Origin of the sequence: Arcobacter sp. CECT 8985 (assembly GCF_004116495.1) — a bacterium.
Classification (GTDB): Bacteria; Campylobacterota; Campylobacteria; order Campylobacterales; family Arcobacteraceae; genus Malaciobacter.
The window spans coordinates 1-57,671 of sequence record NZ_PDKC01000003.1 but is presented as its reverse complement, the minus strand read 5'-3'; the positions used below and the strand labels follow the sequence as shown (position 1 = coordinate 57,671).

General features: G+C 28.0%; 53 protein-coding genes (1 of these 53 running past the window's edge). 14 read left to right on the top strand and 39 right to left on the bottom strand.

Translation table 11 applies throughout. From position 1 onward, the window contains the following. Together CRU93_RS02580 and ruvX are read left to right on the top strand one after the other, a co-directional pair. On the top strand, nucleotides 1-892 hold the 3' portion of the coding sequence (locus CRU93_RS02580; RefSeq protein WP_129102623.1) for a methylenetetrahydrofolate reductase. 20 nt of this gene lie to the left of the window's left edge; only the last 892 of its 912 coding nucleotides appear in the window; its start codon lies off the left edge, out of view; it ends in the stop codon at nucleotides 890-892. Further along, on the top strand, nucleotides 889-1,269 hold the full coding sequence (gene ruvX, locus CRU93_RS02575) for a Holliday junction resolvase RuvX (RefSeq protein ID WP_129102622.1): 381 nt from the start codon (nucleotides 889-891) through the stop codon (nucleotides 1,267-1,269). Before CRU93_RS02580 ends, ruvX begins: the two co-directional genes overlap by 4 nt. Here the strand turns inward: ruvX and acpS are convergent, their stop codons facing one another. After that, nucleotides 1,270-1,626 carry a holo-ACP synthase gene (gene acpS, locus CRU93_RS02570; protein WP_129102621.1) on the bottom strand — a complete coding sequence of 119 codons (357 nt, stop codon included), beginning with the start codon at nucleotides 1,624-1,626 and terminating at the stop codon, nucleotides 1,270-1,272. It abuts the gene before it with no gap. Between the two features lie 202 nt (nucleotides 1,627-1,828). Between acpS and CRU93_RS02565 the strand changes: the two genes are divergently transcribed. The 4 genes from CRU93_RS02565 to tilS are packed head-to-tail and all read left to right on the top strand — an operon-like array spanning nucleotide 1,829 to nucleotide 5,982. Further along, nucleotides 1,829-2,788: an ABC transporter permease gene (locus tag CRU93_RS02565; protein ID WP_129102620.1), complete on the top strand. Its 960-nt coding sequence runs from the start codon at nucleotides 1,829-1,831 to the stop codon at nucleotides 2,786-2,788. 9 nt (nucleotides 2,789-2,797) lie between these two features. Beyond that, on the top strand, nucleotides 2,798-3,619 hold the full coding sequence (gene panC / locus CRU93_RS02560) for a pantoate--beta-alanine ligase (RefSeq protein ID WP_129102619.1): 822 nt from the start codon (nucleotides 2,798-2,800) through the stop codon (nucleotides 3,617-3,619). Between the two features lie 57 nt (nucleotides 3,620-3,676). Beyond that, the gene (gene rimO / locus CRU93_RS02555; protein WP_129102618.1) at nucleotides 3,677-5,020 is read left to right on the top strand and encodes a 30S ribosomal protein S12 methylthiotransferase RimO; all 1,344 of its coding nucleotides are present in this window, start codon (nucleotides 3,677-3,679) and stop codon (nucleotides 5,018-5,020) included. Then, on the top strand, nucleotides 5,011-5,982 hold the full coding sequence (tilS, locus tag CRU93_RS02550) for a tRNA lysidine(34) synthetase TilS (RefSeq protein ID WP_129102617.1): 972 nt from the start codon (nucleotides 5,011-5,013) through the stop codon (nucleotides 5,980-5,982). The genes rimO and tilS overlap by 10 nt, the downstream gene beginning before the upstream one ends. 1 nt (nucleotide 5,983) lies before the next feature. On the opposite strand, the gene CRU93_RS02545 is transcribed toward tilS, so the two are convergent. The 11 genes from CRU93_RS02545 to CRU93_RS02495 all read right to left on the bottom strand — a co-directional run bounded on the left by CRU93_RS02545 (nucleotide 5,984) and on the right by CRU93_RS02495 (nucleotide 14,179). Then, complete coding sequence (locus CRU93_RS02545) at nucleotides 5,984-6,256, bottom strand: hypothetical protein (protein ID WP_129102616.1); 273 nt, start codon at nucleotides 6,254-6,256, stop codon at nucleotides 5,984-5,986. Then, complete coding sequence (fliS, locus tag CRU93_RS02540; protein WP_129102615.1) at nucleotides 6,232-6,588, bottom strand: flagellar export chaperone FliS; 357 nt, start codon at nucleotides 6,586-6,588, stop codon at nucleotides 6,232-6,234. Before fliS ends, CRU93_RS02545 begins: the two co-directional genes overlap by 25 nt. 100 nt (nucleotides 6,589-6,688) lie before the next feature. After that, entirely contained in the window at nucleotides 6,689-8,062 is a 1,374-nt protein-coding gene (gene fliD / locus CRU93_RS02535; RefSeq protein WP_129102614.1) for a flagellar filament capping protein FliD, read from the bottom strand. Nucleotides 8,063-8,077: 15 nt separating this feature from the next. Continuing rightward, nucleotides 8,078-9,931 (bottom strand): flagellar hook-associated protein FlgK, encoded by a 1,854-nt coding sequence (locus CRU93_RS02530; RefSeq protein WP_129102707.1) that lies wholly within the window; start codon nucleotides 9,929-9,931, stop codon nucleotides 8,078-8,080. A gap of 58 nt (nucleotides 9,932-9,989) precedes the next feature. Continuing rightward, nucleotides 9,990-10,703: a flagellar basal body L-ring protein FlgH gene (locus CRU93_RS02525; protein WP_258238809.1), complete on the bottom strand. Its 714-nt coding sequence runs from the start codon at nucleotides 10,701-10,703 to the stop codon at nucleotides 9,990-9,992. After that, nucleotides 10,690-11,121, bottom strand: a complete 432-nt coding sequence (locus CRU93_RS02520; RefSeq protein ID WP_129102613.1) for a hypothetical protein — start codon at nucleotides 11,119-11,121, stop codon at nucleotides 10,690-10,692. The genes CRU93_RS02525 and CRU93_RS02520 overlap by 14 nt, the downstream gene beginning before the upstream one ends. A 17-nt stretch (nucleotides 11,122-11,138) precedes the next feature. Beyond that, the gene (gene fliL / locus CRU93_RS02515) at nucleotides 11,139-11,666 is read right to left on the bottom strand and encodes a flagellar basal body-associated protein FliL (RefSeq protein WP_129102612.1); all 528 of its coding nucleotides are present in this window, start codon (nucleotides 11,664-11,666) and stop codon (nucleotides 11,139-11,141) included. Between the two features lie 4 nt (nucleotides 11,667-11,670). Beyond that, nucleotides 11,671-12,162: a MotE family protein gene (locus CRU93_RS02510; protein ID WP_129102611.1), complete on the bottom strand. Its 492-nt coding sequence runs from the start codon at nucleotides 12,160-12,162 to the stop codon at nucleotides 11,671-11,673. Between the two features lie 7 nt (nucleotides 12,163-12,169). Beyond that, nucleotides 12,170-12,574 carry a hypothetical protein gene (locus tag CRU93_RS02505; protein WP_129102610.1) on the bottom strand — a complete coding sequence of 135 codons (405 nt, stop codon included), beginning with the start codon at nucleotides 12,572-12,574 and terminating at the stop codon, nucleotides 12,170-12,172. A 3-nt stretch (nucleotides 12,575-12,577) separates the two neighbouring features. Continuing rightward, the gene (locus tag CRU93_RS02500; protein ID WP_258238808.1) at nucleotides 12,578-12,844 is read right to left on the bottom strand and encodes a flagellar biosynthetic protein FliQ; all 267 of its coding nucleotides are present in this window, start codon (nucleotides 12,842-12,844) and stop codon (nucleotides 12,578-12,580) included. Between the two features lie 3 nt (nucleotides 12,845-12,847). Then, entirely contained in the window at nucleotides 12,848-14,179 is a 1,332-nt protein-coding gene (locus CRU93_RS02495; protein WP_129102609.1) for a hypothetical protein, read from the bottom strand. A 91-nt stretch (nucleotides 14,180-14,270) separates the two neighbouring features. Between CRU93_RS02495 and CRU93_RS02490 the strand changes: the two genes are divergently transcribed. Together CRU93_RS02490 and fliM are read left to right on the top strand one after the other, a co-directional pair. Then, nucleotides 14,271-15,326, top strand: a complete 1,056-nt coding sequence (locus CRU93_RS02490; RefSeq protein ID WP_129102608.1) for a flagellar basal body P-ring protein FlgI — start codon at nucleotides 14,271-14,273, stop codon at nucleotides 15,324-15,326. Further along, entirely contained in the window at nucleotides 15,326-16,423 is a 1,098-nt protein-coding gene (gene fliM, locus CRU93_RS02485; protein WP_129102607.1) for a flagellar motor switch protein FliM, read from the top strand. The genes CRU93_RS02490 and fliM overlap by 1 nt, the downstream gene beginning before the upstream one ends. Nucleotides 16,424-16,447: 24 nt before the next feature. Here fliM and pyrC read toward each other — a convergent pair whose 3' ends face one another. The 5 genes from pyrC to CRU93_RS02460 form a co-directional block, all read right to left on the bottom strand. Continuing rightward, complete coding sequence (pyrC, locus tag CRU93_RS02480) at nucleotides 16,448-17,470, bottom strand: dihydroorotase (RefSeq protein WP_129102606.1); 1,023 nt, start codon at nucleotides 17,468-17,470, stop codon at nucleotides 16,448-16,450. Between the two features lie 2 nt (nucleotides 17,471-17,472). After that, nucleotides 17,473-17,811 carry a P-II family nitrogen regulator gene (locus CRU93_RS02475; RefSeq protein ID WP_129102605.1) on the bottom strand — a complete coding sequence of 113 codons (339 nt, stop codon included), beginning with the start codon at nucleotides 17,809-17,811 and terminating at the stop codon, nucleotides 17,473-17,475. Between the two features lie 86 nt (nucleotides 17,812-17,897). Next, the gene (locus CRU93_RS02470) at nucleotides 17,898-19,085 is read right to left on the bottom strand and encodes an ammonium transporter (protein ID WP_129102604.1); all 1,188 of its coding nucleotides are present in this window, start codon (nucleotides 19,083-19,085) and stop codon (nucleotides 17,898-17,900) included. Between the two features lie 118 nt (nucleotides 19,086-19,203). Continuing rightward, complete coding sequence (locus CRU93_RS02465; protein WP_129102603.1) at nucleotides 19,204-19,542, bottom strand: P-II family nitrogen regulator; 339 nt, start codon at nucleotides 19,540-19,542, stop codon at nucleotides 19,204-19,206. Between the two features lie 21 nt (nucleotides 19,543-19,563). Beyond that, nucleotides 19,564-20,778, bottom strand: a complete 1,215-nt coding sequence (locus tag CRU93_RS02460; protein WP_129102602.1) for an ammonium transporter — start codon at nucleotides 20,776-20,778, stop codon at nucleotides 19,564-19,566. A gap of 222 nt (nucleotides 20,779-21,000) precedes the next feature. Between CRU93_RS02460 and CRU93_RS02455 the strand changes: the two genes are divergently transcribed. The 5 genes from CRU93_RS02455 (at nucleotide 21,001) to CRU93_RS02435 (ending at nucleotide 27,605) form a co-directional block, all read left to right on the top strand. Further along, complete coding sequence (locus tag CRU93_RS02455) at nucleotides 21,001-21,858, top strand: hypothetical protein (protein WP_129102601.1); 858 nt, start codon at nucleotides 21,001-21,003, stop codon at nucleotides 21,856-21,858. Between the two features lie 16 nt (nucleotides 21,859-21,874). Further along, nucleotides 21,875-22,630: a Fis family transcriptional regulator gene (locus CRU93_RS02450; protein WP_129102600.1), complete on the top strand. Its 756-nt coding sequence runs from the start codon at nucleotides 21,875-21,877 to the stop codon at nucleotides 22,628-22,630. Further along, nucleotides 22,627-25,173 carry an HD domain-containing protein gene (locus CRU93_RS02445; RefSeq protein ID WP_129102599.1) on the top strand — a complete coding sequence of 849 codons (2,547 nt, stop codon included), beginning with the start codon at nucleotides 22,627-22,629 and terminating at the stop codon, nucleotides 25,171-25,173. Before CRU93_RS02450 ends, CRU93_RS02445 begins: the two co-directional genes overlap by 4 nt. A gap of 100 nt (nucleotides 25,174-25,273) precedes the next feature. Continuing rightward, nucleotides 25,274-26,764, top strand: coding sequence for a SulP family inorganic anion transporter (locus CRU93_RS02440; RefSeq protein WP_129102598.1), 1,491 nt, complete (start codon nucleotides 25,274-25,276; stop codon nucleotides 26,762-26,764). A gap of 1 nt (nucleotide 26,765) precedes the next feature. Then, nucleotides 26,766-27,605 (top strand): universal stress protein, encoded by an 840-nt coding sequence (locus CRU93_RS02435; protein WP_129102597.1) that lies wholly within the window; start codon nucleotides 26,766-26,768, stop codon nucleotides 27,603-27,605. Nucleotides 27,606-27,621: 16 nt separating this feature from the next. Here CRU93_RS02435 and rarD read toward each other — a convergent pair whose 3' ends face one another. The 11 genes from rarD to CRU93_RS02380 form a co-directional block, all read right to left on the bottom strand. Then, complete coding sequence (gene rarD / locus CRU93_RS02430) at nucleotides 27,622-28,497, bottom strand: EamA family transporter RarD (protein WP_129102596.1); 876 nt, start codon at nucleotides 28,495-28,497, stop codon at nucleotides 27,622-27,624. An 84-nt stretch (nucleotides 28,498-28,581) separates the two neighbouring features. After that, nucleotides 28,582-29,985 (bottom strand): PepSY domain-containing protein, encoded by a 1,404-nt coding sequence (locus tag CRU93_RS02425; protein ID WP_129102595.1) that lies wholly within the window; start codon nucleotides 29,983-29,985, stop codon nucleotides 28,582-28,584. Between the two features lie 92 nt (nucleotides 29,986-30,077). After that, on the bottom strand, nucleotides 30,078-30,308 hold the full coding sequence (locus CRU93_RS02420; protein ID WP_129102594.1) for a thioredoxin family protein: 231 nt from the start codon (nucleotides 30,306-30,308) through the stop codon (nucleotides 30,078-30,080). Nucleotides 30,309-30,317: 9 nt separating this feature from the next. Further along, on the bottom strand, nucleotides 30,318-31,277 hold the full coding sequence (locus CRU93_RS02415) for a permease (protein WP_129102593.1): 960 nt from the start codon (nucleotides 31,275-31,277) through the stop codon (nucleotides 30,318-30,320). Continuing rightward, nucleotides 31,270-31,674 (bottom strand): arsenate reductase ArsC, encoded by a 405-nt coding sequence (locus CRU93_RS02410; protein ID WP_129102592.1) that lies wholly within the window; start codon nucleotides 31,672-31,674, stop codon nucleotides 31,270-31,272. Before CRU93_RS02410 ends, CRU93_RS02415 begins: the two co-directional genes overlap by 8 nt. A gap of 13 nt (nucleotides 31,675-31,687) precedes the next feature. Beyond that, nucleotides 31,688-32,941, bottom strand: coding sequence for an arsenic transporter (locus CRU93_RS02405; protein WP_129102591.1), 1,254 nt, complete (start codon nucleotides 32,939-32,941; stop codon nucleotides 31,688-31,690). Nucleotides 32,942-32,998: 57 nt separating this feature from the next. After that, complete coding sequence (locus CRU93_RS02400; protein ID WP_129102590.1) at nucleotides 32,999-33,352, bottom strand: gamma-glutamylcyclotransferase; 354 nt, start codon at nucleotides 33,350-33,352, stop codon at nucleotides 32,999-33,001. Continuing rightward, a complete protein-coding gene (locus CRU93_RS02395) occupies nucleotides 33,352-33,669 on the bottom strand; it encodes a metalloregulator ArsR/SmtB family transcription factor (RefSeq protein ID WP_129102589.1) in 318 nt (105 codons plus the stop codon). Before CRU93_RS02395 ends, CRU93_RS02400 begins: the two co-directional genes overlap by 1 nt. A gap of 89 nt (nucleotides 33,670-33,758) precedes the next feature. Next, nucleotides 33,759-35,846: a TonB-dependent siderophore receptor gene (locus CRU93_RS02390; protein ID WP_164967605.1), complete on the bottom strand. Its 2,088-nt coding sequence runs from the start codon at nucleotides 35,844-35,846 to the stop codon at nucleotides 33,759-33,761. A 116-nt stretch (nucleotides 35,847-35,962) separates the two neighbouring features. Then, nucleotides 35,963-36,676, bottom strand: a complete 714-nt coding sequence (locus CRU93_RS02385; RefSeq protein ID WP_129102587.1) for an LrgB family protein — start codon at nucleotides 36,674-36,676, stop codon at nucleotides 35,963-35,965. Then, nucleotides 36,666-37,019 carry a CidA/LrgA family protein gene (locus CRU93_RS02380; protein ID WP_129102586.1) on the bottom strand — a complete coding sequence of 118 codons (354 nt, stop codon included), beginning with the start codon at nucleotides 37,017-37,019 and terminating at the stop codon, nucleotides 36,666-36,668. The genes CRU93_RS02385 and CRU93_RS02380 overlap by 11 nt, the downstream gene beginning before the upstream one ends. Before the next feature lie 109 nt (nucleotides 37,020-37,128). Here CRU93_RS02380 and CRU93_RS02375 point away from each other — a divergent pair, with 109 nt between their 5' ends. After that, nucleotides 37,129-37,737 (top strand): transcriptional regulator, encoded by a 609-nt coding sequence (locus CRU93_RS02375; RefSeq protein WP_129102585.1) that lies wholly within the window; start codon nucleotides 37,129-37,131, stop codon nucleotides 37,735-37,737. Nucleotides 37,738-37,746: 9 nt separating this feature from the next. Here CRU93_RS02375 and CRU93_RS02370 read toward each other — a convergent pair whose 3' ends face one another. From CRU93_RS02370 to CRU93_RS02320, 11 genes are all read right to left on the bottom strand, one after another. Next, on the bottom strand, nucleotides 37,747-38,967 hold the full coding sequence (locus CRU93_RS02370) for a dicarboxylate/amino acid:cation symporter (protein WP_129102584.1): 1,221 nt from the start codon (nucleotides 38,965-38,967) through the stop codon (nucleotides 37,747-37,749). Nucleotides 38,968-39,050: 83 nt separating this feature from the next. Beyond that, a complete protein-coding gene (locus CRU93_RS02365) occupies nucleotides 39,051-39,704 on the bottom strand; it encodes a response regulator transcription factor (RefSeq protein ID WP_129102583.1) in 654 nt (217 codons plus the stop codon). Next, complete coding sequence (locus CRU93_RS02360; protein WP_129102582.1) at nucleotides 39,685-41,916, bottom strand: ABC transporter substrate binding protein; 2,232 nt, start codon at nucleotides 41,914-41,916, stop codon at nucleotides 39,685-39,687. The genes CRU93_RS02365 and CRU93_RS02360 overlap by 20 nt, the downstream gene beginning before the upstream one ends. Before the next feature lie 92 nt (nucleotides 41,917-42,008). Next, entirely contained in the window at nucleotides 42,009-43,001 is a 993-nt protein-coding gene (locus CRU93_RS02355) for a type II asparaginase (RefSeq protein WP_258238814.1), read from the bottom strand. Between the two features lie 135 nt (nucleotides 43,002-43,136). After that, complete coding sequence (locus CRU93_RS02350) at nucleotides 43,137-44,438, bottom strand: anaerobic C4-dicarboxylate transporter (protein WP_129102580.1); 1,302 nt, start codon at nucleotides 44,436-44,438, stop codon at nucleotides 43,137-43,139. 39 nt (nucleotides 44,439-44,477) lie between these two features. Next, a complete protein-coding gene (aspA, locus tag CRU93_RS02345) occupies nucleotides 44,478-45,878 on the bottom strand; it encodes an aspartate ammonia-lyase (protein ID WP_129102579.1) in 1,401 nt (466 codons plus the stop codon). A 470-nt stretch (nucleotides 45,879-46,348) separates the two neighbouring features. Beyond that, nucleotides 46,349-47,068: a fumarate reductase iron-sulfur subunit gene (locus tag CRU93_RS02340; RefSeq protein WP_129102578.1), complete on the bottom strand. Its 720-nt coding sequence runs from the start codon at nucleotides 47,066-47,068 to the stop codon at nucleotides 46,349-46,351. Further along, nucleotides 47,068-49,050: a fumarate reductase flavoprotein subunit gene (locus tag CRU93_RS02335; protein WP_129102577.1), complete on the bottom strand. Its 1,983-nt coding sequence runs from the start codon at nucleotides 49,048-49,050 to the stop codon at nucleotides 47,068-47,070. Before CRU93_RS02335 ends, CRU93_RS02340 begins: the two co-directional genes overlap by 1 nt. Nucleotides 49,051-49,061: 11 nt before the next feature. After that, complete coding sequence (locus tag CRU93_RS02330; RefSeq protein ID WP_129102576.1) at nucleotides 49,062-49,832, bottom strand: fumarate reductase cytochrome b subunit; 771 nt, start codon at nucleotides 49,830-49,832, stop codon at nucleotides 49,062-49,064. Nucleotides 49,833-50,069: 237 nt separating this feature from the next. Beyond that, nucleotides 50,070-51,980, bottom strand: a complete 1,911-nt coding sequence (gene tkt / locus CRU93_RS02325) for a transketolase (RefSeq protein WP_129102575.1) — start codon at nucleotides 51,978-51,980, stop codon at nucleotides 50,070-50,072. A gap of 113 nt (nucleotides 51,981-52,093) precedes the next feature. Next, on the bottom strand, nucleotides 52,094-57,671 hold a 5,578-nt coding region (locus CRU93_RS02320), incomplete at its 5' end, for an immunoglobulin-like domain-containing protein (protein ID WP_164967604.1).

Genomic DNA, 57,671 nt, shown 5'->3' with positions numbered 1-57,671 from the left:
AAAACTTCAAGAAGATAAGTATCTTACACTAGAAACAACACCTCAACACGAGCCAATAATGCATAATATTATTGAAAGAATTAAAAAATTTGATTTACAAAATAGAGTTGATGGTTTTTCAGCAACAGATAATCCACTTGCAAAACTAAAATACAATGCACTATTTGCAAGTTTAAGATTACAACAAGAGTTTAATAAACCTGTAATTGCTACAATGAGTATGAGAGATAGAAATAAAATTGCACTTCAAGCTGATTTACTTGGTGCAAATGAGTTTGATGTTAGAGCTATTTTAGCACTTACAGGGGATCCAGCAAAAATGAGTGATCAACCACATGCAAAAGGTGTATTTGAATCAAACTCATCAATGCTTTTAAAAATTATAAAATCATTTAATTATGGAATGGATATAGCAGGTCATCCTTTTAAAATTGAACCTAAACAAATTTATCCATTTGCTGTAACAAATGCATATGCAAGAAGTTTTTCTTCACTTGAAAAGAAAATGCATACAAAAATTCAAAATGGAGCAATGGGAATAATTACACAGCCTGTATTTGAATTAGACAATGCAAAAAAACTTTTAGAAACTTTTAATGAAGCAAAAGAAGGAGTAGTTGGAAATAAGAAAAAAGCACAACTTATTTTTGGAATTTTTCCTATAACAAAACTTCGAACTGCTCTATTTTTATCTGCACAAGTTCCAGGTATTCATGTACCACAAAATTGGATAGATAAATTAGAAATGGCAAATCAAATTTCTCCTGAAGAGGAGTATAAAGTTGGTATGCAATTAAGTAAAGATCTATTTTCAAATATAAAAAAACTTCATCCAAAAATTCATCTAATGACAGCAAATAAATTTGACTTAGCAGATGAGATACTATCTTGAAACTAGCAAGTATTGATATTGGATTGAAAAGAATTGGTGTTGCAATTTGTTTAACTTCAAATATTGTAACACCAAAAGATGCAATCTTGAGAAAAAATAGAAATCAAGCAGCAAATGAAATAAATACATTTTTAAAAGAGTGGGAGATAGATAAACTAATTGTTGGTTTTCCAAGTGCTAGTGAAGAGATGCAAAGAAGAATATCTCATTTTGTTAATCTTCTAGAACTTGATATTCCTTTTGAATATTGTGAAGAGAACATGAGTTCTATTGAAGCAGAAGAGATGATGAAAGGTGAGATAAAATATAAAAGAGATGGAAGAGTTGATTCTCTTGCAGCTAAAATTATTTTAGAAAGATATCTAAGTAAAAAATAGTTATTTTTTCTTTTTACTATTTTTTACTACTGCAATTGCCAAGTTTGCATCATGTGTTATTGAAAGATGAGATTTTTTTATATTAAACTTTTTTCTTATGTGTTTTTTATATTTTAATTTTGGTGCACCTAATTCGTCTTTTGATATTTTTATATCATGAAATCCACACTCTTTTCCAATACCCGTTCCGATTGCTTTACTTGCAGCTTCCTTTGCTGCCCAAAAACCTGCAGCTGTTTCAGCTCTTTTTATAAGTTTTATCTCTTCTTCACTTAAAAACTTTTGATAAGCTTTTATTCCAAACTTTTCAAACATTCTTTTTATTCTATCAACTGAAGTTACATCAATACCTAACATTTTTAATTCCATTTATTAAATTATTAAATATTATACTAGATTTTTTATTTAACAATTAAAAAATAAAAATAAAAATGTTCAATGACCTTAAAATAATTGAAAAAATGATAAAATACATTTTTATATGAAAATCTACTTTTTTTAGATACTAAATATAAAATTATTTATAATAATCCAGTTAATAAGAGAGAAAAAAAGAAGAATGAGAATACTATTAAAAAAGCTATTTTATTTATTTATTATGCTTTTTATTATTAGTGTCATCTCTTTTTTGGCAATAAACTTAGCACCAAACTCATTCTTTGCTAGTGGTGAATTAAATCCAAATATTACAAAAGAATCTATAGAAAACCTTAAAGCAATATATGGACTTGATAAACCACTTTATATGCAATATATATCTTGGCTAAAAGCTATTTTACATTTAAACTTTGGAATATCTTTTGCCAGTGGCAGTTTAGTAAAAGATGAGATTTTGCAAAGATTACCAATTACATTAATAATAAATATTTCATCCATGATACTAATATTTATTATTTCATTGTATCTTGGAATAAAAGCTGCATTAAATAAAAGTAAGTTATTTGATAAAGTTACAACACAATTATCGTTATTAAGTTTTTCAATGCCTTCTTTTTATTTGGCATTAATTTTAATTTTAATTTTTGCAGTTAATTTTAAAATATTCCCAATTGCAGGAGTTCACTCTGTTAAAAATGATGGAAGTTTAACTTATTATTTGGATTTTATTTGGCATCTTATTTTGCCAATTTTTGTAATTGTTTTTGCAGGAATAGGAAGTCTTACTTTATACGTAAGATCACTTGTTATTGAAATACTTAAAACAGATTATATTTTCTATGCAAAATCAAGAGGACTTAGTAAAAAAAAGATTTTAAGATACTATATTTTACCAAATTTATACCCTCCTGTTATAACCCTTCTTGGATTATCACTGCCAGGAATTATTGGAGGTAGTGTTATTTTAGAGTCAATTTTTTCTATTGATGGAATGGGATTACTTTTTTATAAAAGTGCATTAGCACATGATTATCCTGTAATTATGGGAATTTTGATAATTACAGCCTTTTTAACTCTACTTGGTAATATACTAGCTGATGTAATTCTTTTGAAATTAAATCCTAATTATAATAACAATTAAGGGAAAAACTTGAAAATATTAAAAACTATTGAAGAATTAAAACAAATAAGAAAAACTATTAAAAAAGATAAAATTGGATTTGTTCCAACAATGGGTGCACTTCATGATGGTCACATATCATTAATAAAACGTGCAAGAGAAGAAAATAAGATTGTAATAGTATCAATTTTTTTAAATCCAACACAATTTTTACCAGGTGAAGATTTAGATAACTATCCTAAAAAAGATGCAGCTGATATTAAAATATGTGAAATGTGCAAAGTTGATTATCTTTTTATGCCTGAGTCTTCAACTATGTATGAAAAAGAAGAAGTATTAATTAAAGCTCCTAATAAAAGTTATATTTTAGAAGGGGCAAGTAGACCAGGACATTTTGATGGTGTGTTACAAGTGGTACTTAAACTTTTTAATTTAACAAGACCTACAAATGCATATTTTGGTAAAAAAGATGCACAACAACTGTCATTAATACAACAAATGGTTAGAAATCTATTTTTAGATATAAATATTATTCCTTGTGATATAGTAAGAGAAAAAGATGGACTTGCACTAAGTAGTAGAAATGTTTATTTAAATAAAGAACAAAGAGTTCAAGCACTTAAAATATCTAAATCACTTACAAAAGCTGGACAATTAATTGGGAAAAAAGAGTTTGATGTAAAAACTATTAAAAATGCAATGAAAGAAGTAATGTGTGATTTGGATATTGAATATATTGAAGTAGTTAATAAAAACTTTGAACCAATAAATACAGTAGAATTAAAAAATACAATTATTTTAGTAGTTGCAAGATTTAATTCTACAAGACTACTTGATAACCTATGGGTTTAAATATTTGTTGATTTTCATATTTTATGATAAAATTGCGAAAAAAGTTATAGGAAGTATATGAATTTTTCCAAAGAGAAACCACAAAAAAGCCTACATTTAGTATCTTTAGGTTGTACAAAAAACTTAGTAGATTCAGAAGTAATGCTTGGTAAATTAAGTGAATATAAACTAACAAATGATAATGAAAATGCAGATATTATTATTGTAAATACATGTGGATTTATTGATAGTGCAAAAGAAGAGAGTATTAACACTATTTTAAATCTACATGAGCAAAGAAAAAAAGATTCAGTATTAGTTATGGCTGGATGTTTAAGTGAAAGATATAAAGAAGAACTTCAAAAAGAGTTACCAGAAATTGATGTTTTTACAGGAGTTGGTGATTATGATAGGATTGATGAACTAGTTCAACAAAAACAATCAAACTTTAAAAATGAAGTATTTTTAGCAAATGATACAAATGAAAGAGTAATTACTGGTTCAAATTATCATGCTTACGTTAAATTAAGTGAAGGATGTAATCAAGCCTGTTCATTTTGTGCAATTCCTAGCTTCAAAGGAAAGCTTCATTCAAGAACTTTAGAATCACTTGTAAAAGAAGTAAAATCATTAGTAGCTAAAGGATATGTAGACTTTTCTTTTGTATCACAAGATTCTTCATCATTTTTAAGAGATTTAGGGCACAAAGATGGACTTATTGATTTAATAAATGAAATAGAAAATATAGAAGGTATTAAAACAGCTAGAATTTTATATTTGTATCCATCAACTACTTCATTAGATTTAATAGACAAAATTGCTGATTCAAAAGTTTTTGAAAACTACTTTGATATGCCTTTACAACATATAAGTGCTTCTATGCTTAAGATAATGAAAAGAGGAAAAGGTGTAGAAAAATTAAGAGAATTAATGTCACATATGAAATCAAAACCTAATTCATTTGTTAGAACAACTTTTATTGCAGGTCACCCAGGAGAAACACAAGAAGATTTTGAAGAGTTATGCAAATATGTAGAAGAGTTTAAATTTGATAGAGCAAATGTATTCTCTTATTCAGATGAAGAAGGAACAACTGCATATGAAAATCAAAATAAAGTAGCTCAAGAGATAATTGATCAAAGAGCAGAAACTCTTGGTGAAATAATTGCAGATACTACTTTGATTTCACTTGAAAATGAGATTGGAAAAACTTTTGAAGTTTATGTTGATAACCAAAGTGATGAACATGAATATTTATTAAGTGCAAGAAAAACTATTTGGGCGCCTGAAATTGATGGTGAAATTTATATCAATGACAATGAAACAGATGAACAAATTGAATTTGGGAAAAGATATAAAGTAAAAGCTACACAATTAGCTGGTGACAAATTATTAGCTACAGTTATTGAGAAATGCAACTAGACTTATCAAAACTTACATCAAGTAGAAATCTATTAGCATTCTCTGCTGGTGTTGATTCAACTGCACTATTTTTTTTACTTTATGAAAATAAAATCTCTTTTGATATTGCAATTGTAAACTATAATTTAAGAGAACAGTCAAAAGAAGAAGTTGACTATGCAAAATATTTAGCTTCTAAATACAATAAAAATATATATTTAAAAGATGTTCATTTAAAAGGAAGTAATTTTGAAAAAAAAGCTAGAGATATTAGATACAGTTTTTTTGAAAAAATAATAAAAGAGAATAACTATAAAAATCTAATCACTGCACATCAATTAAATGACAAACTTGAATGGTTTTTAATGCAATTATCAAAAGGTGCTGGATTAGTTGAATTATTAGGACTTCAAAGAGTCCAAAAAAAACAAAATTATACAATAATAAGACCATTATTAGATATTTGTAAAGATGAATTAGAAAATTACTTAAAGAAAAATAATATAAAATATTTTGTTGATCAATCAAACTATGAAAACAAATATAAAAGAAATTATTTTAGACACAAATTTTCAAATGAATTTTTAAATGAGTTTAAAAATGGTGTCTCAAATAGCTTCAAATATTTACAAAGTGATTTAAACTCTTTAAATATAGATTTTGAACCAATTTTCAAACAAAAAAAATTATATATATTTAAAAAAACAAATGACAATAATCTAAATATTAAAGTAATAGATAAACATCTAAAAAAAATGGGTATTTTAATATCTAGTGCTCAAAGAGAAGAAATTTTAAAGCAAAAAGAATCAGTTATTTCAAATAAATTCTCAGTTTCTTTGATTGATGATTATATTTGGATTTGTCCTTATATAACACTTCCCATGAAAAAAGAGTTTAAAGAGTATTGTAGAAAAAGCAAAATTCCAAAACTATGTAGAAGTTATATTGGCAGTGAAAATATTAAAATAGATATTTTTTAATTTATTTATTTTTAGCAAACTCTTTTAACTTTACAACGTTATTTAATTCTTTTCTTGCAATCTCTTTATATTTTTTTAAAAAATTTATGTTTTTAAAAAAAAGTTCTGATAATTCTTCTAAATCTTTTAATTCCAAATCAAAATCAGTAATTTCATTTGAAGTAAGGTATTTATTATTCCAATAAATAAGTTGTTGAGCTCTGTCATAAGAATCAAGTGAGTCAATATATCTTAACTCACTCAACGCTTCTAAAGACCAGTTTCGTCTTTCCATGCGTCAATTAAACCTTGAGTTACTTTCATAACCTGGTTTATAGAGTTTATATTATCATTTACACCTGCTGAAAAAAGTGTTTCTATTTGATAAAGATATAATCCATCAAGATAGTAAGCTACATCTCCACCATCAAAATCTAGAACATTCCTTAATTCATCAAAAATAGCAATAGATTTGTTTATATAATTAAACTTTTGCTCAATCTCGCCATTCTCCATAGCATTTTTTACAAAAGATAAGTATTTTAATAAACCCTCATATAATTTCAATATCAATACATAAGGATCATCAGATACAGCATTTTGTTGTTGGTATGCTTCAATTCCCATTAAATAACTCCAAAAGTTCTAGTTCTTAAAGACTTTAGTATATTATATATTAACTTAAAATTAGTTATGAGAACTAATAGTCAAAAAATTATTTTGACTATTAATTACTTGCAGTTGATTGAGCAATCATCTGTTTTAATCCTGAAAATGAACTTTCCATTTTAGTAATAATTGCAGTATATGAAGCAAATTGTTGTGCTAATGTTGAGTATTTTAAATCTAATTTTGCAACTGCTTTATCTTTTTCTTCTGTTAAGGTTTTTTCTCTATCTGTCAAATAATCATCATATTCATGTAAAATACCATTATCATAAGTAGCATCATCCATGTATTCTTTTAAATTTGTACCTAAACCTTTACTTTCAGCTTTTCCAATAAACAATTCTTGTAAGCCATCAAAATCTTTATCAATAGCTTTTTGTAATTCACCACTATCATAACTTAATTTACCTTTTGAATCTAATTGAAATCCATACATGAATAAAGATTTTTTATCATCTTCTCCTGTGCCACCATATTCACCCATGATTCTATTTTTAACACCAGATAATAAGTTTCTAAGTGAAGATTTATCTGATATATTAGTTTGTGGATCAACAAGTTCTTCATTTAAACTACTTGTAAAATCATTATATTTTGCAACAAAATCATCTAATAAATCAACAAAGGCATTTGTATCTTTTGTAATATTAATAGAAGAAGTACCTTTAGTAACAGCAGTTATTTTAAGCACTCCATCAACTGTAATATCATTTGATGAACTTTCATATTCTACTCCATCAACTGTTGCTTTCATATTTTTTGCAACTAATGTATGACTTGCTGGATTCTCTGTTGTTCCGTCAGTAGTAAAACCTAAAACTTGACTTGCTGGTCCACTTATTTTTATAGCATTTTCTGTACCAGCTCCATCACTTTTAATTACTATTCTATTACTATCAGGACCAGTAGGTTCTATTGAAGCAGTAACTCCAATATTTGCATCATTAATTCTATTTACTAATCCAAAATAACTAGGAGCATCAAAAGTATGAGTTTCTCCTCCAATTTCTATTGTAAAGTCACCTGCATCAAGAGGGGTATCACTATTTAAGTCTTCCATTGTAAATGTATTAGATTGAAAAACATCTTTTTGTGATAATTGTGTTACATCTACTGTTGTAACACCTTCTTTTAATGATGCTACATCTGGAGCATCAAAAACAACTGAACTTCCTGTAGTTGAAGCTGCTTTTTGATTAAATGCATTAACTCCCCCAGATACAAAAAGGTCAAAAGGTTTAATTGCATCTAATAATGCATTAAATTTAGTTCTAATATCTGCAAGTTTTTCTTTTTCTAATCCTAAATTTTTCAAATCAGTTTCTAAAGGTTCAACTTGTCCTTTTCGTTCTGCTGCTTTTAACTTATCAATCAGTTCTTGACTTAAACCTGTAGATTGTCCTGTTCCTAATCCTAAAATTCCTTCAGCCATGACAGACTCCTTTTATTATCTTTTCATTCCCAATAAAGTTTGTAGCATTTCATCTACGACTGTAACAATTTTTGCATTTGCAGTATATGCTGATTGAAATTTGATTAGACTTAACATCTCCTCATCTTTATCAACCTTTACCAATTCATCATAACTACTTTGAACTGATTGTTTAACTGCTTTTTGAGTATTTAACTGATGATCTGCAGTCTCTTTATCTGAAGATACAGTAACTCTTACATCTTGATAATACTCTGCAAAAGATGTTGCTTTTGCACCTGGAACATCTTGTCCTTTACCTTCAAAAGAAATATCTTTTTTCCACTGAAGAGAAGCCAAATAATCAAGATCTGCTTGACTTAAATTATCAAGTCCTTGATCATCAAAATTAAGCGTTTTAACATCTCCACCCGAAAAAAGATTAATTGATTGAATATCATTTTGATTCCCTGTATAATTATCAGTTGAAATTTGACCACTTACATAACTATCTGTACCAGTTTTTACATAACTACTTGTAATATCACTTAATGTTTGAGCAAAGGCATCTAACTTATTTTTATAAAGTGTAAATCTATTATTAGCAGAATCTGTTGTCAAATTTTCTGCTTGTGATTTTAATATACCTGAAGATAACTCAATTGGAGCATCTGCTGAATATACTTGAACACTATTTCGTCCTTCATTACTTTGGTACTCATTTTTAAATAATGAATTTTTAGATGTAATAGTAGAAGCATCAGTAGCATCCGTTTGCTCAGTAACTTGAATATGTCCTGAAAATTTGCCTTTTTCTCCTGCTACTATTGACTCAATTAATAAATAGTTATCTTTAGAATCATCAGTTGTTTTAGAACCATCAGATTGAGATGTATAAGTACCATTGTAAGCTTTTACAGTTTTTGATAACTCTGGATCACTGTTAATTTTACTTACTAATGCTCTTACAATATTAGTTTCATCCACATTAAAATCAATGCTTCCATCTCCATCTTCATCTATTCCCTCACCATATTGAACACTTACTTGATCTTTATTATTTAATTTATACGTAATAGTATCTTCATTATCAAAAGTTATTCCATCTAATAGAGAACTTGTCTTTCCATCATCTTTTATAAATCTATCTTGTTGTGGAGAATAATAATCTTCAACTGTTATATCTCTTACCACAGTATTATTCCCAATTGCAACAACATTACCTATTTTTAATGTATATGTTCCATTTATAACTTCTGAATCAATATCTGCATATTTTGCTAAATTTAATTCTAATTGATCTCTTTTATCTAATAAATCATTTGATGCAGTTTTTGTTTCTGCCATTTGCGCATTCAATTTTCCAATCTCTTTTAATATTGAATTAACTGCATCAACATTATCTTTCATAGATTGTTTTGTTAACTCTTCTGCTTTTTCTATGTCAGAATAAGTAGATTTAAGATTATTAATAAGTAATTCTGCATGAGTTTTTACATCTGATTTATATATTTCTGAAGTAGGACTTGATCTTAAATTTTCAAGGGAATCTAAATATCTAGTCAAGTCTTTTGAGATACCACTTTCATCAGTCTCTTTAAAAATTGTTTCTATATTACCAAGCATCTCACCTCTTTGATTAAAGTAAGCTTCTCTTGTTGTTTCAGATATTAAATTACGAGACATAAAAGTTGATGTAATTCTATATGCAGCACTTGCTTGAACTCCACGCCCATAAAATCTAGAGTCATTATGAGGTAACTCAGATTGATCAATTACTCTTCTTTTGTAACCAGGAGTATTTTCATTAGCTATATTATTAGAAACATTTTCAACTGCTATTTTTGCAGCTGCTAAACCAGTTTGGGCTACATTCAATGAATTTAGCATAATATACTCCTTTTGCAATAATTTAACTAATTATTGCATTACAATTCTTAATTTTAGCTTAGAAAGGCCAGATCTTTTGTAATAATTGCGTTCCCCATGGAGTATGCATTACATCTTTTTCTTCTCCATTTTTGACATATAATATTTTTAAATTTGCTATTTGAGAAGAAGAAATACTATTATCTGGTGTAATATCATATGGTCTAATTACTCCTGTAATTATTAATTCTTGTTTTTGTCCATCAATTAATAACTGTTTATTACCTCTTATATAATAATTGCCATTTCTATATGTTTGCTCTATTATAGCAGAAATTGTAGTAGAAAAAGACTCATCTAGCGTTGTTTTTGCTTCACCATTATTTTTACTTTCATTAGTAGAGTTAAAACTTACACCTGCTGATCTATTAAACTTATTTGCAACTTTTCCAACAGTTCCACCAAGAACATTCCCACTCATAGGAGTTAAAAGTCCGCCACCTAAACTTGTATCATCACTTCTTGTTAACTCTCTTTTATTTTTAGTATCTGAGTTTAATGATTCATCAATTCTAATTTGAATGATATCTCCAATTTGTAGATCTTTTTTATCTGCAAATAATGAAGGTCCTTTTCTTGTATATAAAGAGCCTTTTTTCTTTTTTACTTCTTTTTTAGGTTTTGGTAATTGCATTTTTGGTTTTGAAAAATCTAATGTTTCAGGAGTTGCAATACAACCTGAAAAAAGTACAGATACCACAAAGGTAGTTATTATTAAACTAATTATTTTCATTATACTTACTTTCAACTACATATTTTAAATCTATTGCAATTTTTATATCATCTATTGTTCTTTTTACTAAAGCCATAGTCCCATATCGTACAACTAAAGCATCTATATTAGTATCAGGGTCACAAACTATCACAATTCTATTGCCAATAATTTTTACATTTCTAACATTTAATTGACCTACTAAATCAACTGCACTTTCAACTTCTCTATAGATAATTTTTTCTATCTCGCTTTTTCTTTTTTTCTCTAATTGGGATTTTGATTGAGACATTTTTTCCAATTTTTCTTTTTTTGCATCTTGTGTAAATTTATCGCTCATATGAGAATAGTAAGCTACAAACATAGCTATTACAGCAAAAATTGATATAATTTTTATTATCAATCTTTTTTTAGATGTTCTTTTTACTGCTATTATCATACTAATCCTCTTATTAATTATTTAATTACAAAAGTAGTGAAATAAAGATTTTTAATACTATCTTTTTTAATATCTTCATTTGATGCATTCACTTCATTTATTACTGAATTTATTTCATCAATCAATTCTTCTTTTAATAGTGCCTTACCCCCAACAGTTAATAGTTCTTCTGAACTTCTTGCACTAATTTGAGAAATAACAATATCTACTATTTCAGGTTTATGATTTTCAAAAATTTGCGCAATAGTTGGCTCTGTACTTGTAATAGTAAAAGATAACTTCATTAACTTTTCTCTTCCTCTTGAATTAGTAATATTTAAAACTAAATCATTTATTGCAGCTCTATAAGTCTCTTGTGTATTAGAATCTTTTTGTTCTTTTGCATTTTCTTGTACATTTGAGTTCTCTGATAATGAGCCTTTTGTAAGCATAAAGTATCCCATTGCACCTACTGCAAGTAAAAGTACTACAACTAATATAATTAAGACTATCATTAGTCCTTTTCCACCACTTTTTGCAGGTACGCTATTTTCTTCTTCTGCCATAAACCTATCCTTTTATATTTTTTTTAGCATATTCTTTTAACATTAGTGTTAATTGTGAAGCATTATTTACATTTAAAAATTTCAATATTAGAGTAACTTTTTTCTCTTTAAGTTTCAAGATAATATCAAATACATCTTGAATATTTCCCTCTTCTATCATTTTATCAAAAATTTGGGCACTTACTTTTGGTTTCATATTGTTATAGATTTTTGAAGTTTTAGATGACACTTCTCCTTTAATATCTTGTAATATTTTTAAATTACTATCTCTTGTATTTTTTATCTCTTCTTTATCTTTTTCAATTTTTGTTAATATATCTTGTAACTCTTTTTTTCTTTGTTTATATTCAGTTTCTTTTTTATTATAAAAATCGTTTAACTCTTTTTTTAATTCTCTTATTTCAATTTTCTGTTTTATAAAATCCGATGTACTCTCTTGTGCACAAAATAATAATGTTGTACAAAAACATGAAATAAAAAATATCTTACTTAGCATTTTATAGTTAACCCCTTATATACTTACTTTGCATGTACTCTGCTGCAGCGTCTTCTTCTGCTTTTAATACAGCTTTTATTTTCTGTTTTTTTTCTTCTTGCAAAAGATAATCAAACTGCTCACTCTCTTTTTGAAGTTCTATAAGCTCATTTACTACTACTTCATATTTTTTCTGTAAATTTGTCTTTTTTACTTTTAATTTACTCATATGAAGTTTCATACTATTTTTATGCATTTGTAAAATTGTAAAATCTGAAATTGCTCCATGAGGTTGAACCCCAGTTGTATTGATTTTTGCTTGAGTAATAGAAAGCTCTGTATCAATTGCATCAATTTGACTCATTAATTGTCCCTTCTCCATTAACTTTCTATCTACTTGAGTCTTTTTTAACTCATACAACTTTTTAATCATTTTTTACTTCCCAAAAACTAGCATTATATTCCACAAATCTTGTGCATAAGTTACTATATGATCACCCATCCAAGGTAATGAGATCAATACAAAAACAGAAACAAATATAACTTTTGGAACAAAAGATAATGAAGCATCTGAAACTTGAGTAACAGCTTGAAATATTGATATTAATAATCCAATAACCATACTTACAATTAAAGATGGCATTCCTAATATTAATATAATTTTTACTGTATTCTCAGCAATTCCAATTAGATCCATTTCCATATATTAATCTTTTATCTTTATTGTTATCTCCAAAGTTTTATTATTTAACAATTTTTGTACTAAAGCTACAATATCTTGTGCATTACTACTATCTAATGATATTGATTCTTTATCACTACTACTTGTAGATGGTTTTATCTCTTCTATATCAGGTAAAGAAGTACTTGGCTTTATATCATCGTTTAATCCCTCTAATGCAGATAAAACATCATTTTCATTTAAACTATCTAATTCAGAAAACTCACTTGCCATTTTTTCTCCTTTTGCTGCTATATTCTCTTTTATATCTTCTAATTTTTCTTTACTAATTATATCATTATTTTCTTGCGTGTCTATAGGATCTTGTTCTTTCATTAATTCATCTAAATCTGATAAATCATTTTCTGTTGCATTTTCCTCTTCCAAAGCATTAATTAATTCCTCTTTTATCTCTTCTGGAGTTTCATCTTCATAGCTTTTTTCTTCGCTATTAACATCATTATTATTCATATTTATCAAATCATCTAAATCTGAAAAATCTTCACTATTATCAGACTTATTCGATAATTGTTCATCTGGTAAATTCATTAAGTCATCTAAATCTGAAAAGTCATCATCGTGATTATCGTCGTGTGATAATTGATCAGACATATTCATCATTTCATCTAAGTCTGAGAAATCTGTATCATTACTTGAATCAGACTTATAATCTTCTGATTCAAAATTTTCTTCACTTTGTTTAGCTGCTGAGATTTCAGCATATGTCATAGGTCTATCTTCTTCATTAATAAATTCATCAAAATAATCTTTTGAAGACGTTGCTATATCATTATCATCCATTTTAGGAGTTTGATCAAAGAAATCATTCATGGGTTCATCTTCATTTGGATCAATATGTGTTAATAAAGAACTTAATTCATCATCTAATGGTTCATATTCTTCTTCATCTTCATAGGCTTCATCAACAATATTTCGAATAGATTCTTCAACACCATCATCAATAATACTTTTTTTATTTGATTTTTCTATTTTATTGATAATATGAGTTGTCAATTCTTCTAGTGAATCAATAGACATATCACCTATGCCATGGTCAAGTAGATATTCTTGTTCTATACCATCTTTAGGTCTTAAAAACTTGAATTTTGAATTGATTGATTTTTTCTTTATTATCTTTGAATCATCTATTAAGTATATATCTTCAGGCTCTTCTTCAATGGCATTTTTTAATTGCTCAATACTATCTAATTGGATTATTGAGCTATTTTCATCTAGTCTAAATTTAACATTTGAATGCTCTAGAAGATTATTTATTTCTTCTTTAAAGTCTGAATTTCCATAAATATAAATGTTCAAATATAACCCTAAAATAATTTTTGTATAGATTATACCTATATTTTATAAAATTTTAGATAAAATAAAATGAAATTGAAAAAGGTGTGTTTCTTTGAAAAGTATCGTTGTTATTTTATTATTTTTAACATCATCAATTTTTGCACAGTCAATAAAAGATATATCTAATGTAGTGGGAATAAGAGATAACCAACTCATTGGTTATGGCTTAGTTGTAGGACTTGCAGGAACAGGTGATAAAAGTCAATTTACAATGCAATCATTGCAAAATCTACTTAGAAACTCATATATTAAGATTCCAACATCTTCTATTAAATCTAAAAATATTGCAGCAGTTATGGTAACAGCAAAACTTCCTGCTTTTTCTAGACAAGGTGATAAAATTAAAATTAAAGTTTCTGCAATTGGTGATGCAAAATCAATAGACCACGGACAGCTACTTTTAACACAATTAAAAGGTGTTGATGGAAATGTTTATGCTCTTGCACAAGGAACAATTGTTGCTGATTTAAACAACTTAACAACTGGTTTTATATATGAAGGTGCTACAATTGAGAATGAAGTTGCATATGATTTAAAAGATGAAAATATGATAACATTGAGTTTGAAAAAAAGTAGTGCAAAGCATGCATTTACCATTGAAAATAAAATAAATAAAAGATTTGGTAAAAAGCTTGCTAGTGCAGAAGATACAAGAACAATAAATGTAAAAAAACCAAAAGATATGTCAATGGTTAAATTTTTGTCTATTGTTCAAAATATTAAACTTGATGATTCATTCAAAAAGAAAATTATTATTGATATGAACAGAGAAATGATAATTGCAGGTGCAGATATAAAAGTTGATCCGGTAACTGTTTCTAGAGATGGATTTACTCTAAGAGTAAAAAAATCTCCTTTAGATGATGAACAATGGAATGATAATAAAATAAATAAAGGTGTAGATATCGGAGATAATGTAAAAATTGGTAATAAACCAGTTGTTAATATTGATAATGCTCTAATAAATACAAAAAGTGCTCCTACAGTATCAGACTTGATGAGAGCAATGAAAATAATGAAACTACCAATCACAGATATAATTGAAACTATAAAACTTATAAAAGATTTAGGTTCAATTGATGCTGATGTTGAAATAAGAGGACAATAATGGCTGAATTTTTAAGTCAAGATGAAATTGATGCTCTTTTAGATATTGCTGAACAGGGTGAAGATATCGACACTACGGTCGAAGAAAAACCTATATCTAAAGAAAAAAATTATTCAATATATGATTTTAAAAAGCCAAATAGAATTTCAAATGAGCAATTTAAAGCATTCTCAACTTTACATGATAAAATGCTAAGAGATCTGATTACTGATCTTTCAGCAATGTTAAGAAAAATTGTTGATATAAAACTCTATTCAATTGAACAAATGACTTATGGGGAATTTATTTTGTCAATTCCTCAATTAACTTCTTTAAATACATTATCAATTAAGCCCTTAGAAGGAAGAATTGTAATTGAATGTAACCCAGGAATTTCACATAAAATAATTGCTGAACTTTTAGGAAGTGGAGCAGTTGCAGCAAGTGATAACCTAGATAGAGAATTAACTGAAATTGAAGTTGAAATTTTTGATCACTTCTATAAAATGTTTGTTAAACATATGTATAGAGCTTGGGATGAAGTAACAACTTTAAATTTTAAAATTGAATCTAGAGATACAAATGCAAATGCCATTCAAATTATCTCTGACCATGAAATTGTACTTCTTGTTGTACTTGAAATTACAATTGATGAAGAATCAGGATTTTTATCTATTTGTTACCCTATTTCTTACATAGAGCAGTTATTAAATAAAATTGTTGAAAGAATTTTTTCTGAAGGTAAAAATAGAAAAATCAGTAGAAGAAGAGATATTACTACACTTATTTCTGGTGCAAAAATGCATGTTGAAGCAATCATGGCTGAAACAGAGATGTATGTAGAAGATATATTAAATATAAAGAAAAATGATGTAATTGTATTTAATAAAAATGCGAGTTCATCTTCTTCTAAAGTTTATATAAATAGAAAAGAAAAATTTGTTGGTTTATCAGGACTCTCAAATAATAGGAAAGCTGTTCAAATTGAATCAAACATTGACCATGAAAAACAAGAAACACTTGAAATTTTAAGAGTTATGAGAGAAGATAGAGAACAAAAAGCAAAAGAAACAAATGCTAATATTAGACGTCTTCTTGCAGAAAAAGGGGTATATTAAGAAGTAACCCTTCTTAATAATATATTATTTAATTTCTTTTATACTCCAAGCAATACTTTCACCTGCATACATTGGAACTACATTTTCATTTTTATATTCATAAATTTCAGGAACTATAAACTCTTGTTTAACTAATGTTATTTTTTTATCTATTGCTTTGAAATTATATATTTTTTGTGCATTTAAACTAACAAAAGCATTTAAATTATCTAATTTCCCATACCTATGAAAAAGTTCAGTTAATACTTGAAGTGCAATTGGCGAAGTAAAAACTCCAGCAGCACATCCACAACACTCTTTTTTATGCTTTGGATGAGGAGCACTATCACTTCCAAACATAAGTTTTGGATGAGCATTTAAAGCTGCATTTAAAAGTGCACTTCTATCTTCATATCTCTTTGCAATTGGTTTACAAAATAGATGTGGTTTTAATGCTCCACCAGCAACATCATCAAGTGTTATCAAAAGATGATGTAAAGTAACTGTAGCATATAAATTATTATGTTTATTCATTAGTTCAACTGCATCTTTTGTTGTAATATGTTCCATAATAATTTTTAAATTAGGAAAAGCAATAGCTAATGACTCATAAATTGGCATAAACTCTTTTTCTCTATCCATAACAAAACCATTTGTTTCACCATGAACACACAAAGGGATATTTAATTCACTTAATATTTCTAAAGTAGGTCTTAAAACTTCTATATCCATTGAAGAAACACCATTTTCAGAGTTTGTAGTGATACCTGCTGGATATAATTTTAATGCTATAATATCATCTTTTATATCATTTAAAAATTCATAAGTATAATCATTTTTAAAAAAAAGAGTCATAAAAGGCTCAAATTTATCATCATTACAAGCTTCTTTTATTCTTTGTTTATATGATAATAAAGCCTCTTTAGTAGTAACAGGTGGGACTAAATTAGGCATAACAAGTGCACCAGCAAAAGTATTTGAGGTTTTTGGAGCCACTAATTTTAACATATCTTCATCTCTTAAATGAAGATGCATATCCAAAGGTGAATATATTTCGAATTGCTGCATTTCTATATTGCTTCCTCGTCTTCTTCACCTGTTCTAATTCTCACAACTTTTTCAATAGGACTAACAAAGATTTTTCCATCACCAATTTTCCCTGTTTTTGCCGATTCTGTGATAATAGAGATAATATTATCAACATCATCATCAGAAATAACTAATTCTAATTTGATTTTAGGTAAAAAATCTACAACATATTCAGCACCTCTATATAATTCTGAATGCCCTTGCTGTCTACCATAACCTTTTACATCCGATACAGTCATACCAGTAATACCTGCTTCACTTAAAGCATCTTTTACATCTTCAAGTTTGAATGGTTTAATTATCGCTTCTACTCTTTTCACAGTTTTTCCTTTTTTAAATTATATATATTTTAACAAATTTTGTTTAAATTAAAATTATCTTAAGCCACTTTTTGCAATTAAATATATTAAAATGCTCTTTTAAATTCAGGGTAAGCTTCAAGACCACACTCTTCCACATCTAATCCTTGAACTTCTTCATCATGAGTTGCTCTTAAAGGAATAATTTTATTTATTATAAATAATACAATATACGAACAAATAAATGCAAACATTCCAACTACAATAATTCCTTTTACTTGTCCTAATAAAGTGATGTCATTGCCATTACTTGCAAAAATTCCAACTGCAAGAGTTCCCCAAATACCATTTACTAAATGCACAGATAAAGCCCCAACTGGATCATCAATTTTTAATTTATCAAAAAATGTTACAGCAAAAACAACTAAAGCTCCACCTATTGCACCAATAATAATTGGAGTATGAATATCATATAAATCTGGACCTGCAGTAATTGCAACAAGACCACCTAAAGCACCATTTAAAATCATAGTCAAATCCAATTTTTTGTATTTCAAATACATGATAATTGATACCATTATTGCACCAGAAAGTCCCGCTGTGTTTGTATTCATAATTGTTAATGCAACAGCATCTGCATTTTCTTTACTTGCAATTGAGCCAACACTACCACCATTAAAACCAAACCATCCAATCCATAAAATTAATGCACCTAAAGTAACCAAAGGAACATTTGAAGCTGGAATTACTCTTATTGCACCATCTTTTGTATATCTACCATGTCTTGAACCAATTATCAAAATTGCAGCAAGTAATGCCCATCCACCAGTACTATGAATAACAGTAGAACCAGCTAAATCATACATATTTAATTCAAGAAATGTTCCTTTTAAAATATTTGTTCCCCAAGTTACATTTACAATTAATGGATAAATAATTGCAGCCATAATAACTGTAAATATAGTTAATGGAATTATTTTCGCTCTTTCACTAACTCCACCACTCATAATATTTACAACTTTACCAACAAATGCCATTTGGAACATAAATGCAGCCCATTTACTCATAGTATCACTTCCAAAATCTCCAAAAGCAATAGAATATCCAATTAATAAAAATGCCATTGAAGCTACACAATAGATTAAAGTATTTATAGTTAATACAGCAGTTACATTTTTTGTTCTTACAAGTCCTGCTTCAAGCATAGCAAAGCCAGGAACCATAAAAATAATTAACACCATTGCAAAGATTGCAAAAAGTGTATCAATTATATAAGAAATTGAGTTTATTTCCATATAATTATCCTCCGTTTTTTTAATGGGGATAATTATATAGTTAAATCAAGATAATTTAGAGTATATTTCTGTATATTAAATATACAATTGTTTAAGAAGAGGCAAAGTGCCTCTTTTTTTATACAGCTTCAGAACCTTTTTGTTCTGTTCTAATTCTTACTACTTCATCTAAAGGAGTAACAAAAATTTTACCATCACCAATTTTACCAGTTTTAGCTGCTTCAATAATAGTTTTGATTGTTGCTTCTACATCTTCATCATTTACAACAACTTCAATTTTATTTTTTGCTAAGAAGTCAACAATATATTCAGCACCTCTATATAATTCAGAGTGTCCTTGTTGTCTTCCATATCCCTTTACATCTGATACAGTCATACCAGTTATACCAATATCAACTAAGGCTTCTTTTACATCATCCAGTTTAAAAGGTTTAATTATTGCTTCAATTTTTTTCATTTTTAATCCTTTATTTATTAATTATGATCTTTTGAATTCAGGATAAGCTTCTAAACCTGTTTCATGAATATCTAATCCATTTACCTCAGTCTCTTCATCAACTCTTAACCCCATAATTATATCAAGGATTTTCCATACAATAAATGAACTAACGAAAACAAATATACCAATTACAACCACACCTTTTAATTGTGTAAAGAAAGTAACTTCTGGATTAAAAATACCAACTGCTAACGTTCCCCAAATACCTGCAACCAAGTGAACAGATAAAGCACCAACAGGATCATCAATTTTTAATTTATCCCAAAATGGAACTGCAACTACAACTAATGCACCACCAATAATACCTTCAATGAATGCAATAATCATACCTAAATCAGGTCCAGCAGTACAAGAAACAAGACCAGCTAAAGCACCATTTAATACCATAGTTAAATCAACTTTTTTATAAATAAGTTGAGTTAAAATAGCAGCAGCAATAGCACCAGCAGCTGCAGCCATATTTGTATCAGCAACAACCATTGCAATTCCATCAATATCTGTTTTTGAACCTAATGCCAATTGTGAACCACCATTAAAACCAAACCATCCCATCCATAAAATGAATGTACCTAGTGTAGCTAATGTTAAGTTTGAACCTGGAATTGGTCTTACTTGTCCATCTTTACCATATTTACCTTTTCTTGCTCCAAGAATAAGTACACCAGCAAGTGCAGCCCATCCACCAACAGAGTGAACAATAGTAGAACCAGCAAAATCAGAGAAACCATCAATAATTCCACCTAATCCTGTTCCACCCCATGTCCAGTGCCCTTGAATTGGGTAAATAACACCACTTAATACTACTGTAAAGATTAAGAAAGGCCATAATTTCATTCTTTCTGCAATTGTACCTGAAATAACCGATGCAGAAGTTGCAACAAAAACAACTTGGAAAAAGAAATCTGCCATTACTGGGTAACCCATTGCTTCATTTGTTTTCCCTGATAACATTGCACCAGTTCCAATGAATGCTGAACCATCACCATACATGAAGTTGTATCCAATAAAATAGAACATTATACAAGATATTCCATATAAAGCTATATTTTTTGTTAATACTGTTGCATTATTTTTTGTTCTAGTTAAACCTGCTTCTAACATAGCGAATCCAGCCGCCATCCACATTACAAGAAGTCCCATCATAACAAATAGGAATCCATCTAATATATATTTTACATCTGCGAAATTTTCCATAAGTCTCCTTTGGTTTTTATGCTGTCAGTATAAAATATTTACCAAAGTTTGTAAACACTACATCTGTTTATTTTTTATACATTTAAAAAATATTCTTTTTTTACAATATATCCCTATTTTTTGTTACTTTTCTTAGTTTATATACAAATGTTTATTTTTTATACAATTTTTTATTGCTCTGAATTCTTATTTTGCTATAATTGTTAGAATTAAGGAGTTTGTATGAGAGAGTTTTTGGATCTTTATGAAGAAAATAAAGAAAAAATAGAATACTATTTACAAGAAAGTTTAAAGAATATAGGGAAATTATCACCCCATAAAAATTACAATTTTATACAATTGTTTAATTTATTTCCATCTTTAGAATTAGTATATCTTGTAAATAAAGACTCAAAAATACAAACCTCAGCAGATATTTATAAACATAATACAGATGATAAAGGCAAGGATAAAGATAGATCTCATTTACTTTCAAAACTTGAATTAAAAAATAATCATGTTGCAATATCAAAACCTTATATTAGTAGTGCAACAAGAAACAACTGTATAACTGTATCAATTCAAGAAGATGACAATATTATATTTTTAGACTTTAGACTTGATGTTTTATTAGAAAAGTTAAATTTGATTGAACTTCATAAACCTTTTCATAGTATAACAAAAGCCTTTTATTTATTTGTTGGTTTTACAATGATTACATTAGCAACAATTACTATTTTATTTTCATTATATGATTTTGGAGTATATCTATTTAAGAATCAAGATATAAAACTTGAACTAATGTTTAAACCAATTATTGCATTAACATTGGGAATTGCAATATTTGATTTGGCAAAAACAATCTTAGAACAAGAAGTATTTTTTAAATCATATGCTAAAAATTCAATAGTTGAAACAAAAATGATTACTAAATTTTTAATTACTATTATTATTGCTTTATCAATTGAAGCTTTAATAGTTGTTTTTAAAATAGCAATTGCAGATTATGATAAAATGGTTAACGCTTTATATTTAATCGCTGGAGTATCATTAATATTAGTTGCTTTGTCAATTTTTATATATTTTACAAAAAAGAAATAATAATAAAGGAGAATAGATGGAAGAATTTATTGCAGTATCACCTAACTCAAAAGAGATTTTAAACTCTGCAAAACTTTTGCAATCAGTTAATATACATGCTCTTATTTATGGAGAAATAGGAGTTGGAAAAAAAACATTAGCAAAATATATTGTACCTGAAGCTAGGATTTTTACTCCACATGAACTTCAAAGAGATATAACAGATGGAGTTTTAACGTTAAATAAAGAATCTATTATTATAGATAAAGTTGAACAAGTTACAAATATTGATCTTCTTATTTCTTGGATTGAACAGAACCAAATAAGAGTAATTGCTACAACTGAAGCACAATCTTTAAACAATAAATTAAGTGATATTTTTTCCATTACATTAAGTATTCCTCCTTTATCTCAAAGAGAAGATGATTTAAAACTAATAACTCAAAAATTTTCAAATGAAGCAAGTAAAGTTCTAAGAAGTGAAAAAATTGTTCCTTCAAAGCTTATGCTAAATACTAGTAAAAATGCCCATAGTTTAAGAAAATCTATCTATTTTTCATATTTATTTGAAACAATTGGAGAAGATGAAATTCTTATGTTTTTAGAAAACTATATGTTAACTAACCTAGAGGGTGAAAATTCATATAAAGACTTTTTATATCTATTTGAAGTCCCATTATTAAAAGCTGCAAAGAAAAAATATAAATCCCAGGTTCAAATGGCAAAACATTTAGGTCTAAATAGAATCACATTAAGAAAAAAACTTGACATAAATAAAGACTTATTAACATGATAAATACATTAAATGAAGTTAATCTACAAGTAGAAGAACTTATATCAAATAATGCAAGCAATTTTGAAATTTCTAAAGTTTTTAGAAATCATATTAAAGAGTATAAAAAATCAATTGATGTAATCTTAGATACAACAGGTGGAAAAGATTTTTTTGTAAAAAATACAAAACACATTGATAAATTTCTTATCTCTTTATACAAATACATTTTAAGAAAATATTTTGGTTCATACCAACCTATGAGTACTTCAATACCTATTACTCTTGTAGCTCTTGGAAGTTATGGAAGAGAACAACTTTGTATATACTCTGATATTGATTTGATGATTCTATATGAAGATATTAAAGGGTACAACCTAAAAGAGATGATGGAAGAATTTATCACATTAGCTTGGGATTGTGGATTAAAACTTGGATCAAGAGTTCATGAGATTAAAAATATAGAAGAAGCTGTAAAAGAAGATATTACAATTAAAACTGCAATTATTGAATCAAGAGTAATTTATGGATCTAAATACCTTTGGTATGCATATGAAAATGCATTAAATAGTATAAGAAGAACAGATATAAAAGAGTTTGTATCTGAAAAACTAGAAGAACATAAACAAAGATTATTGAAAAACCCACTAAAAATGGAACCAGATATAAAAGATGGATATGGTGGATTAAGAGAATCAAATATGATTTTTTGGATGTCATATATTCTTTATGGAGCAAAAAGTACAAAAGAGTTAATAGGGAAAATAATAAATGAAGAAGAGCATAAAAGATATAGAAGTTCCCTTGAATATATTTTTCAAATTAGAAATGCTTTACATAATATCTCAAGAAAAAAGCTTGATAAAGTAAATCTTGATATTTTGCCTGATTTAAGTACAAAACTTGGTTTTGTAAATACTCCTAGATATACAAAAGAGAGACAATGTATGGCTAAACTATTAGGTTCTCTTCATACAATACACTTCTTTTCAACCCTTATTGTTAAAAGATTTACAAGTTTTTTACTAGAGAATAAAACAGAAATAAAAGTAATAAAACAATCAAGATTAAAAAAAGATGTTTATCTTCATAAAGGTAAAATCTATACATCATTTAATAGAAAACCTATAGCTTTAAATAATTTATTAAAAGAGTTAATCTCTCTTCCTAAAGAAGTTAACTCTTTTGATATATCTTATGTATATTTTGCTAGTAAATCAAAAATTCCAAAAAAACAAAGTAAAGAATTAAAGAAAAATATTAAAGCTATTTTATTAAAAGAACATCTTTACCCTATTATTAAGCTTTTATATAATGCAAGTCTTTTTAAAACTATTCTTCCAATTACAAAAAAGATGATAAATCAACCGCAATTTGATGGGTATCACCAACACCCAGTTGATATTCACTCTTTAAAAACATTAAAAAAAGTTGAAAATATTCAGGATAATTACGTAAAAGAGATTTATGAGTCATTAAATACAAATGAAAAATCAATTGTAAAACTTGCTGCATTGTTACATGATGTAGGAAAAGGAAGAACAGCAGATCACCATGTAGCAGGTGAAAAATTATTCAAAAATTTTGCAACATCATTACAATTAGATGAATATCAAATTCAAACTGCTGCTCATCTAATAAGATACCACAATATGATGAGTGCTTATTCTAAAAATGAAGATATTTATTCAGAAAGAATTATTCTTGCATTTACAGGATTAGTAAAAACAAAACAGATTTTAAAAATGTTATATGTTGTTACATATGCTGATATCTCTTCAGTTGGAGAAAATATCTATAATAGTTCTGTTTCATCTTTATTAAAAGAGTTATATTTGCAATCTCTTCCTGCATTTGAAAATCATGATTTAGTAAAAGAAAGTTCTAGAAGAATTGCTAAAATCAATACAATAAAAAATCTAAAAAGATATAAAGAATTACCATATATTACGAAGAAAAAAATCTCTTATATTTCATCAAATCAAATATTCTTAAGATTAAAAGCTGATGATATTTTGGATATTGCAATAAAAGCAAAAGATGTAAATAATTATATTTATAAAATAATGAATGAAGAGAGACTTGTATTACGAATTATTAGAAAAGCTCCATTAAATTTGGGATTTCTACTTGGAAATTTGGAATTTTTAAATATATTAAGTATGGATATTTATAAATTATATGATGAGAAAAAAGCCTTTGAAATTACCTTTACTGAAAAAGTTGAAGATGAAGACCTATCACATATAAAATATATAATTGAAAATTCATTTGATATGAGTAAAAAACAAAAAGTTAAAAAACCCATTATCAAAAAGAATCAAATGATTGCAAACTGTAATCATAGTCCATATTTAGCATCACTTCAGATACGAGCAAAAGATCAAAAAGGTTTATTTGCTTATGTTGCTAAAATTTTTGATGATTTTAATATAGAAATAGAAAGTGCAAAACTTGCAACAACAAAAGGCTTTACAAGAGACTTAATATTAATAGAAAAAACCGGTGAATTTTGTGGTAAGCAAGAAGAAATTATTAACTTAATTTGCCAAGAGGAAGATTAGTAAATTTTCTTCTTCTGCTTACCATAATAATTATAAAATCAATTTTTAGATAAAATATCGACCTTCAAATAAGCAAAAAATCAAAAACATAAGGAATTATATGTATCAAACCATAAAAAAAGATTGGTTTTCTAATATTAGAGCTGATTTACTATCAGGAATCGTTGTTGCGCTAGCTTTGATTCCTGAAGCAATTGCATTCTCAATTATTGCAGGAGTTGATCCAAAAGTTGGACTTTATGCTTCTTTTTGTATTGCAGTAGTTATCTCTTTTGTTGGTGGTAGACCAGGAATGATAAGTGCAGCTACTGGATCAATGGCATTAGTAATGGTAGATTTAGTAAAAGATCATGGTTTACAATATTTACTTGCAGCCACACTTTTAACAGGTCTTATACAAATTATTTTATCTTACATTGGTATTCATAAATTGATGAGTTTTGTAGCAAGAGCAGTTGTTATTGGATTTGTAAATGCTTTAGCTATTCTAATCTTTATGGCACAACTTCCAGAATTAACAAATGTAACTTGGCATGTATATGCATTAACAATTGCTGGTTTAGGAATTATATATCTATTCCCTTATATTCCTGTAGTTGGTAAAATATTACCTTCACCATTAGTAACAATTGTTGTATTAACTATAATTGTATATATTATGGGAATTGATGTAAGAACAGTAGGAGATATGGGACAGCTTCCTGATACTCTACCAATATTTCTAATTCCTGATATTCCATTAGATTTACAAACATTAAAAATCATTTTTCCATACTCTATTGCTTTAGCAATTGTTGGCCTATTGGAATCTTTTATGACAGCAACAATTGTTGATGAATTAACAGATACAAAAGGTAATAAAAAAACAGAAGCAAGAGGTCAAGGTATAGCAAATATTGCAACTGGATTCTTAGGGGGTATGGCAGGTTGTGCAATGATAGGACAATCAATTATTAATATTAAATCAGGTGGTAGAGGACGATTATCTACTTTTATTGCTGGGTTTGTATTACTTATTATGGTTGTATTCTTAAGTGATATAATTTCACAAATTCCTATGGCAGCATTAGTTTCTGTAATGATTATGGTTTCAATTGGTACATTTGATTGGGCTTCAATAAAAGGCTTAAAACAACTTCCATTATCTACAAATATTGTTATGCTTACAACTGTTTGTGTTACTGTTTATACAGATAACCTAGCACAAGGTGTAATATCTGGAGTTCTATTGGCATCTTTATTCTTTGCTAATAAAATCTCACACTTTATGTATTGGGAAACTTCATATGATGAAAAACAAGAAGTTAAAACATACAAATTTGTAGGACAAGTATTTTTCAATAGTTCTGATAAGTTTTATGAAGCATTTGATTTTAAAGAAGTATTAGATAAAGTTATTATAGATTTATCTAAAGCACACTTTTGGGATGTTTCAGCAGTTGATGCTTTAGATAAAGCAGTAATTAAATTTAGAAGAGAAGGTTGTGATGTGCAAATCGTTGGTAAAAATGAAGCAAACAAAACAATCATCGATAGATTTGGAATTGCTGATAAACCAGAAGAGATAGATAAAATAATGGGAGGCCACTAAAATGAGCTATGTTTTATGTTGCGTTGATGGTAGAAATTTTTCATATGACACTTGTGATTATGCAATATTAATTGCAAATAATATGAATCTTCCTTTAAAATTTTTAAATGTTGTAGAAAGAACATATAGCGTTACAAATGTTGATTTATCTGGAAGTATTGCTCTTGGAGAAAGAGAAGATATGCTAGAAGAGTTAGCCCAAAAAGAAGAAAAAGAGTGTAAAAGAATAAAAAAAGAGGGTAAAGAATTACTTAATGAATTAAAACAAAGAGCAATTAAAACTTGTAAAAATGAAGTTTCAATCTCACAAATACATGGAGAGATTGTAGAAAACATTGCAGAATATGAAAATGAAATTGAAGCATTAGTAATTGGGATTACAAGTCATGCAGAACATGAAATTGGAGATAATGTAAAAGGAATTATTAGAGCTGTACATAAACCAGTTTTACTAGTAAATAGTGAATATATTGAACCTCAAAAAATGCTAATTGCATATAATGGTTCAGCAGAATCAAAAAAACTTTTAGATCAAACAGCAAATAATCCTTTATTTAAACAAATAAAAAGAGAAATTGTAAATATTACAACAAATGAAATAGAAGGGTTAAAGCTATTAAATGAAGCAAAAGAGATTTACTCTAAGAAAAATTATGAGGTAACTACTAATATTTTAAATGGTGAGAATGAAGATTTATTAGTTAATTACTTTAATGAAAATGATTATGATATCTTAACTATGGGTGCATTTGGTCATTCAAGAATTAAAGAGTTTATATTTGGTAGTTTTACATCAAAAGTTATTACAAAAATGAGAAAACCTATTTTACTTTTTAGATAAAGAATAAAGAAGAAGACTATTTTCTTCTTCTTTTAACAGCATCAAATGAAAATATCACTAATGCTATCCAAATTATAAAAAATATGATTAATTTATTTATATTCACATTTTCATCATAAATAAAAATTGCAACTAAAAATGCAACAGTTGGACCAATATATTGTAAAAATCCCAAAGTAGTAAGATCCATTCTAATTGCAGCACTATTAAACCAAAGTAGTGGCAACACTGTAACTAATCCACTTAAACTTAACATTGATAGATTATAAAAGCTCAATGTATTAAATACACTTGTGCCATTATTATATATAAAATATAAATATATTAGTGCAATAGGAAGAATAATAATTGTTTCTATAAAAAGTCCTGGTATTGAAGCAATTTGTACTTTTTTTCTAACCATTCCATAAAAACCAAAAGAGAATGCTAAAGATAGTGCAATTATGGGAATATTTCCAATTGTTATAAGTTGATAAATCATTGCAACAAAGGCTAATAATATAGCAATTTTCTGTGTTTTATTAATGTTTTCTTTAAATATAAAAAATCCTAAAGCAACACTAACTAAAGGAGTAATAAAATATCCTAAACTTGCTTCTACAATCTTATCAACAGATATTGCATAAATAAAAGTAAACCAATTCAAAGAAATAAGTAAAGATGCAATAATCAAATATTTCATTTTTGATAAACTTTTTAGTATTGGTTTAATTGTATTAAACTGTTTACTAACTGTAAGTAAAAATAGTAGTACAATTACAGAAAAGACAACTCGTGCAGCCAAAATCTCAAAAGGAGGAACCATCATTACTTGTTTGTAATAAATAGGCACTAGTCCCCAGAAGAAAAAAGCACATAAAGCATATATAAATCCCAATTTTTGTTCATTCAATATTTAATCCTTGATTTTGCTAAAAGATTATATATTGAGTAAACTTAATTACTATTTTACTTTTAGTAAGTAACATACTTTTAACTATATAAAGAACCTTTTTAGTCTAGGTACTTTTGATAATAAAACTAAATCTAAAAATAAAATTATTATTAAAGTAATACCTACTAAAGGGAATAATAAAGATAAAAACAACATAATTAACATTGCATTCTGCCAATGAGGAAGTTTTTTAGGCATAGGTGGAGCACTCAATCTAAAACCTGCATTTGGTGGTCTTCTTTTCCACCACATTACAAGTCCAGTAATACTTAAGGCTATTACAGATAAACAGATAAAAGTATTTATCAAAAGGTTCCAAATAGTTACCAATCCCATATGTATAGGAATTGATACAGCCATAACTTTCCCTGCAAGAGAATAATCATCAAAAGTAACTTTTGCTAAAACTTTTCCTGTGTATTTATCAACATGAACTGTTTTATCAGCAAAAGGATTTTTTGCATCACTATTCATAGTATCTTGATTAATAGTCCAAACTCCAGTTTCACCTTTAGGTAAAGAGATTCTATATCTAGATTCAAAACCTATTCTTTGTGCCAAATCATTTATACTATCAAGATTTACTCTTTGCCCTTTTAATGTTCCAGCTGTTCCCATATTTGAACCAGAAGCTGGTAACTTTGTTTCTTCTATTGCCCAAGGCATACCTTCACTAGGACCATAATTTAAAGAAGCATGAGTTTTATTTGATAAAGGAATTTTATCCCACTTTTGTGCAGGGAAAGTACTCCAAGCTTGAACTATCTTAGCACCCCAAACACCTGTCCAAGACATTCCAGATAATAAAAAAAGAAAAAAGAAAATTGAAATATATACCCCAAGTGTAATATGGAAGTTTTTGAAAAATTCTCTACCTTTTAATGAAAAATCAAATTTTAAAGTCTTTAAAAAACTCTCTTTTCTTGGCCACCAAAGATATAAACCAGTAATAATTAAAATAATACCAAAACCAGCAGCTATTTCTAAAATTCTATCTCCAGGTTTTCCTATTAATAAATCACTGTGAATATTATCTGCTAAATCATACCAACCTTGTCTTCTCTTCCAATCTTGTATAATCGTTCCAGTATATGGATTTATAGCTACTAAAGTTTGAGAACCATCTTCTAATTTAAGTCTAAATACATTTGCCCTATCTTTTTTAGGTGCTTTTATAAACTCTACAAGCTTAGAATTTTTATATGAATTTTCTGCTACAAAAGCTTGTTTTTCTAAACTTAACATTTGAGTGTTTTGAGGAATAGTAATATTTATTTTTTCCCCATCTCTTCCATCAAAAAAACTAATATACATCATCATAATACCAGTTAATGCTAATATAAGCATAAAAGGTATTACAAAAACTCCAGCGTAAAAATGCCATCTCCAAACTGCTTTATAGAAAACATTGATTTTGTTTTCCACTACTTCTTCTTTTAATTTCATATATAACCCTATTAAAAAATAACCTAAGATTTTATATAAGAAGTGTTAATTATCTATTAAATATGGCCTTTTATTCAATTAATATAAAATTATTATTTTAATAACTCTTTAAGTTCATCTACATTTAGAACTTTTCCTGTTGATTTAACTTCCCCATCTATTACTAATGCTGGAGTATTCATTACCCCATATTCCATTATTTTTACTAAATCTTCAACTTTTTCAATTTGTGCAAATATATTGTTTTGAGCAACTGCAGTTTTTACATTTTCAAAAAGTGCTTTACATTTTGAGCACCCTGTACCTAAAATTTCAATTTTCATTTTATTCTCCTATAAAATAGTATTAAATATATATCCAATTATCATAATTCCTGTTCCTATTATTGCAAAAAAAGTAACAATAAGTTTAGTATGCAATAATCTTTTTAAAATCATTGCCTCAGGCAAAGATAATGCTGTTACAGCCATCATAAAAGATAAAGCACTACCTAATAACATTCCTTTTGAAGTCAATACTTCAACTAAAGGCATAACTCCTGCTGCACTTGCATACATAGGTATTCCTAAAATAACAGATAAAGGAACTGTATACCAAGCATCTCCTCCTGTATATTTAACAATGAAATCTGTTGGAATATATCCATGAATAAATGCTCCAACACCAACACCAATAATCACATATAAATATATTTTTTTAAATATATCCATAGTATATACCCAAGCATCTTTTATTCTTGTTTTATTATCCAAATCAATTGTGGGATTTTCGCAATTTCCTTCTATTGGTTGTACATCAAGTAATATATATTTTTCCATTTTTAACTTACCAATTACATATCCACCAATTATTGAAACAAGTAACCCAAAACCAATATATATAGCAGCAATTTTCCAACCGAATAATGAAAATAACATTGCAATTGCTATTTCATTATTTAAAGGGGCTGATATCAAAAAAGAAAAAGTAACGCCTAAGGGTATTCTAGCTTGTAAAAATCCTAAAAAAAGGGGAATAGCACTACAACTACAAAAAGGAGTAATTATTCCAAATATACTTGCAAGAATATTTCCTGTAAATTCAGATTTACCTTGTAAATATGCTCTAACTTTTTCTACATTAAACCATGTTCTTAAATAAGATACTATAAATATTATTCCAATTAATAAAATAAATATTTTTATTGTATCAAATATAAAAAAATGCAATACTTGGGTTAAATGTGCAGTTTTATCTAGGTTAAATAATTCGTAAATAAGATAATCTACAAGTTTTTCCCAATAACTAAACATTTAAAACTTCTTTTATTTTTGGCAAAAGTTTTTTTTCAATTTCATCATAAGTTTTTTCAAAAGCTTCATACCCTTTTCCATCAGGATCTTCAAATCCAACATGAATCTTTTTAATAGGTTTAGGAAACATAGGACATGTTTCATTTGCATGGTCACAAACTGTAACAACTAAATCATAATTATTTTTTATCACACTATCTAATGTTTTACTATGATATGAACTTCTCCAAATACCTTTACTTTCTAATAATTTCTTTGCATTTGCATTTACTTTTCTACTTGCTTTTACACCACTAGAATCTGCATCAATTCCCTCAAGCTTAGCATTTATCAAAGCTTCGGCAATAATGCTTCTACATGAATTTCCCGTACATAAAATTAAAACTTTTTTATTCATAACTTTTTCCTTATTACAATAGACTTAACAATACAATAAATAACACAGGAGGTGTTACTAATAAACCAAATTTTGTATATTGCCAAAAACTGATATTTACACCTTTTTTACTTAATACATGCAGCCATAATAGCGTAGCTAGGCTACCAAAAGGAGTCATTTTAGGGCCTAAATTGCACCCTATAATATTAGAATATGCTAAAACATCATGAGGAACATTTTTTAAAGCTATATCCATAATCATAACAGTTGGCATATTATTCATAATAGCACTTAAAAAAGCAGATATAAATCCTGTAGATATAATTGCTACAAAATCCCCCTTATTAGATAATTGAATTAATACTGATGATAAATAATCAGTAAGTCCAGCATTTTTTAATCCATAAACTACAATATAAAGACCAATACTAAACCATACAACTTGCCAAGGTGCAGTTTTTATTGTAAGCCATGCTTTTGCATTTTTTGTATAACTTGCAATAAAAAGGAAAATCAATCCTCCACTAAGAGCAAATAAACTAACTGGTAAATCAAAATAATCACCAACAAAATATCCAACTAAAAGTAATGCTAAGAAAAACCAAGAAAATATAAACAAAGGTTTACTTTTTAAAACCTCATCAGGTTCTTTTAATAAAGATATATCTATCCTTTTAGGGATATCTTTCCCAAGTATTAACCACAAAATAAATATAGAAACAACTGTACTTACAATGTAAGGTAATATCATATTTGATAAATACTCTAAAAATCCTATATTAAAATAGTTTGCAGTTACAATATTTGTTAAATTTGAAAATACAAAAGGTAAAGATGCACTATCACTTATAAACCCACCTGCAAGTAAAAAAGCCAATATAGTTTTTGCATTTAGTTTTAATACTTTCATTTTTGCTAAAATAATTGGAGTTAAAATAAGTGCAGCTCCATCATTTGCAAACAGTGCAGAAACAAAAGAACCAAGAAGTAGTGAATATATAAACATTCTATTTCCACTACCTTTTGATAGTTTTGCCATTTTAATAGCACACCATTCAAAAAAGCCAATTTCATCTAAAACCATTGATAAAATTATGATTCCGATAAATGCCAAAGTTGCATCCCAAACAATTTTTGTTACATCAAATACATCCGAAATATCTACAACTCCCATAATCAATGCAACAATAGCTCCAATTATTGCAGTTGTACCTATTTGTAAACCTTTTGGTTGCCAAATTACAAATACTAAGGTAATTATAAATATTGAACTTGCTAAAATCATTTTATTCCTTAAATATATATATCAAGATATATTGATATATTAAATAAAAAAAAAGAGTTAATACTCTTGTTTTTCTTCAATTTCATCTTTTAACACATATATATATGTATCTACTTCTAACTCATCATATCTTTCAACAGTTACTTCTTGTCTTACAAATTCACTACCTTCAAACTCATCTAAATAATCCCAATTATTAATTAAATTATTTGAATAAAATAAAAATCCATGAATTGTGTCTTCTTTTGCTTCTAATCTTATTCCAGGGTATCCCATACTTGCACTCCATCCTGCATCAATTAGTTTTCCCTTAACAGTTGCAGGCACAAATTTTCCTACAATATTTTCTAGTACAAAACCATTTGGACAATTTGGCATAAGTGTTCCATATACAAAAAGTGTTTCTGTCATTAAATATCATCCTTTTTACAATTTTTTTGAAAAATCGGTAAATCTACATCTAAAAACATTATCTCTTTTATACATGATAATCTAAATTCATCAAGTGGTTTTCTTATACTATAGTAAGCCCATCTTCCTTGCCTATCAACTCTTAAAAATCCTGCTTCTTTTAATATTTTCAGATGTCTTGATAGCCTTGATTGTATCATTTCAAATGAGTTTTCCAAATCACATACACAACAAGAACCATGAATATTAATAAATTTTAATATTTTTACTCTTGTTTCATCATTTAAAGAAGATACTGTTTTTAAAAATATATCCATAATCTCTCTTTTATATTTTATGGAAGTATAACACAATTTTATACATATATCAATATATCTTGATATATGTATATTAAAATTTTTAAATTTTAAAATTTTCGTTTTATATTAAAAGTTACTTTTCTTGGTTCACCTGAATATATTCTATAATCATTTGTTCCAGATTCATAATATTTTTTATCTGTAATATTTTCTATATTTAATGCAAGTTCCCAATCTTTTAATGAATAATGAACTCCCATATCATATCTAGTATAAGAAGGTAGTTCTACCCTAGTTTTTTTTGAAGAACTAGTATATGTTTCATCTCTATATATAACCCCTGCTGTAACTCCTAATGTTCCATCATATATCTTTTTAGGAATATTATATCTTGTAAATAAAAAAGCAGTTGATTTTGGACTATTTTTAGGAGTGTTGCCCATATCTTTACCACTCACATAATCCGTTTCATTATATGCAACTCCTGTTTTAAATTGCCAATTTGAAGTTGGAAGCCATTGCATTTCTGCTTCAAAACCTTTACTTTCAACTTCTCCTTTTAACTCATAATATCCACTAGGATTACTCTCTGCAACATTCTTTTTATCTATTTTATAAAAAGAAAGAATTGTATTTAATTTTTCAGTAATATTAATCTTTGTTCCAATTTCAAACTGTTCTGATTTTTCTGAATCTAAATAATTCCCTGTTTTGTCCAATCTTTCTGCAGAATTTGGATCATAACTTTGTGCATAACTTCCATAAATTGAGAATATATCATTAATATTATAAACTGCACCTATTGAACCCACATAATCTGTCGATAATTTAACCATATTATCAACACATTTACCCCTTAAACACTCAAAATCAATCTTAGTTCTATCTGCTCTTAAAGATCCCACTAAAGTTAATTTATCTGTTACATCAATTTTATCTTGAACATAAATACCTGCACTATAATATTTTGTTTCTCTTCTATTTCCTTTTTTATCAATTGCTTCTCCACCTAATTTTGGATTATAAATATTTAGATCTGGAGTTACAATTCCACCATAAACCTTTCTTACATAATCAGTTCTTTTATATGCACCTGATAAACCAAATAACATATTATGTTTCATATTTAAAAATTTTGTATTATATTTTAAATTTGTATCAAAACTATGCCAATCCCTTTCATTATATTGATGTCTATTTCTTCTTGTTAATGTAGTATCTTCTATATTTACATTATTATTAACTTTTCTATTTTCATACAATTTTCTATCGTCTTCATGAAAAACACTTCTCCATGCAAATTTATACGAAAGATCACTATTAATATAATGATCTAAATTAATATCAAATGCTGTTCCTTTATCATTGTCATAATCATTTTTTTCTTGATATACTGTATCTAATGATGCTACGTCATTAATATTATGATTTGCAGCAGCCAAACCATTATCTGCACTTCCTTTTTCAGTACCATATTCCATTGCAACTAATAAAGAAGTATCATCATCAATATTCCATAAAATACTTGGATAAACATATAGATTTTTAAAATCAACATCTTTTCTATATGAATCTATTTTTTCCCCAACCACAATAAACCTATAAAATAAATTATCTGTTATTGGTCCTGTTGAATCAAATGTAGTTGTTACTCCATTATCATCACCAAATTTTGAACTATTACTCATGTAAGTTTGAAAAGAAGTATCTATAGAAAAACTTTGTTTAGATTGAGGTAATTTTGTTTGAATATTCACTAATCCACTTGGTTGCATTGCCCCATACAGTACGGATGCAGGACCTTTTACAACTTCAATTCTCTCAACATTTGCAGTTGAAGGTGAACCCATTCTACTAATTAATCCAGGCATTCCATTTACTTGAATATTTTGTAAATTAGTTTGAAAACCTCTAATCATAATAGCATCAGCATTTTTACCAACTTTTGTTACTCCTGTTGTGTAATCATAAGTATCTTCTATTCTTTGAGCTTGTAAATCATCTATTAAGGTTCCTTTAGTTACAGATACAGAATAAGGAGTCTCTTTATCACTGAATTCGCCTTTCATACTACTTGAAGAATACTCTTCAAAGTAAGATTTTTGTGCTCCTATTACTAAAACACTATCTAATTCTTGGGCCAAAAGTACATTATTTAATAAAAATAAAAATGCAAACATATACCTCTTTTTCATTATTTTCCCTTGTGTAAATTTTAAAGTGCAGAAGTATATGTAAAAAAAAGTTAATAGTTTCTTAATAAAGATTATCATTATTAAGAAACTATTTATAATAAATTATATTTATTTATTTATTTAAAAAAAGAAATCATAATAGGAAGAAATATTGCAGTAAAAATACCACTTAATCCCATTGCTAAAGCTGAAAATGCAGCTGCTTTTTCCCCTATTTCTATTGCTCTTGCTGTTCCAATTCCATGGGATATTAAACCAAGAGCAAAGCCTTTAGAAGTTTCATGTTTGATTTTTACTATTTTAAAAATAATTGTTCCTAATAAAGCTCCTATTATTCCAGTAATAATAACAAAACCAACTGCTAATGATGGGATTGCTCCTATTTGTTTAGATGTTATAATTGCAATTGGTGCAGTAATAGATTTTGTTGTCATTGATAAAATTGTTTGTAAATTTGCATCTAAACTCCATAATAATCCAACTGCAATAACTATTGAAAAAACCCCTGCAACTACCAAAGTTATAACAATGGGAAGAAACAAAGACTTTATATATTTTAAATTATTAAATAAAGGTAATGCCAATGCAACTGTTGCAGGGCCTAAAAAGAAGTGAATTATTTTAACTGAATCAAAATACTCTTTATATGAAGTACCTGTAATTAAAATAGCACTCATAATTATTATGTATGCAATTATTATTGGTTGTAATAAAGTATTTTTATTAGTTTTTTCATAAATAATAATTCCAATTTTAAATGATGCCATTGTTAATATAAGCCATGTCAAAGGTGTTGAAGTTACATAGTTTTCTAATGCATCAAAGTTCATTTTTAGCCTTTCTATCTGTTAAATAATCCATTAATTTTGCACTAAAAATTAGTGCAACAATAGTACCTACTAATAAAGAAATAAGTATAGCCCAAAACTCTTTTTGTAAAATATCTGCTTGTGTTATTATTCCCATTGCAGCAGGAATAAATAACATTGGTAAATATCTTAAATGAATAAAAACCGCATTATCTAAACTTTTAAAACTGCTTTTTCTTATCATTAAAAATATTAACAACAAAATCATTCCTATAACAGGTCCTGGAACAAGTAAAGAAAAAAGTTTTGATATACACTCTCCAATAAATTGAAAAACAAGTAAGACAATAATTCCTTTTAACATTTCATATCCTTAAAAAAAATAAAATTATAGAGTTTTATAGACTTTTTGTCAACTTATTATTTTTTATAGACTTTTTGTATTTTAAGCTTTAATTATTGTAAGATTCATTATGAATAAAAAATTAATACCACATATAACAGTTTGTGATGCAATTACAAAACTTTTTTATCCTAATGTCGAAGTTGTTTTACATGATGTGAAACAAGAAAAATTAGTACATATTTCAAATGCCTTTTCAAAAAGAGAAATAGGTGATAAAATGATAAATGATGTTAAAGACTTTAAATCACTAACAACTGATATTGTAGGACCATATGAAAAAGTTAATTTTGATGGTAAAAGATTAAAAACCGTATCTTCAATTATTAGAGATGAGAATAATGAAATAATAGGAATTATGTGTATTAACTTTAATATACAAACATTTGAAAATATTTTCGATTCTTTAAAATCATTTTTAAATATTGAAGATAAAAATGAATCCCCTAATCTATTATTTTCACAGGATTGGAAAAGCCATACAAATAAATTAATAAAAGAATTTTTAGAAACAAAAAATAGAAAAATAGAAGAACTTAAAATAAAAGAAAAAAAAGAGTTAATACTATTTTTAAATGATAAAGGTATTTTTTCAATTAGAAATGTTGTTGCATACTTATGTGAGATATTAAATATATCAAGAGCAACAATATATAAATGGTTAAAACAAGAGAATTAACTCTCTTGTTTAACTATTATAAATTTTTTCATCTAACTCATTTTCACTTTTTGCAACAAAAACTGTAACCATTGCATCTCCAGTTACATTTACAGTAGTTCTTGCCATATCTAATATTCTATCAATTCCCGCAATAATTGCAACACCTTCTAAAGGTAAATTAACAGAAGTTAATACTAAAGTAAGCATAATCAATCCAGCACCAGGAACTCCAGCTGTTCCTATTGAAGCTAATGTTGAAGTTAAAACTATTGTTAACATATTAGAAAATGTCAAATCAACACCAAATGCTTGTGCAACAAACATTGCACATACTCCTTGATAGATTGCAGTTCCATCCATATTAATTGTTGCACCTAAAGGTAAAACAAAACTTGAAATTGATTTTGAAGTTCCTAAATTATTTACAACATTAGATGTTGTAACAGGAAGAGTTCCTGAACTACTTGTAGTCGTAAAGGCAATCATCTGTGCAGGAATAATTCCTTTGAAAAATTTAAGAATGCTCAATTTTGAAATAAATTTAATTGCTAATCCATATGTAAAAACCATATGTAAAATTGAAGCTATGTAAACACATAAAATCACTTTTAACAAACTATATAAAACATCCATTCCATATGAGGCACTAACCCAAGCCATCAAACCAAAAATACCAATAGGTGCGAAAGATATTACAATATCTGTCATTTTAAACATTACTTCTGAAAATGAATTAAAGAAATCTTTTACAGGTTTTGATTTATCTTTTGCAAGATTTATTGATAATCCTAAAATAATTGCAAAAAAGATAATTTGTAAAATATTACCTTGCGCTAAACTACTAATTGGATTAGTTGTAATTATATTTAATAATGTATCTATTAATGATGGTGCTGCTTTTGCAACAACAGCTTCTTTATTTACTAAAGATACTCCTACACCTGGTTCAAAGAAAAATCCAAAAGCTAACCCAATTGTTATTGCAACTGCTGTTGTTGATAAATATATAAAAAAAGTTTTTAAACCAACTCTTTTCATTTTTGAGAAATCATCCATAGATGTAATACCACTTACAAGTGTCACAAAAATAAGTGGAACAATTAACATCTTAATTAGATTTAAAAATAGTGTTCCTAAAGGTTTTAGGTAAATTGCAAGATCTTTAAAAACAAGTCCTGTAATTAACCCAAGAACTAATCCTAAAAATATTTTCTGCCATAAAGGCACTTTTTTATATAAAGCCCACATTCTCACTCCTTAAAATTTAGCTAATCTTCTATTCTAGAAAAATAAAATGAAATAAAATGGACTTTTTTATAAAAAATTAAAATTTATTCAACTACTGAAGCATCAATTGAATAACCTAGTCCTTTTACAATTTTTATAGATTTTTCAGGAATTTTTTTTCTAATTCTTTTTACTAAAGCTCTAATATTCCCTAAAGATGTTGGTTCACCTTCCCATACATACTCTTCAATTTCATCAAAGCTAAATACTCTATGAATATCTTTTGCTAATAATTCAAGAAAAAGTATCTCTTTTTTTGCTAACTTCACCTCTTGATTATTTTTAGTTAGACAATGTCTTGTATAATCAAAGATACAATCTTCACCTAAATTTAGAACTTTAGTTTCATATTTACATAATTTTTTTATCTTATGAATTAACTCATACATAAAAAAAGGTTTTTTTAAAAACTCATCACATCCTATTTCATATGAAGCTTGAATTTTATCTAATTCATGATTTGAACTCATAATAATAACAGGAATATCATTATGATACATTCTAATTGATTCTAAAATAGATATACCATCTAAAGATGGAACATTGATATCTAAAACAAAACATTGATAACCATTTACTAATGCTTCTAAAGCATCCTCTCCATCGTAAAAAGTATCAACCTTATATCCTTCTTTTTCTAATGCACTTGCAATTAGATTACATAGTCTTTCATTATCTTCAAGTACTAATATTTTCATGATTTAATTCCAATTTTATACTAAATTTTGCACCATATTCTGTATTTAAAGCACTTATTGTACCGCCCATTTTATCTTCAATAATAAGTTTTGCCATATATAAGCCTATTCCATGACCATTATTTTTAGTTGTATAATAAGGTTCAAAAATATTTTTTATGTGCTCTTTTGGGATTCCTCCACCATTATCTTCTATCTCTATTAATACATGATTATCTATATTTTTAATACTTATATTAATAACTCCTTTTTTTATATTTTTTACTTTTTTATTTTTTATAATTGCATCTTTTGCATTATTTACTATATTTAAAAGTGTTTGCATTAACTCATTTTTGTATCCCAAAATATTTAAATTACAATTTTCAGATACATAAATATTTACTTTTATATAGTTATATTTTATATTGTGTTTTATTATTTCCATCATTGTTACAACAGTTTCATAAATATTAAATACACTCTTTTCATTTGATGGTTTAATAAAATTTTGAAAATCATTTACTGTATCAGTCATATATCTAACTTGGACCATAATATCATTTACATATTTTGAGTTTTCTTCATCTTCTTGTGTTCCATTTGCATATATTTGCTCTTGTGCTATAGTTGCTATTTCAACCAAAGGACTTTTCCATTGATGAGCAATTGAAGAAAATATCTCCCCTATTTCTGCTAGTTTTGCTTGCTGAATACTAAATTCTTGATGTTTCATTTTTTCTTTTAATGCCTGCTTTTCTTTTGTAATATCAGTAAAGACTGTAACAGTACCACTAGTTTTAAAAATATTTTCCGTATAATTTGTCTGATTCATCATAAAAGTATGTTCACTATTATTATCATCTCTAAATGAAAGTTCATTTTCACCCATTGATTTTTTTGTCATACTTTTTAATACAACCAAAAGATTTTTTACATTTCCATTTTCAATATACTCTTTTAGTTTTCTTCCTTTATCCTCTTTTGAATACATGTTAATTAACTCTTTAAATTTTGAGTTTGTATCAACAATATAACCATTTTGATCTTGCCATAAAATAGGAGTATGAACTGAATTTAATAATACTTTATCAAACTCCATTCTTTGTTTTAATTTTTTTGCATTTTTAATTCTATGATACAAGTTATGAATAAGTCCCAAAATTAAAAAAAACAAAAAAGGAGATATTATAAACACAATATCTATAAGTTTTCTATATTTATCAAAAAATGATATAGGTGCATTTACATACTCAAAATCACTATTTAAAGACTCCAAAGATAAAAAATACTCTTTTACTTTTTTATAATCAAATATATATTTATAACTCATATCTGTTTGAATAATTGGTGATACTTTAGGATTTTCTAAAATTTTTATTATAATCTTTGCAGAGTTTCGTCCTAGTTGTCTTATTTTTACTAATTTACCACCTAAAGCACCTTTTTTTATGAATAAATCATCCGTAATAAAAACTGGAATTTTTGCTTTTTGTATAAATGAAGCAATCTCATAATTTCTATAAAGTTTTCCTGTACTATCATTGTAAAATCTAATAAAAAATATTGCTTCATTTCTTTTATATTTAGAAAATTTTTTAACTAAATCTTTAAATTTTATACTTCTTATATATTCTACTTTATATCTATTTCCTATTTGATTTATTGCTTCTTTTATATAAGGTTCAGAATCATCGCCATTTGCACTTTTGTCATTAATAATATAAAGTTTTTCAATATCTGGCATAATTTTTGGAATCATTTTTATAGTTTCAGGAATCGCTCTTCTTTCCATCATTCCTGAAACTTTATCTTCCAGACCAAACTTTTTTACATATTCTCTTGAAAATTGTTCTAATCCAATAAAATATATTGGTTGACCTTTAGTGCATAAATCTTTATAATATTTTAAAACAAATTCATATGCAAAAGGATCAATAACAACAACCAAATCATATTTGTGTTTTGAAAGTTGAAGTAAATATAACTCTTTTAATTTTTTATAGTATTGTTGAGATGCAATTCTTTTTGAGTCCATATATAAAATATTTGAATCTATATTTGTATTATAAAATATATCTTCCATACCTCTAATAACTCTGTCACTCCATTCAAAACCTTTATGGTAAGAGTTAATAATTAATACATTCTTTTTATCATTTGCATAAACATTTATACAAAGAAAAAATAGAAGAAAAAAAAAGAAAAATTGTTTAATAAGTGATTGTTGCATCAAAGTAACCTTATAAATATTATAAATAATATTATAACATTTATAAGTTATTTTATATTGAGAAAAGAGGTTTTATCCTCTTTTCTAACTTTTTAATATTCAAAAAACATTTTTTGAAGTTCTTTTTTATTATTTGTTTTTGTAAGACCTAACATTAATAGAATTCTTGCTTTTTGAGCGTTTAAATTATCTGTTACAATAAATCCATATTTAGCATCATCAACTTCACCATGAAGATTAGTTCTACCACTTCCAACTCTTGAAGTTCTTGCAACTACAACACCTTCTTTAACTGCATTTGCTAATGCTGTTTGAGTAGTTGGATATGGATTACCATTTCCCATACCTGCATGGATAATTCCTTTTGCACCTGCTTTAACTGCAGCTTTTGCAAAAATATCTGTATCATTTGCATGACCATATAAAATATCTACTCTTGGTAAAGAGTTGATTTTTTCAATATCGAATTCTGATTGATATGTATGTTTTCTAGTAGGATTCATATAATAATGTACATCACCATAATAAACTGTACCAATTTTTCCTGTGTTAACAGAAGAGAACGCATTTACATTTGAAGTATTTACTTTTGTTACTTCTCTTGCACTATGAATTTCATCATTCATTACAACAACTACACCTTTTCCATATGATTGTTTATTTATAGCAACACTTACTGCATTATAAATATTCATTGGACCATCAGCACTCATAGAAGAACCTGATCTCATAGCACCAACAAAAACAATTGGTTTTTTACTTTTAACTGTTAAATCAAGAAAATAAGATGTTGATTCCATAGTATCTGTACCATGAGTAATAACTACACCATCTACATCATCTTTTTTAAGTAAAGCATTAACTCTTTTTGCAAGTTTTAACCATACTTTATTATTCATCTCTTGTGAACCAATATTTGAAATTTGTTCACCTTTAATATTTGCCATTTTGTTAATTGAAGGTACTGCTGAAATCAGTTTATCAACTGTAACTGCACCTGCTGAATATGCACTTTTAGTAGCAGAATCACCTGCTCCTGCGATTGTTCCACCTGTAGCTAAAATTGTGATATTTGGTTTAGCCATAAGTACTGAAGTACCAATAAATGCAAAAGCTGCAACTGTTTTTAATAACTTGTTCATCTGTTCTCCTTAGTTCAAATTGTGAATAGTTTGATTATTAGCTTTGTGCAAGATTACTCTTGCACGAAACTTGTCTTATTAGATAATTACGCCTGCAAACATGAATCCAAAAATTACACTTAATGTAATTGCTATAACACCTGGAATCATAAATGGGTGGTTAAATACAAGATTACCAATTCTTGTAGAACCTGTATCATCCATTTCTACTGCTGCTAGTAGTGTTGGATAAGTTGGTAAAACAAATAATGCACTTACTGCTGCAAATGATGCAATTGCAGTAGTTGGATCAACACCTAATGCTAAAGCTGCTGGCATTAATGCTTTTGTAGTTGCACCTTGAGAGTATAACAACATACTTGCAAAGAATAATGTAACAGCTAACATCCATGGATATTGATTTAATAAATCACTTGCAAAACCTTTAATTTCATTGATGTGAGCACCAACAAAAGTAGTTCCTAGCCATGCAACACCAAGGACACAAATACAAGCACTCATACCTGATTTAAATGTTGATGCACTAATAACTTTTCCTGTATCGATTTTACAAGCTAATGCAATAATTGTTGCACACGCTAACATAAATACCATAATCGCTGCATTTCTTGGTAAAGAAGGGTCAACAATAACTCCAACTTTTTTACTAATTAATGTAGCATATGTAACAACTGCAAGAATAGTTAAACAAAAAATAGCTACAGATAATTTTGCACCTTTTTTGATTTCAACTTTAGTCTCACCTCTTAATTTAACAAGACCTTTTTCTAATCTATCTTTATATACTGGATCATCTTTTAAGTCTTTTCCCATAAAGTTACTAAAAAATGCTGTAATCATACAAGCAGCATAAGTAGTAGGAATAACAATTGCTAATAATTGAATATAACCAACTCCTAGTGGTTCTAAAATCCCACTAAAGAAAACAACTGCTGCTGAAATAGGAGAAGCTGTAATTGCTATTTGAGATGCAACAACTGCAATACTTAAAGGTCTTGATGGTCTAATACCTTGCTCTTTTGCAACTTCAGCAATAACTGGAAGTGTAGAGTAAGCTGTATGACCTGTACCTGCAAGTAGTGTCATAAAATATGTAACTGTTGGTGCTAGATATGTAATTTGTTTAGGATTTTTTCTTAAAATATCCTCAGCAATTTTTACCATATAATCTAACCCACCTGCAACTTGCATTGCTGCAATTGCTGCAATAACAGACATGATAATTAAAATAACATCGATTGGAATACTTCCTGGTTCAAGTCCAAACCCAAGACATAAAACAAGAACACCAAGTCCACCCGCATAACCGATTCCAATACCGCCCATTCTTGCTCCTAAGAATATGGCGGCTAACACAACTATTATTTCTAAAACTAGCATAACATCCTCCTTAAATTTGTTTAATTATATTGCCTAAGCTTATTTTCTCTCTCTTGGTTTAATCATATTTTCTGGTTTGATAATATCATCTAATTCATCTTTAGTTAATAGTTTTTTCTCTAATACAATGTCATAAACTGATCTTCCAGAATCTAATGCTTCTTTCGCCACATTTGTTGAATTTTCATACCCAATATATGGGTTTAATGCAGTAACTAATCCAATACTATGAAGTACTAAATCTTTACATCTTTCTTCATTTGCAGTAATACCATTAACACATTTTTCTGCTAATGTTTCAAATGCATTTTTCATCATATTAATTGAATTGAATAAGTTATAAGCAATAACTGGTTCAAATACATTTAATTGTAATTGTCCACCTTCACTTGCCATTGTAATAGTTACATCTGTACCAATTACTTGGAATGCTACTTGATTTACAACTTCAGGAATAACTGGGTTAACTTTACCTGGCATAATTGATGAACCTGGTTGCATTGCTGGTAAATTAATTTCATTAAATCCTGTTCTTGGTCCTGAACTTAATAATCTTAAGTCATTACAAATTTTAGAAATTTTAGTAGCAACTCTTTTTAATACTCCAGAAATTTGTACATATGCACCTGTATCTTGAGTAGCTTCAACTAAGTCTTTTGCAGTAACAAAAGGTCTTCCAGTTACTTCTTGTAATTTTAATTCTACTTCATGTGCATATGCAGGATGAGAGTTAATTCCTGTACCAATTGCAGTTGCACCTAAGTTCATTTCTCTTACTAATTGTTGTGCATCAACTAATCTTTGAATATCTTCTTCAATCATAGTTGCAAAAGAGTGGAATTCTTGTCCTAAAGTCATTGGAACTGCATCTTGTAATTGAGTTCTACCCATTTTTACAACATCTTTGAATTCTTCTGCTTTATTAGAAAATGCTTTTCTTAAAACATTCATTGAGTCAGTTAATTCATAAATTTTTTCAAATAATGCAATTCTAAATGCAGTTGGATATGAATCATTTGTTGATTGTGATTTATTTACGTCATTATTTGGATGTAAAAATTGATATTCACCTTTTTCATGTCCTAAAATTTCAAGTGCTCTATTTGCAATAACTTCATTTGCATTCATATTAATAGAAGTTCCTGCTCCACCTTGAATCATATCAACAACAAATTGATCATGTAAAGAACCAGCAATAATTTCATCACAAGCTTCACAAATTGCATTTTTTTTGTTTTCTTCTAAAGTTCCTAAATTATAGTTAGCTAAAGCTGTTGCTTTTTTAACTTTTGCAAGTGATTCTATAAATGTTGGGAATTTAGATAATGTAATACCTGTAATATGGAAATTTTCTTGTGCTCTTGCAGTTTGAACTCCATAATATACTTCATTTGGTATCTCTTTGTTTCCAATTAAGTCATGTTCCATTCTAGTTTTCATAATAAATCCTTCAAAAAATTGTTTTTGTTTAAAGTTAAAATCTTAATTAAAATTTAAAATAAGATTTTAATTTTTTACTTAAAGAAATTCTATTCCTGTAAAATGAACTAAAAGTTATTTTTTGAATAATTATTCACTTTTTTTGACATTTTTTGGATTTTTTTTATAATATTTATTTGATTAGGTTATATTTGTTATAAAGTAATATAATTTCAAGGAAAAAAGAAGAATAAAAAAAGCCCTAGAAGGATGTAAAACTAGGGCTTCTCTTTTGGCTGTTTTATACTTTTTTATAGTATTAGATTTTTAAAGTTTCGTAATATTCTTTTGAAATAATGTTTTGAATTTCTACCTTCCTACTACAAAGAGTATTATTCAAGACATACCATATTGCGCTTTTTCTAATAACTATATTAGATAAAAGCTCTAGGGGGATGGGGGGGTCTAGAGCTTTTAAAATTTGGTTGTCTTTACTCTTTTATAGTAGCAAGCTTTCTTCGCATATAAGCAATTTTATTTTGTAAAGGAAGGTGTTTTGGACAAGTATCCTCACAACCAAGAAGAGTCATACATCCAAAGATTCCATTATCATCTCCAACTAATTCATAATAGTCTTCATCTGTTCTTTCATCATGTGGGTCACATTCAAATCTTGCAACTCTATTTAACCCTACTGCACCAACGAAATCTTCTCTAATTAATTTTGTACCACAAGCAGCAACACAACATCCACACTCAATACATCTATCAAGTTCAAATACTTCGTCAGCTACATCTGGATCAATTCTTTCTTCAAGATTTGCAATATCAGTCTCTTTACTAGTATGAATCCAAGATTCAACTCTTTTACTCATACCATCCATCCATTCACCTGTATTTACAGATAAATCTTTGATTAGTTTGAATGTTGGTAAAGGTAATAATGTTATTACATTTCCTAAATCTTTTGTTAATGTTCTACAAGCAAGTTTTGGTCTTCCGTCAATCATCATTGCACAACTACCACAAATTCCTGCTCTACAAACAAAGTCAAAACTTAAACCAGCATCTAAAGACTCTCTAATTTTAGTTAGGGCTAAATAGATTGTCATACTATCTGTTTCTTCAATTGAATAATCTTTAAAGTAAGGTTTACTATCTCCACTTTGTGGATCGTATCTTAATACTCTTATTGTTAATTGACGTGCCATTAGTTAACTCCTAATCTAATATTTTTTCTTTTATATTCATCTTGTAGAGGGAAAGGCATTAATGCATCTTGAATCTCATATCTGTCTTTACCTTCTGCTTCTAATTTTTCTGTTAAGTCATCAACTTCTGCTTGTCTTTTTGCAGAATCTGGATGTTCTATAATCATACCTTTTGCACCATAACCTCTAAATGCAGGTGGGATTTCCATTTTCATGATATCAAGATCTTCATACTCAACAGTTGGCATTGTATCACCCTCTTTCCAAGAAGTAAGAGTTCTTTTTAACCAATTAGCATCATCTCTTTTTGGATAATCTTCTCTTGTATGAGCACCTCTTGATTCTGTTCTATCTGCTGCACCTTTAGCAACACATAGTGCTACTTTTAACATCATTGGAACTCTATATGCTTCTTCAAGTTCTGGATTTGCTGTAAGTTGTTTATTTGTAATTGAAATATTTTTTGATCTTTTATATAAATCTTCTAATTCATTTACAGCTTTTTCTAATCCTTGTCCATCTCTAAAGATACCAACATAATCTTGCATAATTTTTTTCATTCTGTTTTTAATTTTGAAAACATCTTCATTACCATTTCTAGTAATTAATTCTTGAATATATGCTTCTTTTTCATCAACAAATTTTTCAATATATTTTGTTTCTATTTCAATTTCATTGTCTTTACAGAAATCTGCAAAGTAGTTACCTACAATCATACCTGCAACAACAGTTTCAGAAACTGAGTTTCCTCCAAGTCTATTAAATCCATGCATATCCCAACAAGCTGCTTCACCACAAGAGAATAGACCTTTTAATGTTGGAGATTCACCAGTTGGTTTTGTTCTAATACCACCCATTGAGTAGTGTTGCATTGGGTGAACTGGAGCCCAACCTTTTGCACCTTCATCAGCTGGATCAATACCTGCAAAATATTCACAAATTTCTTGTACGTCTCTTAGGTTTCTTTCAATATGTGCTCTTCCTAAAATAGAGATATCTAACCATAAGTGTTTACCATATGGAGAATCAACACCTTTACCTTTTCTAATATGTTCCATCATTCTTCTTGAAACAACATCTCTTGATGCAAGGTCTTTTTTCTCTGGTTCATAATCTGGCATAAATCTATAACCATCAACATCTCTTAGAACACCACCATCACCTCTACAACCTTCTGTTAATAAAATACCAGATGGGAAAAGTGGAGTTGGGTGAAATTGTACTGCTTCCATATTACCAAGTTTTGCAACACCAGTTTCAAGAGCGATTGCAGTACCAATACCTTCACAAATTACTGCATTTGTTGTAATTTCATAAATTCTTCCATATCCACCAGTAGCAATACATGTACCTTTAGAAACATATGCAACAATATCACCTGTAATTAAATCTCTTACAATTGCTCCATAACATCTATTATCTTTATGAATAAGACTAATTGCTTCTTTTCTATCTTCAATATTAACATTATTTTTTAAAGCTTCATTTGCAACAGCAAATAACATAGTATGTCCAGTTGCATCAGCTGTGTAACATGTTCTCCATTTTTTTGTACCACCAAAGTCTCTTGATGTAATTAAACCATGTTTATTTTCATCTTCATAAATGTTTGTTTTTTTAGTATTAATTACAGCTTCGTGATTACCTTTTCTAATTCTTGTCCAAGGCACACCCCAACTAGCTAATTCTCTAATTGCTTTTGGTGCAGTTGTAACAAACATTCTTGCAACTTCTTGATCACATCCCCAGTCAGAACCTTTTACTGTATCTGCAAAGTGTACATCTTCATTATCACCTTCAGACATTTTTGCATTACCTAATGAAGCTTGCATACCACCTTGTGCAGCAGCACTGTGTGATCTTTTTACTGGAACTAAACTTAATACTGTTGTACTTAAACCTTTATCCGCTGCGGCAACTGCTGCTCTTAAACCAGCTAATCCACCACCAATTACTAATGCATCACAATATTTAATCTTCATAATAAAACCTTTTAATCTTTTAATATTTCTATAGTATTTGTATTTGGTTGATATTTTTCACCTGGTGCGATATTATGATCTAATCCAATTTTAATATAAGCAGCTAATGTAACAACACCTAATGTCATAAATACATAACTTAAGATTTTTTTCATTTTCATTAAATTTGCTCTTGTTTGTTTTGGATTTTCACCATCAAACCATCCCCATTTCATAGCAGCTCTGTAAAGTCCAACAGAACCATGAATTTCAACACAGATTAATAATACAATATAAAGTAACCACATATGATTTTCAACAACTCTATATGCAGATCCAAATGGTCCAATATTTTGTGGTTGAGTAAACATAATAAATAAGTGTACTAATCCAGCAAACATCATAATTAAACCACTAATCCATTGAAACATCCACATTGAAGTATCTTTATGATGCATCATTTTAGAATGTTCTCTAATTCTAATATATGCTCTGTAACTAGTTGGAAATTTTCTAGCTCCTAAAATTGCATGTACTATAAATATAATTGTAATAGCTAATACAATTACACTTACAACAGCAGGTATTCCACCTTCAAATAAGAACTCAAGTTCAAACATTTTTGTAACAGTATACATTACATCCTTACCTAACAAAATTGTTGAAACAAATAACATATGTCCAATCATAAATAATGCTAGGATAACACCTGATGCAGTTAGCATAATATCTAATTTAGCAGGTGTTCTACTCTTTTTTCCCTGAGGTGTAACCCCAGTGTATGCTTCAATAACATTTTCCATAAATTACCTCCATGTAATCTTATAAAATACTTATGTTTTCTAATTAAGTAATTTTATAAGAAAAATATGACATAAAAGGTACTTTTTATACAAAATAGAGTTTTTTTTTGAAATTTTTATTATAATATTTTTAATTTATTTATATTTAAGATATTAACGTGACTTTTTTTAGATTTTTTATTGTTTAAGTGTAGTTTGAAAATTATTTATTAGTAAAGCATAATTGCTTTACTAATATTATAGATCGTTTTTAATTTTAGTTTTTAAAGAGTCAACTGTAAAACCAAACTCTTCAAATAGTTCATTTGCTGGTGCACTTGCTCCAAAAGTATCCATACCATAAACAACATCTGCAAATCTATAGTATTCTAATCCTCTTGCCGCTTCAACAGCAAATACTTTTGTATTATTATCAATAACTTTAGAAATATACTCTTTATCTTGTTCTATAAATAGATCAAAACAAGGAACAGAAACAACATTTGCAATTATTCCATCTTTTTCTAAAGCACAAGCAGTTTTAAGAGCTAACATAACTTCACTACCACTTGCCATAATTGTAACTGTTGCATTTTCTCTTTGTTTTAATAAATACCCACCATTTGATACTTCACCAAATGCTTTTTCATCTTTTAATACTTCTAAATTTTGTCTAGAACAAACAAATGCAGTTGGAGCACTTAATTTAAAAGCAGTTTTCCAAGAATCAACATTTTCAGTTGCATCTGCTGGTCTAAATACATAAAAGTTTGGTAATGCTCTAAATTGAGATAAATGTTCAATTGGTTGGTGAGTTGGTCCATCTTCTCCAACACCAATAGAATCATGTGTCCAAACAAAATGTTGAGGAATTGAAGCAAGTGCTGCAATTCTTGCACTTGGTTTTAAATAATCAGAGAAAACAAAAAATGTTGCACTAAATACTCTAAATAATCCATATAAATTCATTGCATTTGTCATTGCTGCCATTGCATGTTCTTTAATACCAAAGTGAATATTTCTTCCATTAGGGAAATCACCCATATTTGAAAGTTCAGTTTTATTTGATGGAGCTAAATCTGCACTTCCACCTAAAAAGCCAGGAACTGCTTTTGCAATTGCATTTAATATTTTATGATTAGAACCTCTTGTAGCAATACTTTCAACATCAGAAAAATCAGGATACTCAATTGCATCAAAATCAGGATTTTGAAGTTTTTCAATTTTTGATTTTACTTCATCACTTAAAGATTCTTTCCATGCACTTTCAGCTTCTGCACCTTTAATTAATTTATCAAATGCACCTTTGATATCATAAGGAACAACAAATTTTTCATCTGGATCAAATCCTGCATTCTTTTTAGAAGCTCTAATCTCATCTTCACCTAAAGGTGCCCCATGCGTATGGTGACTTCCTTCAAGTGTAGCTGCACCTTTTCCTATTGCAGTTTTTGCAATAATAAGTACAGGCTTTGTAGCTTCTTTTGCTTTTATTAATGCATTATCAATTTGTGAAAAATTATGCCCATCAATTTCTATTACTTCAAAATTGATTGCATCAAATCTTTTCTTAACATTTTCACTCCATGCAATTGATGTATCACCTTCAATTGTAATTGAGTTTGAATCATAAATAATTACTAAATTATCTAAGTTTAAATGTCCTGCTGTTGCACAAGCTTCATAAGAAATACCCTCTTGTAAATCACCATCACCACATAAACAGTAAACTTTATGATTTATTACGTCATCTCCCAAAAGATTTTGTGCATATTTTGAAGCCATTGAAAAACCAACAGAATTTGCGATTCCTTGTCCTAAAGGTCCAGTTGTAATCTCAATCCCATGAGTATGACCATACTCTGGATGTCCTGGTGTTTTTGAGTTATGTTGTCTGAAGTTTTTCATATCAGATAAACTAACATCAAATCCCCATAAATGAAGTAATGAATACACTAATCCAGTAGCATGACCTCCACTAAATACTAATCTATCTCTATTTAGCCATTTGTCATTTGAAGGATTAATATTTAAGTGAGAACTTAAAACTGTTGCAATATCAGCCAATCCCATTGGTGCACCTGGGTGTCCTGAATTTGCTTGTTGAACCATATCAGCAGCTAAAAATCTAATTGTATTAGCCTGTTTTTGAAGTAATTCTTTAGACATAATTTTCCTATCTTGTTAAAGTTAAATTTAAAATTAAGGCGATTATATCTAAAAAGGTTTAAAAAAAATATGAAAGATTAAAAAGAGTCAAAAGAGAAGTGAAACTTCTCTTTTTAAATATCAGGATCAACAGAAACATCAGAATCAATTAGTATTTTGATATTTGATGTTCCAGAAGCTGTACCTTCAAATACATTAAATGTATTCCCATCATCATCTGTAACTTGACCACCAGATGTCCAATTATCACTTCCACCTTCTAAAGTAACTCTATCTCCACTATCATCACCAAAGATTTTAAGAACATTTTCATTATCTGTTAGGTTTTTTACATCCTCTTCATCAATAACTAAATTATCTTTTATATCATTTGATAAATCAATAGCTTCAATATTATGAACTTGTGATAGATCTGTACTTGCTTGAATTGTATTAATACCAGAAATATCTATACTTTCATCATCATCTAAAATTAATAATGTATCTTCACCCTCTCCACCATCAACTTTATCTCCTGCATGGAATACAATTTCATCGTCACCTTTTCCTGCATCAATTGTTGCATGGCTTCCATGTGAATCAAATTTTTCATCTGCATCAGTTCCTGTCATATGATTTGATTCATCTACATCAACCTCTAATTTTGCAGTTGTTGTTACAGTGTTTGTATCATCACTTTCTGATTCTGTTGAAGTTACACTTGCTTTCATTGAATTAATATCAGTTGAATCTAATTTTTCATTTGAAATAAAAGTAAATTCTTCTTCTTTTCCACTTTCAACAGGTAATTCTACTACTCCACCAGTTACATTATATTCTACCCCTGAACTATCTTTTATAGAAGTTACAGTATCAGGAATATTATCTACTGTAACTTTAGATAATGTTTCACTTCCATCAAGATCCACTAATGCTGCAGCTAATGTAATTGTATAACTATATACTGTTGAAGATAAAGGTGAAGTATTAAATACACTAGAATCTCCTTTAACTACTCCATCACTACATTTGATATTTTCAAAATTTGAGATTTTATCTTGAATATTATCATAATTATTTTTATACTGAGAAACAGTATAACCTTTTAGATAGATAGAATCATTTCCTTCTCCTCCATCTACTTTTGCAGTAGAATAGCCAAAAAGTCCACGATAATCATTTATGCTATCCCCAATAGTTATAAAATCATCCCCATCACCTAAATTAATATTATTTCCATAATGTACATTATCTCCAACTTTAACTACATCATTTCCACCACTTGTATTTAAATCACTGTCTACATCATCTTTAATATTTATATAATCATCTGCATCAGTAAAATTTTGCGAATGATCATAATCATCCCTAGTATAATTATAATCATGCTCAATTTCTTGTGATCCATTAGCTTCTATGCTAAAGCTTAATGTAGGTGCACTAGCAACAGTATCAACAGTATTTGTAATATCAATATTAACATCAAAGCTAGTAGCATCTCCATCTACATCACTTACATTTATTGTAAAGCTTTCACTTTCTTCAACTATATTGTTTCGTAATCCACCAAATGAATAATCTCCTGTTTCAAAGTTGAATTCTAATACTCCACCAGAACTAGTTTGTAAAGTAAGAATATTATTTGAGGATTCTGATATTGTATGTGTAACACCATCAACTTCAATTGAATCAATAGTTATACTCTCATCACCACCTGTAACATTATCAAGAACATTACCTTCAACTTTTTCATAAACATTTTCTACAAGTTTATCTTTAAGGTCATTTTCATCTTCAAGAATTGTTACATTAGTTTTTACATTACCAACATTTTGTGCAACCATATCTAAATATGTACTATCTGTAATCCCTTTTCCTATACCTATTACATTTAACTCTTTTGCATTATCTTCTAAGAAATCTTTCCATTTATCTAAATACTTACTATCTAGTATTCCATATTCTTCCTCAAATCCATCATAATTTTCTACATTTGGTTTACCATCTGAAATAAAATAAACAGTAGCTTTTTCACCATTTGAAGGAGGTGTATAGTTTGTATATGTTTCTTCTAGTGCATCTTCATAGTTTGTATTACCACCTGCACTCATATTATTGATGATATTTAATGCATCTTCTGGACTATACCATCCATTATCTGAACCATCTCCATCTAAATCATCCGCAGTTCTTGCAAATTTTGTTAAATTTACTTTAACATTAGAGTATTGTTCATAAGTATCTATCATATTTTCTAATGCATCTTTTGCAAGAGCTAATCTAGTTGTCCATGATCCATCTTCAAGTCTCACGTAATCATTCATACTTCCAGAAACATCTAAAACAATGATAATATTTTCATCACTTTTTACAGTATTTGCTTCAAAATCTAAAGTTTTTGACTCATCTTCACCATAAACTAATGCATCACTATCTGTAGTTTCTGCATAATTTTGACCATTATCATTATCTCTTGTCTCTGTAGCTCTTGCAGTGATTCCTAAATCAATATTTTCTGTTCCTTTTGGAACTGTCATTGTAATACTATCACTTACATTTTTTGCACCCTCTGGTAAATTAACAGTCCATGTTCCATCATCATTATTTGTCAATGTGTAAGATGTATTTGTAGAAGTAAACTCTGCACCTTCTGGAACATTTGTAATTGTAACTGTTAAGCTTTCACTTCCATCAATATCATTTAAGGAAGCACTAAAATCAATATTATATTCTTCAGTTGTTTCTATAGTTCCACTATCTTTATCTGATTCAAATACAACATTTTCGATATTTTTTACAACGAATTTAGATCCTTGTAAAGTACCATTTCCATCAACTTCATATATTGTAAACTCTTTATTTGCATAACCTTCTGGGTCTTTGTTCATTTGAGCATATTCATCCCAGCTAATTAAATGGTCTTCTCCTTGGTCAACACCAACTGATACTTTATAATCTTCCATTTTTCCCGAAAAGTGAAGAGTGTCTTGTCCTTTTCCTCCATCTATTACTGTATTTATATTAAAGTTTACATCACTATCTGAAGATAAGTAGATATTATCACTTCCATCTCCTAAATCAACTTTTGTATCTTGTACATTTCCATTAAATTGTACAATATCATCACCTGCCCCTGTTGATATAGTATTGCCATCACTATTATTTCCGACAATTAAAGTATCATCTCCACTACCCGTACTCACATTACTTGTGTTTAATGATTCACCAACACTTATAGTATTATTCCCATCACCTAAATTTACAGTAGTTTGATTTGTTCCTTGATTTACAATAAATGTATCATCACCTGAACCAGATTGTGTTGAACCTTGATTTAAACTTCCTGCAACTGTATAAGTATTATTACCTTCACCCAAGTTAATATTTGCACTTGAACTTTGATTAACAACTACTTTATCGTCACCATCTCCAGTGTTGATATTTTTTCCATTATTTAAACTTTGGAATTCTAATGTGTCATTCCCTTTATCTGTAGTTATGCTTGATGCATTTACATTTTGATAATCTTTTACGATATCATTTGTTCCTGAATAATTAAAATTTCTATCTAAATTACCATCTTTACCTGTACCTTCATGTGCTGCTTGTAATACATCTAATCTATCAGAATTTGAATTTCCATTTCCATTTCCACCTTGGTTATTTTCACCACTTGTAGACTCAACTTTTGTAACATCAATACTTGCATTTGGCGCATCTGCAACGGCTATTATTTCTATCCCTGTTGTATATTCATGTTCATTGAAATTTCCATTTTCATCGCCAATTTGAAATTTAAACTTTACATCATTATCACTATCTTCTTTTGGTACATATACTAAGTTTCCAGCTGCAACATTTGCTAAAGATACAACTTGTCCGACATTAACTTCAACTTTTGTATCAGTTTTTACGACATGAGTATCACCATTTGCATCAAGTATTGTTTCACCTTTATGAACAGTTAAATATAAAGTACCTTCACTTGGAACTTCTGTGATTTTGAACTGTTTTACACTTTCAGTATAATCACCAAAGTCAGTTGCGCTTAATATATAAGTTTGGTCTTCATTTATTGTTATAGAATCATCAGTTGAACTAAATTCATCAATAAAAGATCCAGTTAAATCAAAAGACTCACTTGCAGAATTTACTTTTTCATAATTTCCACCAATTACTTCTTTTACTTTTACATCTATATCTGATAAATCAGAAAAGTCTTTTGCATCAACAGTCAATGTTCCTCTACCTGTTGCATTTAAATCTACATTATACTCTTTACCATTTAGTTCAACAATTGCAGTTGCTTTCCCTTGAGGTGGGTATTCTTCGTCTATTTGGAAAGTAAAGGTAACTTGTCCATCTGTTGTACTAATATTCGCAATTTTAGGATCTATAACTTCTGTATATGAAATTTCGTGAATTAAATAATCATCCTGAGGATTTGGAGCACTAAATTCAACATTGTCAAATGCCATTGGCTCGCCATTTTCATCAGGAAACTCAAATGTATAAGCTAAATCAATTCTATCTGATCCACCTTGTGCAGGAACTTCTTTTAATAAATTGTTATTCATGTCAAAATATCTAACAAATGCATCTGTATCTGTTCCACCACCTGAAACTGTAGCATAACCTATTTGTTTTCCATCATTTGAAAAAGTCATTTGTGCAGTTTCTTGATTATTTCTCCATGCAAACGAAACATCTAAAGAATTTACATCATTTGTAAAATCAAATACTATTCTTTCATCATGTCCTAATTCACTATATTCATTTGTATACCAGGCTGTTCCTTCTACACCAAGTCCGGCAGGATTGTCTTTGATATAAACATCTACTTCTTCTCCATCTCTATTATAAGCCGTTGTATTAAATCCTGTTCCTTCCTGATTAACAGTTGTAACATCAATGACTTTTGGTGCAGTTGCTACAGCATCAATTGAAATATCAACTGGAGTTATAGTATCCACTATTTTTACTGTTACTGTATCTGTATCTGCTGTCAATTTCTCAAAATTTCCACCCTCCACACTTATAATTTCATTATCTAATGTACTTGCATCTCTATATACGTCTTCTGTATTTGGATTTGATACTTCTATTTTTCCTGTTTTTCCATCTGATAAGATATCATTTCCATCAGGATCTTTTCCAATTACTGTACCTTTTGGTTCGATTGTAATATCACCTAATTTTGTATGAACTACTACTTTAGGATCTTCTGCTCTTACTTCATATGGAAGTTTTGCGATAAATGTTACTGTAGGTTCTCCCTCATTTGTATCTATTCCATGTAAACTTACTTTTACTTCATCTATTGTATCTGTAATTTTTATTTCAGCTTTTGTAGCATCTACAGTTAATTTCTCAAATTCTGGTGCACTTGTCTCACCTGTATTTGGCAATGCTTTTGCTGAAGTTGCACCTAATTCTACAGTTTCTCCATCTTTCCATACATCATCACCTTGTGCTGATAATGGTACATTTACTGATGTTTCTCCTGCTTTGATTGTAACTTTTGAGCCATCACTTAATGTTACTTCTAAATCATGGTCTAATTTTTGGCTTACATTTACTTTGAAGTTTCCTGCTTCATTCTCTTTTACATCACCATCTGCTGTTACTGTTACTTTTACTTCATCTATTGTATCTGTAATTTTTATTTCAGCTTTTGTAGCATCTACAGTTAATTTCTCAAATTCTGGTGCA

Bases quoted from the DNA above. Each gene is read 5' to 3' on its own strand.
- acpS (WP_129102621.1), bottom strand. From the start codon at position 1,626: ATGTTAGGTATTGATGTAACTTCAGTTGATAGAATAAAAAGAATGTTT.
- CRU93_RS02565 (WP_129102620.1), top strand. From the start codon at position 1,829: ATGAGAATACTATTAAAAAAGCTATTTTATTTATTTATTATGCTTTTT.
- rimO (WP_129102618.1), top strand. From the start codon at position 3,677: ATGAATTTTTCCAAAGAGAAACCACAAAAAAGCCTACATTTAGTATCT.
- tilS (WP_129102617.1), top strand. From the start codon at position 5,011: ATGCAACTAGACTTATCAAAACTTACATCAAGTAGAAATCTATTAGCA.
- CRU93_RS02545 (WP_129102616.1), bottom strand. From the start codon at position 6,256: ATGGAAAGACGAAACTGGTCTTTAGAAGCGTTGAGTGAGTTAAGATAT.
- fliS (WP_129102615.1), bottom strand. From the start codon at position 6,588: ATGGGAATTGAAGCATACCAACAACAAAATGCTGTATCTGATGATCCT.
- fliD (WP_129102614.1), bottom strand. From the start codon at position 8,062: ATGGCTGAAGGAATTTTAGGATTAGGAACAGGACAATCTACAGGTTTA.
- CRU93_RS02530 (WP_129102707.1), bottom strand. From the start codon at position 9,931: ATGCTAAATTCATTGAATGTAGCCCAAACTGGTTTAGCAGCTGCAAAA.
- CRU93_RS02525 (WP_258238809.1), bottom strand. From the start codon at position 10,703: ATGAAAATAATTAGTTTAATAATAACTACCTTTGTGGTATCTGTACTT.
- CRU93_RS02520 (WP_129102613.1), bottom strand. From the start codon at position 11,121: ATGATAATAGCAGTAAAAAGAACATCTAAAAAAAGATTGATAATAAAA.
- fliL (WP_129102612.1), bottom strand. From the start codon at position 11,666: ATGGCAGAAGAAGAAAATAGCGTACCTGCAAAAAGTGGTGGAAAAGGA.
- CRU93_RS02510 (WP_129102611.1), bottom strand. From the start codon at position 12,162: ATGCTAAGTAAGATATTTTTTATTTCATGTTTTTGTACAACATTATTA.
- CRU93_RS02505 (WP_129102610.1), bottom strand. From the start codon at position 12,574: ATGATTAAAAAGTTGTATGAGTTAAAAAAGACTCAAGTAGATAGAAAG.
- CRU93_RS02500 (WP_258238808.1), bottom strand. From the start codon at position 12,844: ATGGAAATGGATCTAATTGGAATTGCTGAGAATACAGTAAAAATTATA.
- fliM (WP_129102607.1), top strand. From the start codon at position 15,326: ATGGCTGAATTTTTAAGTCAAGATGAAATTGATGCTCTTTTAGATATT.
- pyrC (WP_129102606.1), bottom strand. From the start codon at position 17,470: ATGCAGCAATTCGAAATATATTCACCTTTGGATATGCATCTTCATTTA.
- CRU93_RS02470 (WP_129102604.1), bottom strand. From the start codon at position 19,085: ATGGAAATAAACTCAATTTCTTATATAATTGATACACTTTTTGCAATC.
- CRU93_RS02465 (WP_129102603.1), bottom strand. From the start codon at position 19,542: ATGAAAAAAATTGAAGCAATAATTAAACCTTTTAAACTGGATGATGTA.
- CRU93_RS02460 (WP_129102602.1), bottom strand. From the start codon at position 20,778: ATGGAAAATTTCGCAGATGTAAAATATATATTAGATGGATTCCTATTT.
- CRU93_RS02455 (WP_129102601.1), top strand. From the start codon at position 21,001: ATGAGAGAGTTTTTGGATCTTTATGAAGAAAATAAAGAAAAAATAGAA.
- CRU93_RS02450 (WP_129102600.1), top strand. From the start codon at position 21,875: ATGGAAGAATTTATTGCAGTATCACCTAACTCAAAAGAGATTTTAAAC.
- CRU93_RS02445 (WP_129102599.1), top strand. From the start codon at position 22,627: ATGATAAATACATTAAATGAAGTTAATCTACAAGTAGAAGAACTTATA.
- CRU93_RS02440 (WP_129102598.1), top strand. From the start codon at position 25,274: ATGTATCAAACCATAAAAAAAGATTGGTTTTCTAATATTAGAGCTGAT.
- CRU93_RS02435 (WP_129102597.1), top strand. From the start codon at position 26,766: ATGAGCTATGTTTTATGTTGCGTTGATGGTAGAAATTTTTCATATGAC.
- CRU93_RS02425 (WP_129102595.1), bottom strand. From the start codon at position 29,985: ATGAAATTAAAAGAAGAAGTAGTGGAAAACAAAATCAATGTTTTCTAT.
- CRU93_RS02420 (WP_129102594.1), bottom strand. From the start codon at position 30,308: ATGAAAATTGAAATTTTAGGTACAGGGTGCTCAAAATGTAAAGCACTT.
- CRU93_RS02415 (WP_129102593.1), bottom strand. From the start codon at position 31,277: ATGTTTAGTTATTGGGAAAAACTTGTAGATTATCTTATTTACGAATTA.
- CRU93_RS02410 (WP_129102592.1), bottom strand. From the start codon at position 31,674: ATGAATAAAAAAGTTTTAATTTTATGTACGGGAAATTCATGTAGAAGC.
- CRU93_RS02405 (WP_129102591.1), bottom strand. From the start codon at position 32,941: ATGATTTTAGCAAGTTCAATATTTATAATTACCTTAGTATTTGTAATT.
- CRU93_RS02400 (WP_129102590.1), bottom strand. From the start codon at position 33,352: ATGACAGAAACACTTTTTGTATATGGAACACTTATGCCAAATTGTCCA.
- CRU93_RS02395 (WP_129102589.1), bottom strand. From the start codon at position 33,669: ATGGATATATTTTTAAAAACAGTATCTTCTTTAAATGATGAAACAAGA.
- CRU93_RS02390 (WP_164967605.1), bottom strand. From the start codon at position 35,846: ATGAAAAAGAGGTATATGTTTGCATTTTTATTTTTATTAAATAATGTA.
- CRU93_RS02385 (WP_129102587.1), bottom strand. From the start codon at position 36,676: ATGAACTTTGATGCATTAGAAAACTATGTAACTTCAACACCTTTGACA.
- CRU93_RS02380 (WP_129102586.1), bottom strand. From the start codon at position 37,019: ATGTTAAAAGGAATTATTGTCTTACTTGTTTTTCAATTTATTGGAGAG.
- CRU93_RS02375 (WP_129102585.1), top strand. From the start codon at position 37,129: ATGAATAAAAAATTAATACCACATATAACAGTTTGTGATGCAATTACA.
- CRU93_RS02370 (WP_129102584.1), bottom strand. From the start codon at position 38,967: ATGTGGGCTTTATATAAAAAAGTGCCTTTATGGCAGAAAATATTTTTA.
- CRU93_RS02365 (WP_129102583.1), bottom strand. From the start codon at position 39,704: ATGAAAATATTAGTACTTGAAGATAATGAAAGACTATGTAATCTAATT.
- CRU93_RS02360 (WP_129102582.1), bottom strand. From the start codon at position 41,916: ATGCAACAATCACTTATTAAACAATTTTTCTTTTTTTTTCTTCTATTT.
- CRU93_RS02355 (WP_258238814.1), bottom strand. From the start codon at position 43,001: ATGGCTAAACCAAATATCACAATTTTAGCTACAGGTGGAACAATCGCA.
- CRU93_RS02350 (WP_129102580.1), bottom strand. From the start codon at position 44,438: ATGCTAGTTTTAGAAATAATAGTTGTGTTAGCCGCCATATTCTTAGGA.
- aspA (WP_129102579.1), bottom strand. From the start codon at position 45,878: ATGAAAACTAGAATGGAACATGACTTAATTGGAAACAAAGAGATACCA.
- CRU93_RS02340 (WP_129102578.1), bottom strand. From the start codon at position 47,068: ATGGCACGTCAATTAACAATAAGAGTATTAAGATACGATCCACAAAGT.
- CRU93_RS02335 (WP_129102577.1), bottom strand. From the start codon at position 49,050: ATGAAGATTAAATATTGTGATGCATTAGTAATTGGTGGTGGATTAGCT.
- CRU93_RS02330 (WP_129102576.1), bottom strand. From the start codon at position 49,832: ATGGAAAATGTTATTGAAGCATACACTGGGGTTACACCTCAGGGAAAA.
- tkt (WP_129102575.1), bottom strand. From the start codon at position 51,980: ATGTCTAAAGAATTACTTCAAAAACAGGCTAATACAATTAGATTTTTA.